Source organism: Paenibacillus mendelii (genome assembly GCF_024498075.1).
GTDB lineage: Bacteria > Bacillota > Bacilli > Paenibacillales > Paenibacillaceae > Paenibacillus_Z > Paenibacillus_Z mendelii.
Genome location: NZ_JANHOF010000005.1, coordinates 115,344 through 173,014, shown reverse-complemented (window position 1 = coordinate 173,014; position 57,671 = coordinate 115,344). Strand labels below are relative to the sequence as shown.

Annotated in this window: 45 protein-coding genes and 1 pseudogene (2 of these 46 cut by a window edge); 8 read left to right on the top strand and 38 right to left on the bottom strand. The window is 51.6% G+C overall.

What is annotated here, in order from left to right:
• Together NNL21_RS18185 and NNL21_RS18180 are read right to left on the bottom strand one after the other, a co-directional pair.
• Positions 1-659, bottom strand: partial view of a carbohydrate ABC transporter permease gene (locus tag NNL21_RS18185; RefSeq protein WP_204818632.1) — the 5' portion only. The gene continues 211 nt to the left of window position 1, outside the view; 659 of the gene's 870 nt are visible here — the first part of the coding sequence; its start codon is at positions 657-659; its stop codon lies beyond the left edge, outside the window.
• Between the two features lie 63 nt (positions 660-722).
• Positions 723-2,072, bottom strand: a complete 1,350-nt coding sequence (locus NNL21_RS18180; protein WP_204818631.1) for an ABC transporter substrate-binding protein — start codon at positions 2,070-2,072, stop codon at positions 723-725.
• A 149-nt stretch (positions 2,073-2,221) separates the two neighbouring features.
• Between NNL21_RS18180 and NNL21_RS18175 the strand changes: the two genes are divergently transcribed.
• A complete protein-coding gene (locus NNL21_RS18175) occupies positions 2,222-3,976 on the top strand; it encodes a sensor histidine kinase (RefSeq protein WP_204818630.1) in 1,755 nt (584 codons plus the stop codon).
• Positions 3,973-5,523, top strand: coding sequence for a response regulator (locus tag NNL21_RS18170; RefSeq protein WP_204818629.1), 1,551 nt, complete (start codon positions 3,973-3,975; stop codon positions 5,521-5,523). The genes NNL21_RS18175 and NNL21_RS18170 overlap by 4 nt, the downstream gene beginning before the upstream one ends.
• Before the next feature lie 93 nt (positions 5,524-5,616).
• Here NNL21_RS18170 and NNL21_RS18165 read toward each other — a convergent pair whose 3' ends face one another.
• Genes NNL21_RS18165 through NNL21_RS18155 form a run of 3 tightly spaced genes read right to left on the bottom strand, consistent with a single transcriptional unit; the run spans position 5,617 to position 8,504 of the window.
• On the bottom strand, positions 5,617-6,459 hold the full coding sequence (locus NNL21_RS18165; RefSeq protein ID WP_204818628.1) for a sugar phosphate isomerase/epimerase family protein: 843 nt from the start codon (positions 6,457-6,459) through the stop codon (positions 5,617-5,619).
• A 15-nt stretch (positions 6,460-6,474) separates the two neighbouring features.
• The gene (locus tag NNL21_RS18160; RefSeq protein ID WP_204818627.1) at positions 6,475-7,488 is read right to left on the bottom strand and encodes a Gfo/Idh/MocA family protein; all 1,014 of its coding nucleotides are present in this window, start codon (positions 7,486-7,488) and stop codon (positions 6,475-6,477) included.
• The gene (locus NNL21_RS18155; RefSeq protein WP_204818626.1) at positions 7,485-8,504 is read right to left on the bottom strand and encodes a Gfo/Idh/MocA family protein; all 1,020 of its coding nucleotides are present in this window, start codon (positions 8,502-8,504) and stop codon (positions 7,485-7,487) included. Before NNL21_RS18155 ends, NNL21_RS18160 begins: the two co-directional genes overlap by 4 nt.
• 182 nt (positions 8,505-8,686) lie before the next feature.
• Here NNL21_RS18155 and NNL21_RS18150 point away from each other — a divergent pair, with 182 nt between their 5' ends.
• Both NNL21_RS18150 and NNL21_RS18145 read left to right on the top strand, forming a co-directional pair.
• Positions 8,687-9,616, top strand: a complete 930-nt coding sequence (locus NNL21_RS18150) for an AraC family transcriptional regulator (RefSeq protein ID WP_204818625.1) — start codon at positions 8,687-8,689, stop codon at positions 9,614-9,616.
• A 32-nt stretch (positions 9,617-9,648) separates the two neighbouring features.
• Entirely contained in the window at positions 9,649-10,542 is an 894-nt protein-coding gene (locus NNL21_RS18145) for a GNAT family N-acetyltransferase (RefSeq protein WP_204818624.1), read from the top strand.
• A 262-nt stretch (positions 10,543-10,804) separates the two neighbouring features.
• Here NNL21_RS18145 and NNL21_RS18140 read toward each other — a convergent pair whose 3' ends face one another.
• Genes NNL21_RS18140 through NNL21_RS18125 form a run of 4 tightly spaced genes read right to left on the bottom strand, consistent with a single transcriptional unit; the run spans position 10,805 to position 13,072 of the window.
• Complete coding sequence (locus NNL21_RS18140) at positions 10,805-11,785, bottom strand: aldo/keto reductase (RefSeq protein WP_204818623.1); 981 nt, start codon at positions 11,783-11,785, stop codon at positions 10,805-10,807.
• Between the two features lie 41 nt (positions 11,786-11,826).
• Complete coding sequence (locus NNL21_RS18135) at positions 11,827-12,663, bottom strand: helix-turn-helix transcriptional regulator (RefSeq protein WP_204818622.1); 837 nt, start codon at positions 12,661-12,663, stop codon at positions 11,827-11,829.
• A 30-nt stretch (positions 12,664-12,693) separates the two neighbouring features.
• Positions 12,694-12,894, bottom strand: a complete 201-nt coding sequence (locus NNL21_RS18130) for a hypothetical protein (protein ID WP_204818621.1) — start codon at positions 12,892-12,894, stop codon at positions 12,694-12,696.
• A gap of 22 nt (positions 12,895-12,916) precedes the next feature.
• Positions 12,917-13,072 carry a hypothetical protein gene (locus NNL21_RS18125; protein ID WP_204818620.1) on the bottom strand — a complete coding sequence of 52 codons (156 nt, stop codon included), beginning with the start codon at positions 13,070-13,072 and terminating at the stop codon, positions 12,917-12,919.
• A 46-nt stretch (positions 13,073-13,118) separates the two neighbouring features.
• Between NNL21_RS18125 and NNL21_RS18120 the strand changes: the two genes are divergently transcribed.
• On the top strand, positions 13,119-13,316 hold the full coding sequence (locus NNL21_RS18120) for a hypothetical protein (RefSeq protein WP_204818619.1): 198 nt from the start codon (positions 13,119-13,121) through the stop codon (positions 13,314-13,316).
• Here NNL21_RS18120 and NNL21_RS18115 read toward each other — a convergent pair.
• The 17 genes from NNL21_RS18115 to NNL21_RS18035 form a co-directional block, all read right to left on the bottom strand.
• Positions 13,313-13,435: a hypothetical protein gene (locus NNL21_RS18115; RefSeq protein ID WP_256555321.1), complete on the bottom strand. Its 123-nt coding sequence runs from the start codon at positions 13,433-13,435 to the stop codon at positions 13,313-13,315. The genes NNL21_RS18120 and NNL21_RS18115 overlap by 4 nt on opposite strands.
• A gap of 111 nt (positions 13,436-13,546) precedes the next feature.
• Positions 13,547-14,413, bottom strand: coding sequence for an MBL fold metallo-hydrolase (locus NNL21_RS18110; protein ID WP_204818618.1), 867 nt, complete (start codon positions 14,411-14,413; stop codon positions 13,547-13,549).
• Between the two features lie 384 nt (positions 14,414-14,797).
• Complete coding sequence (locus NNL21_RS18105; RefSeq protein ID WP_204818617.1) at positions 14,798-15,934, bottom strand: response regulator; 1,137 nt, start codon at positions 15,932-15,934, stop codon at positions 14,798-14,800.
• Positions 15,931-17,298 (bottom strand): response regulator, encoded by a 1,368-nt coding sequence (locus NNL21_RS18100; protein WP_373567580.1) that lies wholly within the window; start codon positions 17,296-17,298, stop codon positions 15,931-15,933. Before NNL21_RS18100 ends, NNL21_RS18105 begins: the two co-directional genes overlap by 4 nt.
• Complete coding sequence (locus tag NNL21_RS18095; protein ID WP_256555320.1) at positions 17,199-19,061, bottom strand: sensor histidine kinase; 1,863 nt, start codon at positions 19,059-19,061, stop codon at positions 17,199-17,201. The genes NNL21_RS18100 and NNL21_RS18095 overlap by 100 nt, the downstream gene beginning before the upstream one ends.
• Before the next feature lie 430 nt (positions 19,062-19,491).
• Positions 19,492-20,895, bottom strand: a complete 1,404-nt coding sequence (locus tag NNL21_RS18090) for an extracellular solute-binding protein (protein ID WP_204818616.1) — start codon at positions 20,893-20,895, stop codon at positions 19,492-19,494.
• Between the two features lie 133 nt (positions 20,896-21,028).
• Positions 21,029-22,033 (bottom strand): carbohydrate ABC transporter permease, encoded by a 1,005-nt coding sequence (locus NNL21_RS18085; RefSeq protein ID WP_204818615.1) that lies wholly within the window; start codon positions 22,031-22,033, stop codon positions 21,029-21,031.
• A complete protein-coding gene (locus NNL21_RS18080; protein ID WP_256555319.1) occupies positions 22,030-23,007 on the bottom strand; it encodes a carbohydrate ABC transporter permease in 978 nt (325 codons plus the stop codon). Before NNL21_RS18080 ends, NNL21_RS18085 begins: the two co-directional genes overlap by 4 nt.
• Positions 23,004-25,277 (bottom strand): DUF5696 domain-containing protein, encoded by a 2,274-nt coding sequence (locus NNL21_RS18075; protein WP_204818614.1) that lies wholly within the window; start codon positions 25,275-25,277, stop codon positions 23,004-23,006. The genes NNL21_RS18080 and NNL21_RS18075 overlap by 4 nt, the downstream gene beginning before the upstream one ends.
• A gap of 1 nt (position 25,278) precedes the next feature.
• A complete protein-coding gene (locus NNL21_RS18070; protein ID WP_204818613.1) occupies positions 25,279-27,318 on the bottom strand; it encodes a YIP1 family protein in 2,040 nt (679 codons plus the stop codon).
• A gap of 19 nt (positions 27,319-27,337) precedes the next feature.
• On the bottom strand, positions 27,338-28,270 hold the full coding sequence (locus NNL21_RS18065; RefSeq protein WP_256555318.1) for a carbohydrate ABC transporter permease: 933 nt from the start codon (positions 28,268-28,270) through the stop codon (positions 27,338-27,340).
• Positions 28,271-28,272: 2 nt separating this feature from the next.
• On the bottom strand, positions 28,273-29,289 hold the full coding sequence (locus NNL21_RS18060) for a carbohydrate ABC transporter permease (RefSeq protein WP_204818612.1): 1,017 nt from the start codon (positions 29,287-29,289) through the stop codon (positions 28,273-28,275).
• The gene (locus tag NNL21_RS18055) at positions 29,286-32,258 is read right to left on the bottom strand and encodes an extracellular solute-binding protein (protein ID WP_204818611.1); all 2,973 of its coding nucleotides are present in this window, start codon (positions 32,256-32,258) and stop codon (positions 29,286-29,288) included. The genes NNL21_RS18060 and NNL21_RS18055 overlap by 4 nt, the downstream gene beginning before the upstream one ends.
• The gene (locus tag NNL21_RS18050; protein WP_204818610.1) at positions 32,255-33,385 is read right to left on the bottom strand and encodes an ABC transporter ATP-binding protein; all 1,131 of its coding nucleotides are present in this window, start codon (positions 33,383-33,385) and stop codon (positions 32,255-32,257) included. Before NNL21_RS18050 ends, NNL21_RS18055 begins: the two co-directional genes overlap by 4 nt.
• A 35-nt stretch (positions 33,386-33,420) precedes the next feature.
• On the bottom strand, positions 33,421-34,443 hold the full coding sequence (locus tag NNL21_RS18045) for an N-acetylglucosamine kinase (protein WP_204818609.1): 1,023 nt from the start codon (positions 34,441-34,443) through the stop codon (positions 33,421-33,423).
• Positions 34,444-34,457: 14 nt separating this feature from the next.
• Positions 34,458-35,159 (bottom strand): sugar isomerase domain-containing protein, encoded by a 702-nt coding sequence (locus NNL21_RS18040; RefSeq protein WP_204818608.1) that lies wholly within the window; start codon positions 35,157-35,159, stop codon positions 34,458-34,460.
• A 51-nt stretch (positions 35,160-35,210) separates the two neighbouring features.
• Positions 35,211-35,942, bottom strand: a complete 732-nt coding sequence (locus NNL21_RS18035) for a sugar isomerase domain-containing protein (RefSeq protein WP_204818607.1) — start codon at positions 35,940-35,942, stop codon at positions 35,211-35,213.
• A 305-nt stretch (positions 35,943-36,247) separates the two neighbouring features.
• Between NNL21_RS18035 and NNL21_RS18030 the strand changes: the two genes are divergently transcribed.
• On the top strand, positions 36,248-37,018 hold the full coding sequence (locus tag NNL21_RS18030) for a DeoR/GlpR family DNA-binding transcription regulator (protein WP_204818606.1): 771 nt from the start codon (positions 36,248-36,250) through the stop codon (positions 37,016-37,018).
• Between the two features lie 1,369 nt (positions 37,019-38,387).
• On the opposite strand, the pseudogene NNL21_RS18025 reads toward NNL21_RS18030, so the two are convergent.
• The 8 genes and pseudogenes from NNL21_RS18025 to NNL21_RS17990 form a co-directional block, all read right to left on the bottom strand.
• A pseudogene (locus NNL21_RS18025) lies at positions 38,388-39,128 on the bottom strand (uroporphyrinogen decarboxylase/cobalamine-independent methonine synthase family protein); the annotation flags it as partial.
• Between the two features lie 121 nt (positions 39,129-39,249).
• Positions 39,250-39,657 carry a YlcI/YnfO family protein gene (locus NNL21_RS18020; RefSeq protein WP_204818604.1) on the bottom strand — a complete coding sequence of 136 codons (408 nt, stop codon included), beginning with the start codon at positions 39,655-39,657 and terminating at the stop codon, positions 39,250-39,252.
• Between the two features lie 506 nt (positions 39,658-40,163).
• A complete protein-coding gene (cysI, locus tag NNL21_RS18015; protein ID WP_204818603.1) occupies positions 40,164-41,888 on the bottom strand; it encodes an assimilatory sulfite reductase (NADPH) hemoprotein subunit in 1,725 nt (574 codons plus the stop codon).
• Positions 41,889-41,927: 39 nt separating this feature from the next.
• Positions 41,928-43,751, bottom strand: a complete 1,824-nt coding sequence (locus NNL21_RS18010) for an assimilatory sulfite reductase (NADPH) flavoprotein subunit (RefSeq protein WP_204818602.1) — start codon at positions 43,749-43,751, stop codon at positions 41,928-41,930.
• A 267-nt stretch (positions 43,752-44,018) separates the two neighbouring features.
• Positions 44,019-47,102 carry an MMPL family transporter gene (locus NNL21_RS18005; protein ID WP_204818601.1) on the bottom strand — a complete coding sequence of 1,028 codons (3,084 nt, stop codon included), beginning with the start codon at positions 47,100-47,102 and terminating at the stop codon, positions 44,019-44,021.
• Positions 47,099-47,731 (bottom strand): TetR/AcrR family transcriptional regulator, encoded by a 633-nt coding sequence (locus tag NNL21_RS18000; RefSeq protein ID WP_204818600.1) that lies wholly within the window; start codon positions 47,729-47,731, stop codon positions 47,099-47,101. Before NNL21_RS18000 ends, NNL21_RS18005 begins: the two co-directional genes overlap by 4 nt.
• Positions 47,732-47,979: 248 nt before the next feature.
• On the bottom strand, positions 47,980-48,411 hold the full coding sequence (locus NNL21_RS17995) for a DUF6526 family protein (protein ID WP_204818599.1): 432 nt from the start codon (positions 48,409-48,411) through the stop codon (positions 47,980-47,982).
• A 357-nt stretch (positions 48,412-48,768) separates the two neighbouring features.
• The gene (locus tag NNL21_RS17990; RefSeq protein ID WP_204818598.1) at positions 48,769-49,329 is read right to left on the bottom strand and encodes a M56 family metallopeptidase; all 561 of its coding nucleotides are present in this window, start codon (positions 49,327-49,329) and stop codon (positions 48,769-48,771) included.
• A gap of 126 nt (positions 49,330-49,455) precedes the next feature.
• Here NNL21_RS17990 and NNL21_RS17985 point away from each other — a divergent pair, with 126 nt between their 5' ends.
• On the top strand, positions 49,456-50,133 hold the full coding sequence (locus NNL21_RS17985) for a cupin domain-containing protein (RefSeq protein ID WP_204818597.1): 678 nt from the start codon (positions 49,456-49,458) through the stop codon (positions 50,131-50,133).
• 61 nt (positions 50,134-50,194) lie between these two features.
• On the opposite strand, the gene NNL21_RS17980 is transcribed toward NNL21_RS17985, so the two are convergent.
• Both NNL21_RS17980 and NNL21_RS17975 read right to left on the bottom strand, forming a co-directional pair.
• Positions 50,195-51,718: a DHA2 family efflux MFS transporter permease subunit gene (locus NNL21_RS17980; RefSeq protein ID WP_256555316.1), complete on the bottom strand. Its 1,524-nt coding sequence runs from the start codon at positions 51,716-51,718 to the stop codon at positions 50,195-50,197.
• A gap of 15 nt (positions 51,719-51,733) precedes the next feature.
• Complete coding sequence (locus tag NNL21_RS17975) at positions 51,734-52,255, bottom strand: PadR family transcriptional regulator (protein WP_204818596.1); 522 nt, start codon at positions 52,253-52,255, stop codon at positions 51,734-51,736.
• A gap of 168 nt (positions 52,256-52,423) precedes the next feature.
• Here NNL21_RS17975 and NNL21_RS17970 point away from each other — a divergent pair, with 168 nt between their 5' ends.
• Complete coding sequence (locus NNL21_RS17970) at positions 52,424-52,969, top strand: hypothetical protein (protein WP_204818595.1); 546 nt, start codon at positions 52,424-52,426, stop codon at positions 52,967-52,969.
• A 31-nt stretch (positions 52,970-53,000) separates the two neighbouring features.
• Here the strand turns inward: NNL21_RS17970 and NNL21_RS17965 are convergent, their stop codons facing one another.
• The gene (locus tag NNL21_RS17965) at positions 53,001-54,836 is read right to left on the bottom strand and encodes a UbiD family decarboxylase (protein ID WP_204818594.1); all 1,836 of its coding nucleotides are present in this window, start codon (positions 54,834-54,836) and stop codon (positions 53,001-53,003) included.
• A 203-nt stretch (positions 54,837-55,039) separates the two neighbouring features.
• On the bottom strand, positions 55,040-57,671 hold the 3' portion of the coding sequence (locus tag NNL21_RS17960; protein WP_204818593.1) for an Ig-like domain-containing protein. 2 nt of this gene lie beyond the right edge of the window; only the last 2,632 of its 2,634 coding nucleotides appear in the window; its start codon straddles the right edge of the window (only 1 of its three bases is visible, at position 57,671); it ends in the stop codon at positions 55,040-55,042.

Below are 57,671 nucleotides of genomic sequence, written 5' to 3'. Positions count from 1 at the left end.
ACGCTGAGGATAATGTTCGTATTTAATACCGGTTTCAGCATCGGCAATGTGACGTAACGGAACATCTTCAGAGGGGAAGCTCCGTCGATCTTGCCGGCCTCGATCACATCCTGAGGGACCGATTGGAGCGCCGCCAGGAAGAGCACCATGCTCATACCGGTGAATTTCCAAATTTCAACGAATGCGACGGAGTAGATGACGATACTGGGATCCGTCAGCCAGCTCATCGCCAGCGAGTCCAGACCTACAGATCGCAAAGCCGTATTCAGTAAGCCCTTGCCTGGATGAAAAATAGCGTTAAAAGCAAGTGCAACTGCGACTGAGCTCAGAATAACCGGAAAGAAGAGGACCGAACGGAGAATCAATCTGGATTTGATCATTTGATTGGCCAATATAGCGAGCAGCAGGCCAAGAAATACTTTGAAGAAAGACGTTACAGCTGCGAAGATAAACGTATTTTTGAAAGCGAGAACGTTCTCTTCATTTTCAAACAGCGTCTTGAAGTTATCAAAGCCTACGTGCCGGGTTACCGTAAAGCTGGCATCCCAGTTAGTGAATGCGAAATAGAAGCTCATCAAGGCAGGCACTAAGAAAAAGACTGTGAAGATTAACATGCCCGGTACAAGGAGCGAGTAAGAATAATATTGTTTTTTTAACATGCTAACACCTCAATCAAGAGAGGGGACTCTTCATCAGAACCCCCTCAGTCTCTTTCCTATCATTTATTTGAAGTTAGGATCGCCTTTGGCTTTGGCTGCCGTTTCCAGCTCTTTTTGTTGTGCCTCCAACACCTGCTCAGGCGTCTTGCCGCCCTTAATGATCAGCTCCTGCGACAGGGTAGGAAGATTCACATTGTAGTTGTACAGAGGAGGATAAGGAACATTGCCCAGGCCTTGTCCGGCATCCAGGAATTTCTTTGCATCGACTTCCGCCGGCGTCAGCTTCGTCTTCGTTACCCCTTTAATCGCCGGAATTCCGCCTTGGTTGCTGAAGAAAATATCTTGAATCTCAGGCTGCTCGAACCAGTTGACGAATTCCTGTACGGCATCCTGCTTCGGTCCCTTCACCACATACATCGACCATGGCTGCCACAGCGCCGCCAAGTCTTTGCCTTCGCCCTTATACGGCATGATGAATGCTCCGATATCGTTAACGCCCTCCGGATACTTGGTTACAATCTCATTCATCACCCAGGTCGCCATCAGGTACATACCGGCTTCGCCTTCTGACAAGGCTTTCTGAGCTTCATCGTAAGTTGCCGATAATACATCATCGTTGACCATGCCTTTGCTCATGAGCTCCTGAAGGAATTTCATGCCCGTCTTGCTGTCTTCCAAGTCCGTTACTTTCGCCTGATTGACATTGATCTTCGCAATCAAATCAGCTGTTTCCTGTGTCGCATTTGACATTAGAACCGGCAGCTGAACCGTCCATGCATCTTTACCCGACAGGAAAACCGGTGTTTTGCCTGCGCTCTTGATCTTCTCGGAAACCGCCCAGAATTCATCCATGTTGGTCGGGATCTCCAGCTTCAGTTCAGCGAACAGCTTCTTATTGTACAGCACCATGCCTGTGTTCGCTCCGCCATAAGGAGCACCGTACCAATGTGACTCTACATCGTCCTGCAGATTATCGTCCGAGTCCATTAGATTCTTCCACGCTACTTTATCGAAATTCTGCATCCAAGGCTGGTCGTCCTGCGCGACGAATACCTCTTCAGGATTGCCGAAGCCGGCAGATTGCGTAATCGCGGATTGATAGAAGAGCAGGTCCGGTTTGTCATTGGTCGCAAACCTTGTTTTCATCAGATTCTCGCCATCCGAGCCATCCGGAACCTTCTCGATCTCAAGGTTAAAGCCCTGCTTCTTGGCTTCCACCATGACGGCTTCCATACCTTGAATGAACCATGTTGTATGGCCGATGGCCTTGATCGTAACAGCTTCTTCCCCCGATCCGTTCACCGCCCCATCATTACCGGTGTCGTTGTCTTTTCCGCCGCAGGCAGCCAGTGCGAAGACCATCGCAAAAACCGTAAGCAGCATCAAGCTTTTCTTCATCTTTGAACGTTTCAACCTTGTAACCCCCAGTTGCTAAGTAATATTGTGCCTGTTAAAAATAATAGCCCTTTAGAACCAGAGCGTAAATGGATGATCTTTCACGAAGGGGTGGACAATATCAAACAGCAGCCTCCGTCATTTGTGATACTATGGAGTACAGGAGCGTGAGATCATTGCGAAGCTTTAAGACCAAATTATTTATTACCTACTCCTTGACCCTGATTACGATTACGCTAATGGCCAGTATTCCTTTGTATTTCTATCTCAAACACAATATAGAAAAAAACATCGTCACGCATGTCCAGCAGCTTGCCCAGAATACGACAAGCAATCTGAACAGCTACATTAGCATGTTCGATAATATTGCGTTCCAATTCTATAATTCGCATGACAACACGCGGACTACCGTGGCCGGGTATATGGGGCAGCTCCTTGCACAGAAGCAGCAAGCCGAAGGCGGCTCTCATGAAGCCAATCTATCCATCAATAACTTCCTCATGATCGTCTCATCCGTATATAATAAATTCGATCAAATTAACCTGTATTCCAACTCAGGTCTTACCTACACGAAGATGGTCGGCAATACGGCCGTCCGGCAGATTATCGGAATGGACTTGAACTTCGAATCGGCAGATGAGATGAAGGGCGGCGTCGCCCTTTCCAGTAATGAACATGGAGGCGACCATTCCATCCCCGCGCTTTCCTTGACACGTAAGCTGATGTGGTATGCAACCGACTTGGGTTATATCGAGGCGGTTATCCGTCCGGAATCCATCATTGATACGGTACACTTGCAAGAATACAGCGGAGCAAGCCTACTTATTCTGCATCATGATCAGGTCATCTATAACAGTACGGGGGCGACGGAGGCTGTATCCAAATCGAGCAACGCCTATCGGGTAAACGATAAGACGTATCGCGGGGATTTCACCGTCCTGCTGCAAATTCCGAAGGATCAGCTGTTCAAGCCGCTGCAGATGTTCCGGCTTGTCATGTCGGGCATCGTGTTCTTTGTCATCCTGTTTTCCGTGCTATGTTTCTACTTATTGGCCCGCAGTCTAACCCAGCCCCTCAGTGCGCTTAAGATCGCGATGGACAATGCGAGAATAGATGATGACGGCACTCTGCCGATTACGAATAAATATAAGATGAACGAAATTGAATCCTTGAAGCGTTCCTTTCACAAGATGAATACGCGGCTCAAGGATTCCATTGACGATAAGCTGCACTTCCGGACGCTGCAGCTTCGCTCTCACTTTCAAACGCTGCAGGCACAGATCAATCCGCATTTTCTATTCAATATGCTCAGTGTCATGACGATCTTATCGGACCGCAAGGACGCTGCCGCCGTCTCTTCGATCAGCCGTAAGCTATCCCTCTATTTGCGCTATGCCATATCCAGCGAATCCGAGATGACGGCGTTATCCCATGAACTCGCCTTTACGGACAGCTATCTGGAATTAATGAAGTCCCGCCATCTGCATCGCCTCAACTATACAATACAAGTACAAGATGAGATGATGAACCTTCAAGTCCCGAAATTATCGCTGCAGCCGCTTGTGGAGAATTGCATTCAGCACGGACTGACGGATGACATCGATCAGATTCACATCCAGCTTAGCGGCTATATGCAGGGCGAGCAGTGGACGATTGAGATCTGCGACGACGGCGCCGGTTTCCAAGGCGATACGCTGAGCCAGATTCATCGCAGAGTGGAGGATTATATCCACCGCCTACAAGATGAGAACGACGCTGAGCCCCTCTCCTTATCGATCGGAGGAATGGGGCTTGTCAGCACCTTGGCAAGACTGAAGCTGCTCTGGAAGAGTCATATGACCTACGAAATAAGCAACCTGGAGTCAAGAGGCACACGAATTGCGATAAGCGTAACGATGGTTAAGGAAGGGGAAACGATATGAGAATTATGCTGGTAGACGACGAGCCCTTCTTTTTGGAGAATCTGAAGGAGGTCATTGGCGCTTGCAGCCCGGAATTGAGCAGCAAGCCGGAGATTGTCGCGGAATGCTACAGCGCGGAGAAAGCATTGAAGCTGATCCCATCCGTACTGCCCGATCTGGTCTTCACCGACATTCGGATGAAATCGATGGATGGACTTGAGCTTGCCCAGAAAATACGCGAGGACTATCCGCTCATTATCGTGGTTATTGTAAGCGGCTATCCTTCGTTCGAATATGCCCGGACAGCATTGAAAGCGAGTGTGTCCGATTATTTGGTGAAGCCGATTGAATACGATGCCATTCTGAATGTCATTCACACGGCCCAGACCCATATACAGAACAACCACTATCAGCGCAAGAAAGAAATTATTCAATCCATTCTAGAATACGGCAATGTGAATACGAGCACCTTCAATAACGACTATTCCTTCGACTTTGCCTATTCCTGTTATGCTCTGATTCTTATTAGCAGCAGTGAGCTGATACTGAATCCGCTATCCTCCTCGTCCCGTGTGGAATCGGAGCTGCAGACGATTAGAAGCATTCAGCTGCAGATGAATGATAACGAAGGGGTCTGGATGCTGCCGAACATGAACCATACGGGCCTTCTGTTCGTATTCGGGCTGCAGGCCTTCCATGAGGAGACTATGGCGACCATCGGCCGCTATCTGATGGACCGGTGCACGCTCGATCGTTCCAAGGTTACGCTGGGCATCAGCCGATTCACCGCCTCTCTGTCAGAGCTGCCTGAGGAAGCCAAATCGCTTACTAGAGCGATCGCAAGGGAGCATATCATTGGAAAAAGCCGAATGTTCTTTATGAATGAGGAACCTTCGGTCTCTTTCGCACCCAACACAACCTTGACGTCCATGGACGAAAAGTATCTTCTCGCCTTGATCGAAAGCCGGAATCAAGCCGACATCCACCCTTTCATTGCCAAGCTGTTTCAGACTTGGGATGATGAAGGCTGTCCTTCCTTCATCATTGAGATGAATATGCGGAAGGTGATCCAATGCTTCGAGCATAAGCTCTTCCAGTTATCCCCCGTACAGCTCAGAGAAACGGAAGATGCCATCCGGGAAATCTTATTCACGGCTTCGAGCTTCCGGGAAGCTGCCGATGCCTGCTTCGATTGGATCAAGGAGCTGTTCCTAACCGCGGAACAGCCGGAGGAGACTAGCCGCCTGGCTCTGTTCCAGCGTATTCAAGGCTACATCATCGCCAACATCGGAGAGCCGTTAACGCTATCTCTCCTCATGGATGAATTCAATATATCCAGCACCTATCTCTGCAATCTGTTCCGCATTCATTGCGACCAGTCCTTCGTGGAATACTTTACGGATATACGGATTCAGAAGGCGAAGGAATTGCTTCATCAGCATCCGGACATGCAGGTAAAGAAAATTTCCGAAATTGTAGGCTACCTCGACTTTCATTATTTCTCCAGGGTGTTTAAACGTTCCACCGGGATGACACCGTCGGAATACAGAAGAACAGGAACAGAGTAACAAGGCCTCGCTTGTTACTCTGTTCCTGGCTCAATGGTTCTCCGCCTTCATATTCCCTTGTTCCCATGTTCTCTTTGACCGTTATCTGCACGCTTATAATCCGGACTTATGTAGAAGGCCCTCCAAATTGGTCCGCGCCTGGGCGAGACGCAGGTCGATTTGCTCTGTTGTCATCGGTCCCCCGGTACCATCTACCCGTTCGACAACGATGGTACCGTCCGCGCTTCCTGCTCCCTTCCACGAACGGAACAAAGCTCTGAACTCAACCTCTCCTTCCCCGGGCAGCGGAAAGTTGTGCTCCGCCCGTATGCCGCTGTGGTCCTTGGCGATTATAGAAACGGTCCGGTCGGCAATGAGAGGGAAATCTGCTGCAGGATCGATACCTTCATAGAAGCGCACGTTCCCGGGGTCGTAGCTGGCCTTGATGAATTCGCAGCCGATTTCGTCAAGCGTTTGCCGGATATGCCTGGCCGTTGCGGTATTGCCCGTATGCGGTTTGATCGTCACCGTAATTCCGAGCGATTCGGCTATCGAGCCAACTCTGCGAAACTTCTCGATAAATCTCTTGTTGGTCTCAACCATCTCAGCTTCAGGTATCGGAATATCAGGAAATTCCCGATAGCCCCATGTACCAAGTGACAGCACCTCCTTAATGCCTAGGGCTTGGGCTGCTTCCAGCCTCAGCTGAGTTCTCTCGATGGGCTGACCCGGTGCCAGCTGTTCCGTGCCGATCAGCATGACCGGCTCCAGCTTATACCGTTCAAACAGACGCTTCAGCTTGGAAACGGCTTGCGGATCTTGCTCATCCAGCACCTCTTCCCCTGCGTGGGGGAGACCAAATGCCACATATAGATAGCCTGCCCCGGCGATACCCACCAGTGCTCTTTCCAACGACACATTGGCATAAGGAAGCGTCATGCACGCTAGTTTGATCATATTCAGCTCGTCCCCTCATTCTATGGAATCTATGAATATCTCGCGCCGCTCCTTCAAGGATCGATATGCAGCTTCCGCCACACGGATCGCCTTCAATCCGTCCCGAAGCGGGATGAGCGGCTCTTTATCGTCACGTATACAAGCAATGAAATGGCCGTTCAGACGCTCCCACATATCGTTATGCGTAAATGCGATCCGCTCTTCCGGGCCGTTATCGTCCTTGACCCGCACTTCGCCATTGTTGTTGACCGCGGTCAGCCGTTCTGTGGCAACGCCCACCATATCGTACTCAACACGTGTAATCCAAGGCGTGCTGACATTCGCGACGCCTCCGTTCTTGAAGCGCAGCGCCACCGTAAATCCGTCGGCAACGCTTCCCGGCGGAAGCAGGTAAGTGCCGCCGTATGCAAAGACGCTCTCGATCTCGCCGCAAAGCCACATCAGCATATCGTAATCATGCGATCCATGCGAGAAGATCGGCCCTTTGGCATGCTCTTCGCTGAAGTACCAGGCTGGCGTCTCATAATACTGATCGCGGTATTTGTCATAGACCTGCTGTTTCGGATCGAGATAATGGGTACGCAGCGCCCAAGCCTGAAGCGTTCTTCCTGAATCTGGTCTAGAAAGAAATTCCTTCAATTTCCGGTACGCCGGATCGAAGCGAAGCGGATAGCCAACCATCGCTTTCAGCTCGGGGTGTCTGTCGCCAGCAGCGACGATCTCTGCGCCATCCGCCACGGAAGTGGCAATCGCCTTTTCGAGAAACAGATGCTTCCCGGCATCCAGGACCGCTTTGGATATATCCACATGCAGATGATCAGGCGTAGCCACCCATACGGCATCTACATCCTGCTTCAACAGCTCTTGCCAGGTATCATATACCGAAGCGCCTACTTCCGCGGCCAGGCTCTCCGCTTTGCCGCGGGAACGGTTATGAAGCGCCGTTACCGCTACGCCAGGAATTCCATGCAGCGTACGTGCATGCAGCGACCCCATTAAGCCGCAGCCAATAATGCCTACTTTGATCATCCCCCGCTTACCTCCGAGCCTAAAGAACTATTTCCCGGGTAATTCTGCACCCGGTTCTGTTCTTCGTACATCGCCCATATCGCTTGATGCGATTTCATGGCAGCGTATCCATCCGTATCCGGCGTCCGGCCGGTCTCGATGCAGTCAAGAAAATGCTCAATCTCCCCCTGTGTATTGAAGCCCGCCGTCTCCCCTTCCACTGGGGCTATTAACGTCCTGCGTCCGCTTGCATCCATAACATCCAGCTTAGAAACACTAGCATCTAGCATGAGCAGGGCATCCTTCGTGTGCACGTGCAGCAGATCAGGACGATAAGCATATTTCATCCCCCAGCTCGTCTCCAAGTATCCCAGTGCGCCGCTCTCGAACTTCATCACGCTGTGAGCCGTGCCTTCCCCTTCCATCCATTCCGTTCCGAGCTGCGTACCGAGTGAAGCCACGTTCACCGTATTGCCCAGCAGCCAAATTAATAAGTCGATATAATGGCATCCATGACTGAAGAGCACCCCTCCGCCAAGCTGCTCCTTACGCGAGAACCAGGACCCTGGCGCCGGAGGCATATAACCTTCAATCCAGCAGTTGGCATTGAACGCCCGGCCGAATTCCTCCCGGTCGATCGCCTCCTTCAGCCGCTGAACGGCAGGCAGGAAGCGGACGATATACGCCATCATGAACGTGACGCCTTTGTCCTCCGCAGCATGGATGATTTTCCAGCAATCTTCCAATGTATTGGCGATCGGCTTCTCCAAGAGCACATGCTTGCCTGCGGCAATTGCCTGGAGTGATTGCGGCGCATGGAGGTGATGGGGTGTACAAATACTTACCGCATCCACATCATCTACGATCTTGGTCCAGTCTGTCGCATACCCGCAGCCCAGCTCCTCCGCCACCTGGGCAGCTCGATTCTCATCCAGATCGACAACCCATCGCAAATCGGCACGTTCAGCCTTATCATAGGCGTAGGCATGCTGAAGTCCCATGTTTAAACCCACTACGGCAGTTCGAATTTTCCTCATGGTTCATTCCTCCTTCTCAACTCTTTCATTCTGGTCCTGATGCCCTAATCATAAGGTTGAGCGTTCCGCCTCGTCTTTGTCTTATCGGTCTTGAAATTTGCATATTGTTAGAAATTATTCTTTATCCAGCTATTCATGTACGGTATTATGGGGCTAGGCTGATCCACTTGAGGTGAACGGGTATGGGACAATTTCCAAGGTACGTGCTGCAAGAGGATTTCATCATTAAGAAGCTGGTCACCTTTCATTATAATGAGCTGAATAAGGACTACCTGTACCCCGGGGAGCGTCATGACTTCTGGGAGTTTCTTTATCTGGATAAGGGCGAGATTACGATCACAACCGACCGCAATACGTTCGATTTGCGACAGGGCGATCTCGTGTTCTATTCACCGAATGAATTCCACAGCCTGAAGGCGAACAATAAAGTGGCTTCCAATATTCTGATCGTCAGCTTCGAATGCGGCGGCTCCGCCATGACATTCTTCGAGGGGAAGTTCTTCCGGTTGGACGATGAAGAGCGCGGGCATCTGGCCAATATTCTAAGAGAAGGCCTGCATGCATTCGACCCTCCGGTGGATAAGCCAGGCGGCGATCTCATGAGGAGAAACCCGCCTCCGTTCGGGAGCGAGCAGATGATTAAGATCAATCTGGAAGCGCTCCTCATTCGGCTGGTCCGAAGAGCGCATGGTATGGAACAGGAAATACGCCTGTCGCTAGCTGCTAAGGAACACCATGAACGTGAGCTCTCAGCTCGCATCATTCATTATTTGCGGGAGAATCTGGCCGCCAATCTGACGATCGACCAGATCGGCCGTTACTTCGGAATTGCCCGAACGCCGCTCACAACCGTATTTAAGAAGGAAACCGGGCTTAGCATTATGGATTATTACCATACGCTCAAGATCGAGCAGGCAAAGTCTATGATTCGCGAGGAGACCTATAATTTCACCGCAATCGCCGACCTGCTTGGCTTCAGCAGCATCCATTATTTCTCCCGCTATTTCAAGAAGTCGACGGATATGACGCCTTCCGAATATGCACGCAGCTTGAATGCCAGACATTCCCGGCAAGGCAAGCGCATCCCGCTCCATGAAACGGGCGAGGTCTGATCATTAGAACCGATAGAAGAGGAGCAACTGCCATGGAGAAACCTCAGATTGAGCTGAGAACCTTAAACAGCTGCACGTTCGACGAAGCGCTTGCTTTATGGAATGGCGGTTTTTCCGGTTATTATTCCGATATGTCGCGTACGCTTCCCGCTCATACTGCCTATCTGGGCCAAGCGAGCATCCAGCCTCAGCTCTCCGTTGCCGCCTTCATAGCGGGTAAGCCGGCAGGCTTCGTGCTGATCGGGATGCGGGAGATCCATGGCCGCAAGTCGGCATGGAACGCAGGTACAGGGGTGCTGCCGGAATTTCGCGGGCTCGGCATAGCGAAGACGCTCATGCAGGAGACGGTGCGGAGACTTCGGGAGGAAGGCGTGCACACAGCAGCTTTGGAGGTCGTCACGAAGAATGCGGGTGCGATCGCCGCTTATGAACATGCCGGCTTCCGCAAGACGGATGAATTAATCGGCCTGCGCCGGGAAGGCGCATTCGCACAGATTCCGTTTCCCCGCTCTGGGAAGGCGGAATATACGTGCAGGAAGGGCAATCCGGCGGAGGTCGCGGGTCTGTCCTTCTACAGGGAGAACATCCCGTGGATGTCGCAATGGTATAACTGGACGGGGGGCGAGGCTATTATTATTCATGATAGGAGCGGTCATGCTGCTGGATACGCGCTGCGGAGGTGTCATTACGGGGATCATGGCGGCCTGGCCTCTGTGGAGCTTAGTCATTGCGAAGCTGCTCCGAATCGGGAGGATGCCGGGGATGTCGTACGCTTCGCCCTATCCTGCGCTTTCGGACCGTTCGATGCCGCCATCGTCCGCAGCACAAGCAATTTGCCGCAATCCAGCAAGCTTGCTGTCCAAGCTCTCCTGGAAGCAGGCTTCACGACCGTGTATGAGCAATATTTGATGATGGCGGAGCTATAGGATTGAACTCATGATTAGTCACAAGCCGCTGCGCGGGCAGAATGTTCTTCCGACCGCTAACGCTTCTCCAGAATCATTCATCCTGCTTCACTCGTTGCTGCTAGATGAAAATCGCCCTTCCCTCTTGCCGGCCGGCAAAGGGAAGGGCGATTTTTATAGCAGGTACACGAGCATACCGTTTGGACATACTTATGGCAAACTAAATCGGGGGGTTATTTCACTGCCGATAACGCGCTACTCCCGTTTTTACAATTCATACCCTTTACGGCTGCACAAGAGCCTTCCCATCCAAATAGGCTAATTGCTCCTGCGTCAGCCTTATATCTTCGGCGGACAGACTGTCCTGCAGCTGTTCCGGCGTCCTGCAGCCTATGATCGGCAGCGTGGTGAAGGGCTGGTCGATCAAATAACGGAGCGCGATCTGGGTGACGGAGCAGGATAGCTCGGAGGCCAGCTGTCTCGCCCGCTCGAATCTCTCCCAATTTGCCGCTGAACGATAGGTCGGACTTATCGCTTCATCGTCGCGGCTGTATGCGCCCGAATCCCATTTGCTGAACAATCCTTGGGCCTGCGCGGAATACGGCATGGCGCATAGCCCCGTCTGAACGTGGTGCCGATTCATTTCATCGTCCATGGCCACCAGCGTGGGATCGGCGAAATTCGCCGGGTCCGCTTCAGCCAGGCTCCACATCACTTGATTGCTCGTAAATCCTTGTATTCCCCGTTCTTCCGCATAGCGCTGCGCTTCCTCTATCCGCCGCGTGGTCCAGTTGGAGCATCCGAAGTACCGGATCTTCCCGGCCTGACGATGCTCATGCAGCGGCTCCAGAATGGCGCCGACGGGCTGGCTCGCATCGTCACGATGCAGGATATACATGTCAATCGTATCCACCTGCAGCTGACGCAAGCTTCCTTCGATGTCCGTCGCGATATCCTCGGGGGACAAGCGTGGCTTATCCATCGATTCCAGCAGCGGATGCCCCCCTTTCGTTGTCACAATCATCGCATGGCGGTTCTTTCTTGCTTTCATCCATAAACCAATCGTTTTTTCACTGATGCTTGCCTCGATAGGCAGCCAATTGGCATACACCTGCGCGGTGTCGATTAAATTGCCGCCTCTGTCCACATAAGCATCCATCAGATAGAAGGACTGCTCCATAGTTAACGTGCTTCCCAGTCCGCTTCCCCCTAGACAGAGGGTAGAGCCTTGCAGGTTTGTTCCTTTAATTGGTTTCTTATTCATTGATAACCCTCCTGCCAAGTTTACTTACTTTTCACGATCCTTCAATTCCTTCCAACCATCGATTTACGAAAGGCGTTGGGTGCCATCCCGTATTTCTTCTTGAACGCCCGGATAAAATGCGTGTAGGAGTTGAACCCGCAATTGTAGCAGATCTCGGTTACGGATATTTCGGAGCTGCTCACGAGCGACATCGCTGCACGGAGACGCAAGGACTGCATATAACTGCGGAATGAGCTTCCAGTCGCTTTGTGGAAGCATTCGCTAAAATAGTTCGGCGACAATCCGGACTGAGCGGACACCTTCTCCAGCGTCAGGGGCTCCCGGTAATGATGATGGATATAGATCAAGGCTTCCTGGATTAAGCTGTCGGTCTTGGAGCTCGTCCGCTCCTGCCGCCCATCTGCAACGGCCCGCAGCAGATCGATTAATATTCGTTCCAGTCCGCCCCTCATCAGAAGCTCGCTGCCAATCTCGCGATTAGCCGATTCTTCGATTAATCGTACGAACTCGGCATTCATCCGATCGAATCCCGCATCCTCGAAGCATGCCATGAAGCATTCACGATTAACGAACAGCAGATTCCGCAAGGAATCACTGAGCATCTCCTCCGAGAATTTCACATTGTACAGCTTCAGAGCCTTGTCCTTCGCGGGAATGATTTCATGAAAGTCGGATGGGGTCACGAGAAAGAGATAGCCTTTGGCAAGCGGGTAGGACTGCCCGTTCAGCAGATGCTCTCCTTCACCCTCGACGATAAATTCCAATTCGTAAAATTCATGCCAATGCAGCGGATAGGTCCGGTTAACGATGTAACAGGCGGGATGCATGAGAGATTCATTCTCGTTTAATAACCGATTAGGCAGCTTGCCCCATTTCATTCCATCTGTTCCTCCTGCCAATGATCGAGGTTACTCTTCACAGGGGAGATTGACTTCAGCGTAATGTGTGATCCCTGTGCACAATTCATCTCTCTTGTTCCGCCATAAATAACCGTGTATATGATTGCGGGCGTGATACGCATATCCAATGTCCGAGCCATCCGTTACTAAGTAAAACGTATGACTCTGGAGGACAAGCGCCTTCGGGTCATACTTGATCCATTCAATCACGGAGCTTCACCTCCTATAAGTATTAGTTGGAGCAGCTTGGATTATAGGTATGAATGTATCCGATTACATTGCTCTTATTGTCGCACGCTTGATTCTTCGTGTCTACGATTATCCCTTTGCGGAACCTGTCTACCGGTTTGTCTGTGATATATTGCACATCGTAAGTGAATATAGCCATGATACGATTACTCCTACAAGATATTGATTTGTAAAGGATGGTATACATGCCCCGAAAGATACTTCGAAGTGAGTCATCACCGTATCCATTTAAAGTGATCTTGAATCAAACACGTGTTGTGACGCTCCAAGGGAAAGGCACGATTATCGACAGAACGAGCGAATGGATCTTCGTGAAGCTTGATCGAAACAACGTGACCATTAAAACCAGTATTTTTATTGTCGAGCTGTTAGAGACCGCTTAAGAGGTCTTAAATAATCCATATGCCGGCAAATAGCCATACAGGTTCTCGAGCGAAACCGTATGGCTGTTGTCATCTGCCGCAAATCCTCCAGATAGCAGCCCTTCATTCTTCAATCTCACATTCTCATTGCAGCTCCCCGTTAAACCTGCCCAGATCTTTGGAATAAACTATGCAATAACCTCGTCCATATCAATTGTGATTCTTTTCTTCTCATTTCCTCCCGCCTCCGGTTACAAATCCACGCGCAAGCTGTCGTAGGCAGGCTGGATACCATGCGGCTTGAAGATTTCCGCCATCTCATCATGGGTCAACCCGATCTCATGGCTGAAATGCGTCGCAAACACCCGGCTGTTCTCGTGCAGCATCTTCTTGTCCCGGAATATGTGCGTCATCTCGATAACCGCATCAATGTTCAAATGACCGCCAGGCCTCTGACCCTTAGGGCGATCAGGCACATGTCCGCCTGTGCAGTCGAAGGTTGCCATATCCAATCGCTTGCCTTCCAGCCATGCCCAGGTTTCTTCCGGCAGCCAGCCGGTATCATTCGCATGCAGATAGGCCTTTCCGTCTTTCTCGATATAGAACAATAAACAGGTTTCTTCCCGGTCATGGTTGGCCAGTAGAGCCGTCACCCTGTAGGTGCCCTTCTCGGTCTCAAGCTCAATCGGGACAAACGGCTTAAGCATGCGGTAATGCATTCGATCCTCGGGATGGAAGAACCCGGCCTGCTGCGACGACGCCAGAACCGCCCGGCTTCCGGCCAGCACAAGCTCATCGCCATAGATATGGAACTCACGATCGATATTCTGGGCAAACCAGCGGGTCAGACGGCATTCCAGATCTGCTGGATAAAAGTGGTCGCGATGCGAATGCGTGAACAGCAGATGCTTCACCGCGCCCAAATCAATGTTATCCCGCACGACATGATAGAACGTATCCGGCGGAAAATCGATCTTAACCACACCGTCGATGAGCACGGAGGTTCGAGAACGAATATTGCGGCCGCCCAGCTCCCTAGCTTTCAAGCAGCTCGCGCATCTGCAGAATAGAGACGGCCATCCCTCCGAAGCTGATGTTCCCAAGAAATGAATATTCAATCCATTCTCCCCCTCTAATTTAACAATCTACCTTCGATTCATTACGTATACTTTGGTAATTATACTATATTTTTCAGATATATTTGCAATAAAAAGCATACCACGGACTGGCCTGCTGCTTAATCAGGCTAACCCTAATGGGGCAGAGACAGCTGATGTTATAAAACATTCGTATTTATGAATCCATTGCTCAGGTGAAGCCATATCGGCTTCGCTGCCTTCGCTTTATCCAATGAATACGTGTATGCGGTTTTTCCTTTTGTAATGACCGCTTTCGTCTTCTTGCCTGCAGGCGCGTCATATCAGCTTGGACAGATCAAGCCATGCTGGTGATGAACAAAAAAAGAGCTGAGCAGGTATTGTTTCTGCTCAACTCTTATGTATTTATTCCATCACCCGATGAATGCGATTGAGGAGCCGCTTGGCGGATTCCGACGGCTGGGAATCATATTCCGTGCACATCATGCCCGCGAGCTGATCATATTGCTGTTGAGCTAGCGCATGTTGGCCTTCATTCACGAAATGCTCAATGAGAGCTTCGTATATTTCTTCGGAATACGGGTATTGCTGCAGAAGCCGCTCGTACATGTCAACCGCCTTTTTAGAAAAACCTTCATTCGTCCAATAGCGGCATAACTCCATCCCATGACGGTAACATAAGCTTCGGAGGCGCTCCAGCTCACCCTGTGACCAGATGTAATCATGCTCACACAAGTAATCGCCCGGATAAGCATCAAACCGCCGTTGATAGTCATCCGCAGATTTAGCCGTTAAAGGCGGCAGCTTGCCGATCGCTTCCTCCCATTCCTGCGTATCCACTTGAAGGCCTTCATTCCTCAGCCAGTATCCATCCCCGCTGTTAAGCAGCCGTATGTTCAAGGAAGCCCCCTCGAACGTTTTGCGAAGCCTATAGATCGTCGTATACATATGGGTAAAGCCCTTTTTCTCGTCTGAGTCCGGCCAAAGCAGCTCTAGAAGAGCCTCCTTGCGAACCGGCTGTCCCCTCTTGTACACCAGGTAGGCGAATAATTCGCGAGACTTGGAGGTCCTCCAGGACAGCGGCTCCCCGTCACGACCGAAGATGTTCATCGTCCCCGCACACTGCACGCGTACGACGGGCTCTGGCTCTTCCTCCACCATCAAAGGCGTTTGGCGGATATTCAATATCTCCTTCTGAAGCCTGTCGACCGTCTGCTTAAGACGCAGCGGCTGCACCGGTTTCAGTACGTAGTCGAGGGCATTCAATTCGAAAGCCTTCACAGCATACTCATCGTAGGCAGTAACGAAAACGATGACCATTGACTCATTGATCGTCTGCAGCTTCTCGGCGACTTGAATCCCGTTCATCTCCGGCATGTCGATATCGATAAAAGCAACGTCCGGCTGCAGCTCTTCCGCCGCCGCGACCGCATGAGCCGGCAAAGAGAACGTACCGATGATGTTCACACCTTCGAACCGTTTCAACTGATGCTCCAGACTTCTGAGCGCAAGCGGCTCGTCATCAAGCAATATCGCATTCATTCATGACCCTCCTTTACTACGGCAACCGGCTGAGGTGGGCATACCGAATCCCTGATCCGGAATGCGACCGTCGTGCCTTGATCCTGCAGGCTTCGTATTTGCAATCTATTGCCGTAGCTTTGCTTCAGTCTTCTGTCGGTGTTGCGCAGTCCGATTCCCGAACCTGGGTTCGGGTTACCGTCTAATAATTTTGCTGCCGTGTGTGCATCCATTCCGATTCCGTTATCTATTATGACGACTTCCGCGCCTTCAGCAATTTTGGTAATACGAATGCGGATTTCACCACCCTCTGGACGCTTCAGAATACCATGCCTCACTGCATTCTCGACCAGCGTCTGAATGGTTAGTGGCGGTATGTAAAGCTTCAAGCCCCCGGCAACCTCCCACCGAACATGAAGCCGGTCGCCGAATCGTTCTTGCTCGATGTTCACATACGAACGAACGAGCTGGAGCTCCTGTTCAAGTGGTACAAGACGCTCGGAATTGCGGAAGTCAAAGCTTGACTTCAAGTAATGTCCGAATGTTTCAAGAAGACTTCTCATCCGGTTCGTATCGAAATCGCCTAATGCAGCGATCGTGTTTAAGGTGTTAAACAAAAAGTGAGGCTTTATTTGCGCTTGCAGCCATGCAGCCTCTAAGCGCAACCGTTCGCGCACGGAATACTTGAGCTCGGTCAGCGCCCTTACGCGTGCCCTCAGCTCGGCAGCGTCCATCGGTTTCGTCACGTAGTCATTCGCACCGGAGAGAAAACCAGTCTGCAAATCCTCAGGCCGGCTGCGGGCGGTTAGCAGAAGAATGGGCAGCTCGGCTAATGTGAAGCGCTCACGGATGAGCTGCGTTAGCTCATATCCCGACATCGCAGGCATCATGACGTCGGCAACAACCAGATCCCATTCTCTCGAATCCAGAATAGAAAGTGCTTCTTTGCCGCTGCTGACCATGACAACCTCGAAGCCATCCGCAGTTAGTATGTTCTTCAGTACAATCCGATTGACGGAATCATCATCGACGATCAGGATCGTTGGTCCTCCGCCATCGGACTTGATTATGGGCTCATTCGATAATTCATTTAGGTCGCCGGTGGAGCGGGAGTAGACTTCATCGCGGACAGTATCGCCTGACCGCTCCAATTGATCCTCCGCTTGGTCGGTGACTGGCCCCGCGCCGGACAGCTTCATCGAGAAAGAGAACGCGCTGCCTTCGCCCAGGACGGAATCAACCTTGATCGTCCCTCCATGAAGCTCCACGAACTGCTTGCAGATGGTTAAGCCCAGCCCGATTCCGCTGCCAACCGCGGTGATTCCCGAGTCACCTTGCTCATAAGGCTCGAATATCTTATTCCGCTGCTCTTCATCCATACCAATACCGGTGTCCTCGATATAGATGACGGCCATCTCCCCCTCCGCCTGAGCACGACAGTGATAACGCCCTCGTTCGTATATTTGACCGCGTTATGAAGAAGATTGAACAGAATTTGAATCAGTCTGCTCTCATCAGCCATAACCATAGGGAATGCGCTTGCAATCCGATTATCAAAGCGGATCAATTTGTCTTCGGTCATGAAACGAAGCATATCAATTACACCTGAAGCGACCGTTTGAACATGTACGGGCTTAACCTGCAGCCGGATCCCCTTCTCCTTAAGCAGAGTCAGATCGAGCAGATCATTCAGCATGAACGACATGCGCCGTCCTACAGTCACGACGAGCTCCAGCTTCCGGGCATCCTTCTCCACGAGGCCATTATTCTCCGTATCCAATACAGATTGGGCGATATTGAGTATGCCGTGAAGCGGGTTTCGAAGCTCATGGGATACATTCGCCAGAAAGTCATCCTTGCGCTTCACTTCCTTCTGAAGCTTACTAGACAACAGTTTCGTCAGCGCGACAGAACGATGATACCGCCGGAACCAGAACGATGCCGCCGCCAGAAAAGCGACAAGTATATCGACGGGGTAAAATCCGATCTCGAACCATATTTGATTTTTGAGAAGTCCACCCAAACAGCTCAGCGCGATCGCAATGGCACCGAATAACAAGAAGATAATATCCTCGATGCCTGCAAAGACCACTCGGAGCGTGAGCTGGATAAAGATGGACACCGCCAGAAGCAAGATCAGGAAATAATACAACCTCACTGCCAAGAATGCGGAGGGTGGCAAGACGAGTATCGATAGAACGGCTGCTGCACTTAATAGTTGTACAATACGGTATGCACCTGCCGGCATATAATCCGGCAATTGTGCCCGCGCAAACTTGAGCAGTGACACCCCGATTCCAATCAACGCCATATACTGCAGCTTAATGGTCCACTCCCAGTTCAATGGTAACCATTGCTGAAGCAGCTTGTCATCATCTGTCAGCACCATCACCATGGCACATAGTACAAGTACGGCGAAAGAAAGAAGCACTTTGTCACGCGCCCCGAACAGATAGACGAGAACCGCGTAGATCGCATGGATCGCGAGCACGACGATCACCATGAACTGCATGGCCAAAGCAAGGCGTGATTCTCCGGAAACGGCCCTTTCTGTTCCGAATTTGACCGAATGGACAATGCCTCCGAACTGGCCGTTTACGTAGTTTGCCGCTTCGATAACGACGTCGATTTCCCCATCCTCGGACATGAAAGCAGCTGAATAAAACCTATTTCCGGGCTTATATGTCTGTTGTGATTCTGCCGGCTGCCCGGTGCTGGCAAGCAGACGGCCGTTCACGTACAGCTTGGATGAAGTAGCAATCCCGTTAACGTCTATGCTAAACAGCCTTTCGTCATCCGGATCGACGAGAATTCGCAACCGGTACGAACCATAGCCATAGGTTGAATCCGCGTCCGGCGATAACGACCTTTGCCAATTACCCGGAACCTGGATGAACGCAGAGTCCTCGGTGGTCATGCCCTCTGGTTTAGCCTCTTCCATGATGAATCTGTATGGATAAAATTCCCACTCCCCATCCAGTGTGATCGTGCCGTTATGAAGAAGATTCGATTCTCTCAGGTCCAATTGTCCCTGGGTGGCTGGAGGCGATTCCTGTGGATGATGAGTGACGATCCAAATTATTCTAATCCCAATTAATAATAGAAGAAACAAGCTTGTAAGACATAATAATTTACGTTTTGACATCATGTCTACTCATTCGACATATACCGCCTTATTCCTCCAAGTCCAGTCCTGTAAAGAAACGAGCGGACAAATGAAAAGAAACAGCACAAGCCGTGGCTGACGGCGCTCAAGTCTAGTGAGAGGGCTCCGAACAGCGCCTATACTCTGTCTGCTGTAATGCCATTTTTTACCTTAATGACATAAATCCGGATTCTTTCGGGAATCATGGCAGCTAGCTCCCCCTGGGACCATAGATAAATTCGTAGGCGTGAACCTTAAATATTCGATCTGTCAAGAAGAAACGGAAAAACCGCCGGGCATCCCCGGCGGCTTCCTTGTTTCTTCTCCTCTATCGACCCCATGTTGCAGCAACGGCAGGACGGACTATGAATCGTCCTTCCCCGATTTCAGCATTCCATTCTGTAAGGCCTATTCCCGCACTGCCCTCATGTTCTTACCAGCCTAACAGCTTGCGGGATTCCAGTGTCTTCTTGTTCCACGCTTCAACGGCAGGGATAATGCTGTTTACATCCCCCTTGGCCGTTCGGAACATATCCGTGAGTGCATTGTCGACTGTCGCTAAATATTCTGTGAAATCAGGTACGTTTGCTCCCGGCATGTTACAGCACATCTTGGTCGATAACTTGACCGCTTCCGTATTTTTGCCTTTCCACATCTCAACTTGGTCAATGTAACTATCCAGATCCGGATGCTCGACAAATGTGTTCGAACCATTCTCAATCATCCACTTTTGTGCTTCTAGCTCGAATTGGAAGCTGAGCCATTTGAACGCTTCTTCTTTATGCTTGGAAGCTTTCAGAATGCCGATCGGGCCAAGGATTTGCGTAGTTGCTTGCATCACTTTCCCCTTCGGCATCGGGAGAACATCCCATTCGAATTTGGCTTCTGTCTTCAAGCCTGGCAGGACCCAGTCCGCGCCAAGCGTGAACAACGCTTTACCCGTCAAGAAGCTGTTGTTCAGGTCCCAGCCCATCTTGGCTGCTTCATCAGCATCCGGGATGACATTCCATTTGGTCGTCAGCTCCATGATCCAGCGCATATCGTTCAGTACATCAGGCGTGTGCGCAACGCTCTGTGTCAAATCCTTGTTCAGGAAGTACAGGTTGTCTGCGTGCCCATTGGCAACCGGCATCGCCCATTTGAAATGCTGGGAGAACAAAGCATCATAAGCGATCCCGTATTCGCCTGCAGCCGGGTCCGTCGCTTTCTTAGCCATCTCCAGCAGATCCTCATAGGTCCAGTCATTCGCCGGCATCTCCATACCTTTTTTCTTCAACAGATCTTTATTGACGAGCATCCATTCGGCGATTTTGGAGAACGGAATCGCAAATCTTTCTTCCCCTGTCTTGAAAGCGTCGAGAAACCCTTCAGATACTTTCGCTTCCTGAATGGTCTTATCGACCTCGATATACGGCGTCAAGTCTTCCAGCAAACCTTCGTTGGTCCATGTGCTCAAGCCCTGGATCCAGGTCAAATCAGCCGAATCTCCGGCAGCTACCAGAGCAGCCTGTTTCTCCATCATCGCATCGTCCCCGCCTACGACGAGGGGTTCAATGGTTATCCATGGATACTTCTTGTGAAACAGATCGAACTCGGCTTGATATTGTCCCACGAACCATGTCAGCAGCTTTAAGGTAACCGGCTCTTTCTTCTCATCCGGCACAACTTCCGGTTCGTCATTCGTCTTGCTATTATTCGGGGTGTTACCGGTTTGCTTAACCTCTCCTGAATCTTGGGTCCCGCTATTACTCGGTTCATTTTTCGAGCATGCAGACAGAACAACCGTAAATATAAGCATAATGGCGAGTACAACTGAAACATAACCTTTCCTTTTCATCTGATAGACCTCCATTTTTTAAATTCACTGTTCATCGGTCAAGCTGTCATGAAAGCAGTCGTGCGCCCCCTTGCCCGCTCACGCCTTAGCGAAAACGGTCACCTCCCTTCAGAACACGATCATGGGCATGCGTTTATTCAACTAAGCCGGTACGTTCAATTCCTTCCGTAAACCAGCGCTGGGTAATCATGTACACGATCAAAGGCGGCATGATGATCAGGAATGCGGCAGCCATCTTCGGTCCTTCGGATATTGGATCCTTGCCGAAACCCGCATTAAAATTGATTTGCGTGTTCCCCATCAGCTCTTCCTGCAACAGGTTCAGCCTCAGGGATAAGGGCAAGAAATCTTTGCCTAGAAACATCGAAGGCTCGTAGTACATGTTCCAATACCAGATGAAGGAAAAGAGAAAGACGACCAGGCAAGCAGAGCGTGCGAGCGGCAGCATGATTCGGAAAAACAACCGGAACGAGGATGCGCCGTCGATCTTAGCTGCCTCTTCGAGCGCTTTCGGCTGCGTCAGAAAGAATTGCCGGAAAATGATGATAAAGAGCGCTCCCCGCAAGCCTTGAGCGAAGATAGCCGGAATAAAAAAGACAAAAGGCGTATTCAACCAGCCGAGTTTCCCGTAGATGGCATATAACGGGATCATCGTGATCTGGGGCGGAATGAGAAACGTGACAATAATGAGAAAGAAAGCTAGATTCCGGCCAGGAAACTTAAGCCGTGCCAAGGCATAGCCGGTAACGGCACAGGAGCAGACCTGCGCCGCCGAGCAGACAAGTGCGATCGTGAGCGTGTTCGTAAACGCCTCCGGATACCGCAAACCCCGCCAAGCATCGCTCAGGTTCTGCCAATTGACGGTACGCGGAATCCACTGGACGACTGGATCGATCAAGTCGCTTACCGTTTTAAGCATCGTGGAAACCATGTAGAATACAGGCTGCAGGTACAAGAATCCGATGACCGCCAAGAGCAGCAAAATAATGATTTTGGCTAGCCAGCCATCATTGGTATGCTGCCCGAGCAGCATTTTCTTCACCTGCTGCGCCCGGCGGCTGCCAAGTGCCTGCTCGGAATCCCGCTTGAACCGGCTGATGGCAGCCGTAGCTTTCGCTGTGAATCCGCCGCTTTTCATTGCATCGCCCTCCTTCCCTTAGCCGCCCGGTACGTGATCCAGAGCACGACGGCAAGCAGCGCGATAATAATGGCAAAGTAGATCCATGCCAGGGCACTTGCATACCCGTAGCCCGTGGCCGGCTTAAACATATTGGCCCGAACATGATCCATGACCGGATTGAACGGAAACGTGAACAGATCGACGATCGTAAATACGGCATTCAGTCCGATAAACGGCACCATCGCAGGAAGCGTAATTTTCCAGAAGCTTTCCCATGGCGTTGCACCGTCGATCCGCACAGCTTCATAGATGGTTTTCGGAATCGTCTGGAAGCCGGCGATAAAGATTAGAATCTGCACGCCGGAATACCAGAGAATAATGACTGCTTTGCTCAATACGGCCAATACCGGCTCGGCAATCCGCGGACCGACATTCTCTCTGACGAGTCCCTCGAGATTGTACTGCTCGATGAAGGGCAGCTTGCCTGCGCCTTGGACGAACAGCTCCGTAAGCACCTGGCCGGTGGCGAAGATGACCGGCAGGAAGAACACCGCCCGTACGACGGTGCGTCCGGGAAACTTCTGATTGAGCAGAAGCGATACGAAGAAGGAAAAAATCAGGATAAGCGGGATCATCAGCAGCATCTCTTGAAAATAGGTAATGAGCTGAATCGAATACACATTATCCTCGACAAAGGCTCTCTTATAATTGTCCAAGCCCACCCAATCGAACTTGAATCCTTCCGGTGTAATGCGTACCTTGTTGAAGCTGTTGAACAGCGACCAGCCGACGGGAAAGGCAACAAGAACGGCAAAGCCGATGATCCATGGGAGCATAAATAAGTAACCCACGCCGTAATCTCTCCACCTGTACATCCTATAGCGTCTGCGGCGCTGTTTGTCGTCCATCCCGTTACTGTCCCCGGCGGGTAAGGTGCCGGCCGGATGCATGCTGCCGCCAGGTTCAACGATATGGCCTGAATCCGTGTTCATTTCGCCGCCCCCTTCGCCACATCGAACCGATTTGCCTGGTAATCAACCGTTACCTCCGTGCCGTCTTCGTATGTTGTAACAAACACACCTTCACTCATCTTCCGATGATCACTGATTCGAAGACTGTACACATGGGCTAATTGGTCAAATTTCTTATATTCAGCCGCTACCCGTTCTTTCCAGACCGCAAACTCGCTGCTGTACAGCATCGTGTCGTAGCTTGTGCCGATCAATTGGCGGCTCGGTCTTTCCGTCAGGATGAAATAAGGGACCGCGCCGTATTCTATGGCGCGAAGCAGCTCCTCATCCTGCATCTGACGCAAATTGCCAGGCGCTGCGGTATAAGCGATTGAACCGTGCAGGACAATCGGGTAGAACGGTACGGTCTCATCCACGATGACATCATAGCTGGAGCTCGTCGGCAGCTCGGTTATCAAATCAATGTTCGCAAGCGCATAATCGTTGCCGTGGACGGTACCCGCCGAGGCGAATCGATTCTGTACGTATCCCAGAAATGAGTTATACAAATACGCCGTGTCCTCACGCTCAAGCGCTGCTCCGCTATTATAATCGCGGAACACGGATTCCCCGGGTCCTTGGAGCAGCAGGCCATCCGCACCCAATGCTGCGAATGTGTCAACGGTTTTCTTGGCGGCACGCACCGCTGTCCCCGGATTCAACATGAACTTCCCTTGCCGGTTAAAGACGACCGTGCCGTCAACTCCGCGCATGCCCTCCGTTTTGGCAGAAACCTCGGCTTGCTCCGGGTCCATGACCGCCATGTTGTCGGCAAACCACACCTCGCCGCCCTGAGCTTGAACGGTTTCGATCAGACGGGCGGCTCCGCTTTCGCCGCCAAGCTCGGCTTCGATCGGAAACCGGCGTTCGGATTCGACGAACCCGTCTTGCTGCCAGCCGTTATAGATGAGACGTAATTTCTCCACCCCGCTGGAAGCGAGCTCCCCGGCCATTTTCTCCGCCTGCTTGAATGAGGTCATCGGGACATAACGCAAGCCGCCCGAGGTTACTTTGGCAGCGCCGCCAATAACCGACAGCTGCAGCGGTACATGCGTAACAGACTCCAGCGGTTTCCCGAGCATTCCGCTTTGCTCCAGGTAGTCACGGTATGAATGGGCCATGCCGGTGTAATCCGCCTCTTCCCCGGACAGCAGACGGTATTCGATTCGGCGGTCCCGATGAATGCGTTCCTTCTGCATCGTGTTGATCGGCGCCCCGAGCCGGCTCACCTTACGCGGGTACTCTTCACGGTACACGAAGTTAGCGCTAATCGAGTGGTAAGTAGACACGATTCCTGCCGGCACGGCCTTGATCCATGTCGAATATTTGCCTTCCTTCACGATTGCTGCGTAACCATGGTCCCCCCGCTTTAAGCCGAACACCGGGTAGCTGATCTGCTCGCGGGGAATCGAAGGCGATTTGGCATTGGCGATTTCGTCCCCATAGATGGGATAGTCGTAACGGACGCCGCCGGCAATCCGTTTCTTGTCGAATCGGATCAATCCTCCCGGACCGTCAGGCACGAACATGTATCCCTCCTCCTCCGTCCCGGACACGGCACCGAAGAATGGAAGCACATTGATAGCAAGCAGGTAGTTCTCGCCGTTCTCTTCAATGCCTTGGGTCGGGACGCTAACTTCCAGTCCGCTGCCTGTCAGCTCATACTGGATAACGAAGGAAAGCTGAAGCTCTTCATAGGTATACGAGGCTTGCAAGCCCTTATCGAACGTGTCGTATCGAATGTCCGGCTTAGGCTCAAGCGCGTTCGTCATATTGCGCTGCGTATTTCCTGTCGTCATATACTCGAGAATGAATGGCGACTGCAGGTTCGACAGCTGCAGCCCCTTTACGGTTTCCTTCTCCAGCTGCTCAGCAGGCGGATTGCTCCGCCACACATACCCGCTGCGAGTGTCCCGTACGGCGATTTGACTCGTACCTGGATCAACGAGCAGCGAGAACTTCCCGTTACTAGCCGCCTCAGCGTAACCATTTGCATCCGTCCCCCCCGGAGACCAAGCCGCATCCGGATAGACCGGGAACAACGATTGCTCCGGCATCCGGATTTGCATCTCCGAAAGCGCGGGCAGCGCTGGCTTGCTTGCAACTACAATCGCGGTGACGACTACTATAGCGGCGCATACGCCTGCTGCCAGCAGCGCCATTCTTCCCCGCCTGCCTCGCGGCCAAAGCCGGCTTCTTCTGCTCTGCCTTCCCGCGCCTGCAGGTCCTTGCGGTAATTCTACTTTAGGCACCTCAGGTCACCTCCCGGAAGATCTGATACACGAAGTCGAACAGGTTGAAGCCGAGCCCCGCGATGATGACGAGGAAGATCCAGATGACCACGATCGTACACAAGGTGATCAGCACGTTCTTCACCGTTTCTAAGAAATCAAAGTTATGAATGACCTGTGTCATGATAAAGAACAGCGCCAGCATCCAAATCCAATAAATTTGTTCAATGGAATCGACGATAATCCGTTCTTCCAGCACGACAATATGAGAGAGCGCAATGACGGGAATCATGAGCGCAATGTAAGGCACCAGCGCAAATGTGCTCGCCTGCAGCACCTCGCGCAAGCGTCCTTCTCCGCCTTTTACCGCGCTTACCAGGTAGTTCGCGATAATCCACGTCGCCCATGGGGCAAACAGCGTGGCCAGCGACATGGTCAGGTTAACCCGGCTCAAATCATAGGGATGGAAGATAAAACCCATGCCGTAGACGGACACGATCCGAATTCCAGCGGCAAGCACAACAATAAGACCTAGAATCGCCCAAGAAATCTTTCGTTCCTTCAGCCGGTAGAAGCCTTCATAGGGGTGCAGCATCGTATACAGCGCATCCTTCATTTCACGGCCGTAACGTACAGACAGCGGCGGCCATGAACGCCCTTCCGCATAAGCAAACGTCCTGCGCAGCAGCAATCTTCCACCCCATAAGACAAGGGCCAATCCAACCACAGCATACAGAAAGTACTGCTTGATCCATTCATAACGAACGCTCCAGAACGCCTCGGAATATCCAGCGGCATTATAGGCATCCTCGAATTGGGCCATCGCTGTCTCGTATTGTTTTTCATGCAGCGATATTTTACCGAGTCCCTCGAAGGTCAGGTTTATCATCCCGTTCTCCTTGGCGACCTCTTCCCAATACGGCTTGCTCTCCTTATAACGCCCTTCATAGTAGAGCTTCGCCGCCGTGAGGAACGATTCGCCGAAGGCCGTCCGTTTGAATACCTGGATCGTATTCGAAGCGCTGTCCGATACCCACAGCTTGTTGTCACTGCTTACGGCAAGACTGGAGGGATAGCTGAGAATGCCGAGCTGATGAACCGTTTTATCCGTATCCCCGAAATAGAAGAGCACATTGCCCTGTGGATCGTAGATCGATATCGCGCCGTCCTCGCGGTTAACGCCATACAGAAAGTTGCTCTGATCCACCCCGGCATCCGAGAGCTGGAACTCGTTAAACCTTTTATTCTGAAATGCGTCCATCCCGCCGGCATTGAGCCTCTTTAATTGTCCGTCGCTTAAGCCGGAGCTTGTTGTGAGGAGGAAGCCCTCGCCCGTGAGAGCCACATTCTCGATCGAGCCCGGCCGCCGTGCGATTTCCTTCTCGAGCTGTTTCTTGTTCAGCACGGCCCGCTTCAGCCGGTCGAGCCACGACAGCTCTGTTTTATTCGAACCGAAGAAGCCCGTGAATTTCCCTTTGGCATCTAAACGCAGCAGACCTTGGTAGGAGTCCTTCACGACGATATACATGACGCCCCGGACATCCACGACGAGCTTGCTCGGAACGAAAAAGTATTCCTGCGGCAATAGCGGTGATTCCGGTTTTCCGTAAGCTTGCTGAAACCTGCCGCCCTTCGTGAATACCGCAATCCGGTTATTTCCCGTATCCGCAACGTAGATCGTCCCCTCCTCCGTCACGAATACCCCCAGCGGCTGGTTCAGCATTCCGTCCCCATCGGCCTCTCCGATATGGCGCACGAATTTCCCCTGCTCATCCAGCTCGACGATCCGGTTGTTGCCGGTGTCGGCCACATAGACATGGTTGTCCTTCGTGATGAACAGATCGCTCGGTGCAGATAGCGGGAGCTCGAAACCGTCCCAGCCGATGATCCCATCCGGAACATATAAAGGCTGCGTCGTAATCATTCGTCCGGTCTGCTGGTCATTAAACCATGTCTTATACGGCAATTTGGCCGAGACAGTATCCGGAAGGAATAAGCAAAGCATGCATAACAGCAGCAACGCTTTGGGGAACGGACGATTAAACCGATTTCTCATCCTCATCCTCTCTCTTCCCCCCACGTTATTTCACACCCGAATGCAGCATCGTTTGGATCATCTTCCGCTGAAACAGCAGAAACATGATCAGGTTCGGGATAAACATCAGCAGCGCACAGGCTGCCGCAATGCTTTGCCCGGCAACGCTGTTCTGCAAATTGGCGGTCAAGCTCGACACATAATACGCAAGCGTCTTCATCGTTTCCTTCTGCGTATACAACGTGGAGCCTTCCATATCCAGGTACACGGCCTGGAAGGTAATGATCGAAATCGTCGCCACCGCTGGCGCGATGAGCGGGATAATGATGCGGGTGAAAATGTACATATCGCCCGCGCCGTCCAGCTTGGCGGCTTCGATCAGCGCATCGGGCACTTGGTCGATAAACTGCTTCATGAGGAATACCGCCACCGGCGACGCGATAAACGGCAGGACATGAGCGAAATAGGTATTCGTCATGCCCAGGCCGCTAACCATGATGTAGCGCGGAATCGATACCGTCTCCGGCGCGAACATGAGCGATAGCATGATTAGCGACATGATTAGTGTCTTGAAATGAAAACGGTGCTTGGCCAGCACGTAGCCAGCCATCGTGCTGGCCATAATCACGCTGAAGAGCGTAAGGGCTACGACGATGACGCTGTTGAATAAATATCTGGTGAAGGGTACGACTCCCGCTGCGGAATGGAGAAACAGCCGTTCGAAATTACGCATCGTCGGTTCCTTCACCCAGATCGTCGGCGGAAACAGGAATAACTCATTGAGCGGTTTAAACGCATTATTGAATAAGAAGATAATCGGCAGCAGCATGAACAATCCGATTGCCGTAAGAAACACGATGAGCGTGACCTGAAACCAAGAGGCGTGCTTGCGCCATCGCCATAACCGGCTTGCCATCCGCTTGGAGTTCGGGAGAGGCTCTGTGCTTGTGTTTATCCGTTCTGTTGCTGTGTTCCCCATCGTCACTCCCCCTCTTTCGCCGCAAACAGCCGGTAACAGAATCGCATGATCAGAAACGAGATAAGCAGCAGCACGACGGAGACGGCCGATGCGTAACCCCATTCATACCGCAAGAATGCATAATCATCGATATGATTCGTGATGAGATGCCCGGAATATCCGGGTGTTATCGGCAGGCCCGTGAGCTGCTTGGAGATTAATCCCGCCTTCAGCGTGCCGACGATCGCCATGACGGCACTGAACAGCATCTGCGGCTTCATCGACGGAATCGTGATGTAATAGACTTCCTGAAGCCTGTTCTTGATGCCGTCGATCCGTCCGGCTTCATAGAGCTCGGTATTCACGGTTTGCAGGCCGCCGAGCATCGCGAGAAAACCGACCCCCATGCTGGACCACAGCGTCACAATAATCATAATGGTCATTAAATATTTGGGATCCTGCAGCCACAGCTGCGGGGATTCGATAATCCCGAAATTCAACAAGATATTGTTCAAATAACCGACACGGTCTCCACTGAACGTCGAAATCCAAATGACGGATAGTGCGACACCGCCGGCCATTGAAGGGGCATATAAGGCGAGCGTGAAATAATCGCGCAGCCCCTTCGGCAGCTGGTGGATCAGCCAAGCGAAAATAAACGACAGGATATATCCGCCCGGTCCTACGATAATGGCGAATTTGAACGTATTGGGCAGTGTATATTTCATAAAGATAATGTCTTGGGTTAACAGCGCAATGAAATTGTTGACCCCGATAAATTTAGGAAAGGCAAAGCCGTTAAAGGTTGTCACGCTTAATAAGGCAGCCATAAATACCGGGATCAAGACAAAGCAGGAAAATGCGAGCAGGAAGGGTGCCAGAAACAGGTACGACATCCGGTCCCTCCAGCACTCCGAGGCAAATTGCCGCAGTCTCCGCAGCGCCCGGGGAGCAGCCGGTTTGCCTGGTGTTGGACGTATCGCGATACCGCCCGGCAAGGTTCCACCATCGGTATTAAGCTCCGTATTCGATTGCTTCATGGCGTACTCCCCTCATAAGGATGGTTATGCACAGGCACATGGAGATCCGACTGCGGCCCAAAACCCAGCTCCTCCTGCTTGCGGAGCATCTCCCTCTGCAGCGAGATCGCCGATTTTTCCAGTGCTTCCTGTGGTGCCATGCGGCTAATGATCGTATTATTCCAGGCAAAATCCATTTCGCGGCCCAGAAAGTAATACCCCGGCACATACGGCATATTTTTGGCCCAGCGGGACTGTTCCATCAGCACGGCCAAATCATCTGCCGGCCAAGGCAGCAGCTTCATCGCGTCGGTGTTGGCCGTGTTCCATCGGTATTCCAACCCGGCAAACGACTCGATATCGTTCGCATATTGAGCCTGCACACTGGTAGAAGTCCACCACTCCAGAAACTTCCAAGCCCGTTCCTTATTTTTGCTGTTCTTCATAATCATCGCGGATTGGGTTGGCTGCATCGACCATCGCGCCACCGTTCCATCCTCCTGCTTCATCCCCGGCAGAGGCGCCATCTTCCAGCGGCCTGTAATTTCCGGTGATGCAACCTGCAGCTGAATATACGTATTGAAGTCCGCAATCCCTATGGGCATATCGCCGAAACGGAAGTGGTTGAAGAACGCCGGCACATCCTTGGGCAGGTCGTACTTGCTGAACCAATCCGTCCACTGCTTGAATGCCTCAATGGAGGAATTGTCATTCAGCTTCGCATCCATCCCATCAGCGGTGTAGAACTCCGTACCATGCTGATAGAAGGGCATTGCGAATTCTTTTGCCGGATAAAAGAAGGTTTTCCCGTTCTGCAAGGTAGGCAGCATTCGCTTGACGTCCTCCCACGTATCCGGCGGCGTAAGGTCCAGCTGCTCCAGCACATCGGTACGATAGAACAAGGCCATGAACGATTGGGTTTCGGGCAAAGCGTACGTGCCGCCATCGAACTTGTATGATCGCATAACGCCGGGATTAAACCGGCTCTCTACATCGGCAAATCCGGGAAATTCGGACAAATCCGCCGATGCTCCGCGCATCGCGAAGTCCACCGGCATTTCCATGCTTACGCCAAGCGCGACATCAGGCTGGTCGCCTGCCGCATTTCCGAGCATCAGCACATCCGGATTCGGAATCAGATTGACATTCACTTTGATGCCTGTGCTTGGAGTGAAATCCTGTTCAATCTGTTTCTGAAGCAGATCCACATAGTCTCTGCCCCGCTGTACCCATATGGTTATGGCGTCATCCTCGTTCATATCCTTCAAATCATAGGTTTGAAAGAACGTGCGCCCAAAGTTTACCGTACTGTAGCGAATGCGATCCCATGTTCCCGGCTCCGGCAAATCCGGCTTGGCTTCCGGAGAACGAAGGACGATGTAATCCAGCTGAAGCGCTTGACTCTCCATCGGTTTCATCCATGTGCCCAGACTCGCCTGAATGTCCGAGAGCATCTGCACTTTATTAGGAATTTCATTCACATCATCAAGCAGCTCTTCCAAGTTATTAACAGCCGAGCTGATTGCGGTGGTCGGATCGGTCACATGCTGGTTTAAACCGTTTACGTAATCGCGGATCGCTTTCATATCCTCAATGATTCGCATCAGCTTCGTATCAATATCCGGATCATAGGTTTTGATTTCCCATGTTCGTCCGGTATCCAGATTCATGGATGATCCCATTCCGTAATTGCCGGTAATGATGCGGATATCCCGATCGATGGCGGCGATCTCCTTGACCTTCTCTTGCAGTGCGATCACAGCCGGCTTGACAGGACTTGCGTCGGCAATAAGCCCCAGCTTGTGTGTCCCCTTCGTCAAATGGAACAAGTAAGGCTGTCCGTCCCGGTCCGCAATCGACCGAATTTCAAGATTGTCATTGGCCTGCAGCGAGTAATGAAGCATCTCACGAAACGGCACTGCCCCATCGATCGTGAGGGTCCGGTAGGTATTCGCTTTCCCGTTATAACCTTGGAGATATTTCAAGTCGATCGCGTACATGCCGTCCTCCGGCACGGCAATGTCCCACTCCACCCATTCACCTGCGGTCTGCCAGCGATCGCCGCCGATCGTATTGTACACGAGCCTTCCCTTCGGGTCGGGAGATACATAGGGCTCGGCAACGCTCTGCGTTTGAATACCAATCGCGGACTTTGCAGCGAAACGCTCGGCTTCGAACTGCTGGAACCATTGCCGGTCCTGCTTGCCTGCTAATTCGCCGAAAGACTGCTTATAGTCCGCATATGTCGGGATCGGCTTAGCTGCTGCGAAAGTTAGGGATTCGATTGCAACCGGCTCTCTGCCGCCCATCATCCGGATCGTGTGACGACCTTTCGTCAATGGCCACCTTAGCGGCTCCGAGGATACGCCATAATCAGCCACCTGCGCGGTCCGCCACCCGGCTATTTCCTGCTGAATCGGTCGAATTTCATTGCCAATCTGGTTCTTGTCATACGGCGTCTTTCCGTCCTTCCAGGCACGGTTAAGCACGATACGCGCCGCTTCCTCAAATGGGTAAGCCCCGTCAATCTGAATACCGCGCACAACGGATGCGAAGCTGCCCTTCAGCGGGGCATATTCGACAGACAACTCGTACAGGCCATCCCGAGGCACATCCACTTCCCATTCCAGCCAGCCACTCGCCCCCTCCCATGACAGAACCGTCGAACCTTTCTCCGCATCATCAACAAGCCTTACTTCCGCATCCGAAGATGCAGCTGCATAATCGCGGGCTTGAATGGTGACCAGCGCCGTCCCGATCGAATTCCGTTCCAGCTCCTGGACCGAATCGCTTTGCAGCCACTGGATGTAGGGCAGCGGAATCGCGTTTCCGCCAGACGCTGATGATAGGGGGATAGCGCTTACATGAAGTGTCTCATAGGTCTCATCCTCCTGCAGAAGTCCACGGCCAAATACCAAGGCACAGATCCCTAACAGAATGAGCGCCCACATCACTCCGCTCCTTGCCCTGCGCTTGAACCGCCCCGTCATGCCCGATCCCCCGGAATGCTTAATGATACGCCGCTCTCCAAATCAAAGAAGTGGGCTTTGTTCATTTGCAGCGCCAGCAAGATGGAGTCCCCTACCCTTATCGGTGTATGGGCGTCTGTCCGGGCAATCAGCGTCTCTTCGCCGACCTTCGTATACAGAAACGTATCGGATCCCATCGGCTCCTTCATATCGACGATTGCAGCAGCCTGCCAATCTGCCCATGCTTCAGGTGCATCGTTCCCGCATGCGACATGCTCGGGACGCAGCCCAAGAACGATCTGCCGCAGATTGGCTCCCGAAGCTTCGAAGCGGACGCTGTACGTTTCCGGAATCCGCAGCTTAAGCCTCTTCGTCTCGAAATAATAGACTCCGTCCTGCCTGACGACTGCCCCCTGCAGAAAATTCATCTGCGGCGTTCCGATAAACCCGGCAACGAAGAGATTCCGGGGCTCGTCGTACAGCTGCTGCGGTGGAGCGACCTGTTGGATTCTTCCATCCTTCATGACGACAATACGTGTTCCCATCGTCATGGCCTCCGTCTGATCATGGGTGACATAGACGAATGTCGTCTGCAGCTGGCCATGCATCTTGATGATTTCCGTCCGTGTCTGAGTCCGCAGCTTCGCATCCAGATTGGACAACGGTTCATCCATCAAGAAAGCTTTCGGCTCACGAACGAGTGCTCTTCCCAGCGCAACCCGCTGCTTCTGTCCCCCGGACAGCTGATTCGGCTTCTTGCTGAGCAAATGGGAGATTTCCAGCATCTTCGCAGCCCGGTTCACTCTCAGCTCTACGTCATGCTTAGCCACCTTGCGCAGCTGCAAGCCCAGAGCCATATTCTCATGTACCGACAGATTCGGATATAATGCATAATTCTGAAATACCATCGCAATATCCCGATCCTTCGGGGAGACGAAATTGGTAAACTTCCCATCGATGTAGATATCCCCTTGCGACACATCCTCGAGCCCTGCCAACATACGCAGCGTAGTTGACTTGCCGCACCCGGAAGGCCCGACCAGCACTAGAAACTCACCGTCGGCAACGTCCAAGTGGAAGTCATTTACCGATGGGATCGGTTCACCTTTGTAATATTTATACACATGATGAAATTTGACATTCCCCATAGTTCAGGAGCCTCCAACACGTAATGACCTCATCTTCAGCTTGCATTGGTTATTGCTTTCTTAACGAAATCGTTATCGCGCTTTAACCGCGATATTAATTCCCCATCCCAGCTTACGCCCATATGTCTTAATGTACCGAGAAATACACCGAAGGCCGGTTCAAGCGCTTGCGGCGTTAAATGGAAGCTTTTCTTCATCTTCAGCTTCAAAGTGGCTTGGAACGGTTCAATCAGGATATCGCCGATCCGCCAGCAGCCTCCCGCATACCCAATTGGAATAGGTTCGCGGCCCATATCCATCTGATCGCATATTGCAGCAACCTGACAGCCCAGCTTCTTGCCCGCTTGTTGAATAATCGCAAGAGAGATGGAATCGCCTTCGCGTGCACATTTAGCGACAATACGGCTCAGATTAGCGATCCGATGCCGATAACTGTCCGGCATGTATTGAAACGTATTGTCCGCAATCGTACGGGAAACGGGATTCATGAAGGGGGCATTCTTATGAAACTCGGATATGCCCCACTCCTTGCAAATCGCGTCAGCGAGCATTGTCTCTTCTTCCCAACCCTCCACATAACGGAGTGCCGCCCGCAAGCCGCTGAGCCCAATCTCGTAACCGCTTCCATCATCGCCGAGCAGATCTCCCAAACCGCCTACCAGCATCGTCTGGCCTTCACGGTTCCTTGCATAGACGAACGATCCGGTACCGCTTAATGCTACAACACCCCATTCACTGCACAGCGCTCCCACCAGCGCGACTGTGGGATCGTCCAAATAAATGGAATCCGCTCCAACCTGACTTTGTTCAAGTGCCGACTGAAGCGCTTCAAATTGACCGAGCTGCGAATACGAAACAAGCGAAATATGGGAGCCGGACACACCGCCGCCTTCCATGGCCATCTTGATCGCGTGTATGAACGAATGAGAAGCATTTTCTGACGACAGATGATGGGTAGGCCCGCCAAGGCCCCACCCCAATAATTCGCCTTCCGTGGTCTGCAGCAGACAAATCGTTTTGCTGCCGCCACTATCAATACTCATCATAATTTGCGACAAGGAAATACCTCCAATTAATATCCCAGTTCTTTATGCCGCTTGTTCGTTGCCTCGATCTGCTCCATCCCGCCCGGCATGCTCACACTTCTATATACAGACGGTACAAGTCCCTTAGCCAGCATATTCTCGATCAATTGGGCGATAAAGCACCACCCGACAACAGCAGAAGTAAAGCCGGAAGTCGGCAATATCCGCTCCTCCATGCCTTCCGCATCGAGCGCCGCATCGCCCTTGAGTGTCATGATGTCCAGAACATGCTCGCATACCTCGAACAATCGCTTGCCGCTTGGATGTAAGGACGGTATCTGCGACGTGTAGTCCAGTGCGGTAAGTGCGATGGTAACCATCCCATGATTACGGGCTTGCTGTGCCAGCTCCACAACGGAAGCAGCCCGGCCGGAGACGGAACCAAGAATGAGAATATCGCCTTTGCGCATGGATGATGCCGGGATCGTAGCCGCCGCCGCGTCCAGCTCACCTTGTATCCCTTCACCAGTCGCTGCCGCTAAATGTAAATGCTTCAGTAATGCCAAGCCTCCGGATCGGTTAAACAATTCGTAATTGAGCAGATGACCCCGGTCATGGATGTATACGGAGCCTCCGCCGGCCACGGATTGAGCCGCAATTTCGGCAACCTTGTTGATCGTAGGCAGCTGCTTCTGTTCAATTGAATCGAGCAATTCCCGGTAAACAACTAATAATTCGTTAGATAACATATAATGGATCAACCCTTCTGATTAACATAGATAATTACTTCGTTGCCTCATTCACATATAATGGATCTGATCCCGATACTCGCTTAGCAATCGCGCGTTGTGCCGATCACCCTGATCGACATTGGCGCTCATAAATACGGGCGCCGCATGGCCGGCTTCGATCAACAGCTCGATCGTTCGAGCCATGACCGGATGAAGCAGTGCAAGGCTCGTTATGGTCGAGGTTGCAGCGGTCTTCACAGGCAAGCCTTCGATTTCAAGAACAGCATCTCCCGGCACCGAACAGCAATCCAATACAAGATCGGTTAGCTCGTGCAGGCGCTTCCCGCTAGAATGTCTGCTTTCCACAGATTCGGCGTAGGCCACGCTTGTAAGCGCTACCGAAATGATGCCGGTTCGTCTTGCATATTCGGCCATCTCGATGGGTACGATGTTTCGGCCGGATATGGAGCATAGAATCAATACATCCCCAGGCTTGATCGGTGATTCGCTTAGTACCGCTTCTGCGATACCGGATATCCTCTCGAATCTCGTCGTTCGTGAGACAGGCGGAGTTTCCAGTGTAAGTCCCGGAGCGAAGATCGGATTGATCAGCGCGAAGCCTCCGGCTCGATAAAACATTTCCTGTGCCATAATACTGGAATGGGAGCAGCCGAATATATAGATCGATTGATTAAGGCTGATCGTTTCGGCTAATAATTTGGCCGTTTTCTCCATCGCATCGCTTTGGGTGCGGTACATCTGATGCAGCTGCGATACGACGGCATTCAAGTAATCCTCCATTACCCCATTTTGTCACCTCTTTCGCTTAACTTTCGAAAGTAAACCATTCGAAAGCTTACCTTTCCTTTAAAAGGATGATTCTGGTAATCCACACTAAAGATAATAACAACAAAACCAATTTTCGTAAATATTGTTTTCGGAATTACGAAAAATTTTTTTTATATAAGTTTTTCTTTCGTTTGGACTTTCGAATTTATTTATTTTTTCATTTGCCTATGCTACAATATGAAAATGACAACTTGCGATAACTTCGGTTGTATCACATAACTTGCTTCTAGCTTTCAATAAGTAAAAGAGGTGTCCGTATGAAAACGTACCAGAGGCGGCAGGAGATTTTTCAATTTATTTTCGATAAGAAGACCGTCAAGATCTCGGAGCTTAAAGAAGTTTTTCAAGTTTCAGAAGTCACGATCCGCAGTGATCTGGACTTTCTGGAAAGCGAGGAGAAGATCGAACGCCTGCATGGGGGCGCAGCCATTATTGACAAGAGCCCTCAAGTTGAATCTGTTCTGCCCAGCACGCCTCTGCTTGATGCGAAGATATCGATTACCAAGCGAGCAGCTGAGCTAATCGTGCCTGGCGATACGATATTTCTCGATTCCAGTGCGACATGCATCGTGTTGGCCTCCCATTTGAACCCTGAGCTGAACATCACAGTCATCACGAATTCGCTGCCCATCATTAATCTATTAAAACAAGCTCCTGGAATTAGGCTGTATGCCATCCCGGGTCTATATAATCCCTCGACGAACTCCTTCAATGGACCGCTGGGAGAAACGTTCATCAGCAATCTCAAAACATCCAAAGCTTTCATTTCGCCAAAAGGCATTATCGTAGAAGGTTTACGGGACTTAACGGCGGACGAAGCCGCGATCCGCAAGGCGATGATTAACTCGACGAGAGAGCCGATTATTGTCGTGGACCATAGTAAGTTCAACCATTCGGAGATCCTGTTCCAAATATCGGATTTCAGCCCTATATCCACGGTGGTGACCGATAAGACGCCTGCGCCGCTGTTTGTCGACATTCTGCAAACACGAAAGATCACGTTAATCACGACCGAAAGCGGAAGCTAATCCGATACAGCGGCGAATAACGCTTGATCACCCAAGCGCTACATAGATTCCTTGAACGTTCGATAGCACCATTGAGCGGAGCAGGAAGCTTGATTCCGGAAAAGTATGTGATCGACCGCTGTCATACGTGGCGACACCATGCAATTGGAGCTGCGTGCGTTGCGAAAGCATTCGCAGTCGCCTTTGTCTTGGGCTTCATCCTGCAAGTAGAGCCCAAGGATATCCTGGAACAACCTCGACCGGTCGACCGCGTTAAGGCCGAAAAACGGACTTACAGCTGCGCGTCACTGTGACGCGGGCGCTTGGAAGTCCGTTTTCTACTCTTACAGCCCATTGGAGCTTGCGCGTGGCAGGGACTCCACCACGCTAAGGCCGAAAAACGGACTTACAGCTGCGCGTCACCGCGGTGCGGGCGCATGTAAGTCCGTTTTCTGGTCTTACAGCCCTTCGGAGCTCGCGGGTGGGAGGGACTCCACCTCGCTAAGGCCGAAAAACGGACTTACAGCTGCGCGTCTCCGCGGCGCGGGCGCATGTAAGTCCGTTTTCTGGTCTTACAGCCCCTCGGGGCTTGCGCGTGGCAGGGACTCCACCACGCTAAGACCGAAAAACGGACTTACAGCTACGCGTCACCGCAGCGCGGGCGCTTGTAAGTCCGTTTTCTGGTCTTACAGCCCTTTGGAGCTTGCGCGTGGCAGTCATTCCACCACGCTAAGGCCGAAAAACGGACTTACAGCTGCGCGTCACTGCGGCGCGCGCGCTTGTAAGTCCGTTTTCTGGTCTTACAGCCCTTTGGGGCTTGCGCGTGGCAGTCATTCCACCACGCTAAGGCCGAAAAACGGACTTACAGCTGCGCATCACTGCAGCGCGGGCGCTTATAAGTCCGTTTTCTGGTCTTACAGCCCCTCGGGGCTTGCGCGTGGCAGGGACTCCACCACGCTAAGACCGAAAAACGGACTCACAGCTGCGCGTCACCGCAGCGCGGGCGCTTGTAAGTCCGTTTTCTACTCTTACAGCCCTTTGGGGCTTGCGCGTGACAGGGATTCCACTACGCTAAGGCCGAAAAACGGACTTACATCTGCGCGTCACCGCAGCGCGGGCGCTTGTAGGTCCGTTTTCTGGTCTTACAGCCCCTCGGGGCTTGCGCGTGGCAGTCGTTCCATCACGCTAAGGCCGAAAAACGGACTTACAGCTGCGCGTCACTGCGGCGCGGGCGCATATAAGTCCGTTTTCTGGTCTTAAAGCCCTTCGGAGCTCGCGGGTGGGAGGGATTCCACCACACTAAGGCCGAAAAACGGACTTACATCTGCGCGTCACTGCCGCACGGGAATACAGGATGAAGCCTCTCTACTCATCTGCCTTTAACAAACGATTATTTCCAAATTTCATCGGCGATTTCTTTGATAAATACCAGCTTGCTCCATTGCTGCTCTTCGGTTAGAAGATCCCCCTCTTCCGTAGAGGCGAATCCGCACTGCGGACTGAGGCAAATATGGTTAATATCCACAACCTGCGCGGCTTCCTTAATACGGTCGATGATGACCTGTTTATCCCCCAGCTCGCCCGTTTTGGAAGAGAAGAGCCCCAATACCACCTGCTGGTCCTTCAAAGCGCTCAACGGAGCGAAATCCCCGGCGCGATCCGTATCGAATTCCAGATAGTAGCCGTCAATGTTATCGATGCCAAACAGCGTATCAGCTACCGGTTCATAGCCCCCCGAGGATGCCCAAGTAGAGTGATAGTTTCCCCGGCAGACATGGGTAGTCAAGATCAAGTCATCGGGAAGATCTGCGATGGCTTCTTGATTGACGCGGGCGTACAGCTGTGCAATGTCCGTCACTTGGACGCCTTCCTGCTGTCTCGCTTCCCAATAGTTCTTGTCGCACAGCATTCCCCAGGTGCAATCGTCCAGCTGCAGGCTGCGGCATCCTGCCTCGTAGAAGGCAAGAATCGCAGCCTTATACGCCTTTGTAATATCCGTCACCAGCTCGTCCGTGCTGCTGTAATACGCTTCCGTGCTTGCCTTGTTCTCTGCCCGCTGCAGCTCGGCTAGAAATTGCGCTGGAGCAGGTATCGTCTGACGGGCGATGACGTCATTGCCGGCAACCTGTCCATACCATTCCAATTTAATGAAGGATAAGTTGAAGTTAATGCTGGCTGAAAGTCCACTGAACGTCTCGATGCCGGAATACATAAAAAACACGCCAGTCATGGCGTGTTAAATAGAAACTTAACTAGCGGGCATCCTTCGGTTTATCGCCCAATAAACCAAGCAGGAACATTTGCGAAAAAGCATACCCCTGGGATGTTTTCGAGACAATCGATGGAATCGTCAGGTCTAGATCCAAGTAGGTAGACAGGATGAGCTGGGTAAATTCCTTCTGATTCGTTAAGGAGTGCTCCTGCAATTGCTTGGCTAACTCCTTATTCACCTGTTCTCTTCCCCCGAATGCTTGCTGCAGCTCGTACCCGGCAAGGTAGAGATCAGCCGCTGTTGCTTCATTAGCCTTCTCATGTTCAGTCACATAACTAATAATCCATTCTCTCACCAGGGACGAGGTATCTTTATTGTTTTCCTTCGCGGCATGCTGAAAACTCTCTTTTAGATCCTTCGATAGTCGTATGTGCAAATTGGTATCCATCTCAACATCCTCCTTAACTTACACTCATTATAAGTATCTGTCATGACATTGTCAACACAATGTGTATACATACTCCGAAAGATTGCTCACCTTGAATACCCGATCCAATGTCCACAGTAAGATCGAGTAAGAGGAGGCGGCTAGCCCCCGTCTTCTCACACCACCGTACACGCGGGCTCCAAAGGTTAACAAAGCTCCAGATAACGAGTAAGCAGATTTCGGCCCTTTCGCTTCCCAGCAGGAAGTAGTAGGGCATTGTTTGTGTTCCGGGACATTTCCCACGGAGCACGACGGGAATTTCAAAACCGGATTTCGCCATACGCAAAAATCCAAGCTACGCGGGGACCTTGCTCCTCCCGCGACCGGACTTTCACCGGTTAGAAGATGCGTGCCTTCTAGGCATGTCTATACTAAAAAACGAAGTGCATCCCTAGGGACGCACTTCGTTACTAGCCCGGTAAAGCCCGGGAGCTATGAAGACTCGATGATCATTAACCAACGAATGTTTATGAATGAAAATCTTGGCCGGAGCGGACTTCCTTCACATGACCGGCACGGATGACGAAATCACCGAAATGCTCGCCTTCCCCGCGCTCCTTCGCATATTGCGCAAGAATCGGCTGCAGCGATTCCAGAATCTCTGCTTCACCGATGTTTTCCTTGTACAGCTTGTTCAGCCGGTTTCCAGAAAATCCGCCGCCCAAATACATGTTGTATTTGCCGGGCGCCTTGCCAATGAACGCGAGCTCGGCCAGCATCGGCCGTGCGCATCCGTTCGGACAGCCGGTCATGCGAATCACAATCTCCTCGTCCCGCAAGCCAACCTCATCCAAGATCGGCTCGATCTTATCCAGCAGTGTAGGAAGGTAGCGCTCCGACTCGGCCATCGCTAGCCCACAGGTTGGGAAAGCGACGCAAGCCATGGAATTCCGCCGCAATGCGGAATAATGAATGCCGTCCGTCAGCCCATACTCCTTGACCAATTCCTCGATCTTTTTCTTCTTTTGGCTGCTGATATTGCCGATGATCAGGTTCTGATTCCCGGTAAGCCGGAAATCACCGTTATGCACCTTGGCAATTTCACGAAGCCCCGTCATCAGACGGTAGTCACCCTCGTCTTTCACCCGGCCGTTCTGGATAAAGAGGGTGAAATGCCATTTTCCGTCGCTTCCCTTCACCCAGCCATAACGGTCCCCGTTAGAGTCGAAGTGATAAGGACGCGCATCCTCAAGCTTCCATCCCATGCGGTCATGCAGTTCATTGATGAACCATTCAATGCCGCGGTCATCGATCGTATATTTAAACCGCGCATGCTTCCGGACCGAACGATCGCCATAATCCCGTTGGATCGTAACCGTCTTCTCCGCAACGTCGATAACTTGCTCCGGGGTGCAGAATCCGATGACCTGGCCGATTTGGGGATAGGTCTTCGTATCGCCATGCGTCATCCCCATCCCGCCGCCTACCGAGATGTTGAAGCCCTTCAATCGGCCTTCCTCAATAATCGCGATGAAGCCCAGATCCTGGGAGAAAACATCGATATCGTTGGAAGGAGGAACGGCAACGCCGATTTTGAACTTACGCGGCAAATACACGGGCCCATAGATCGGCTCTTGTTCGGCATCGTTATCCTGGCTATCCACCAGCTTCTCGCCGTCAAGCCATATCTCATGATAAGCTCTCGTCCGCGGATCGAGGTGGCTGCTTATGCGGCAAGCCCACTCGTATACCTGGGCATGAATCTCAGACTGGTTCGGATTCGGGTTGCACATCACGTTGCGGTTCACATCGCCGCAAGCGGCAAGCGTGCTTAACATCGCATCGTTGACTTCCTTGATCGTCTTCTTCAAATTCCATTTGATGACGCCATGCAGCTGGAACGACTGACGCGTTGTCAGACGAATCGTTCCATTGGCCAGCTGCTGTGCGACACGGTCCATCATCAACCACTGCTTCGGCGTGACGATTCCGCCCGCAGCGCGCACGCGAAGCATGAATTGATAAGCAGGCTCAAGCTTCTGCTTGTTCCGCTCATTGCGCAGATCCCTGTCGTCCTGCATGTAGCTGCCGTGGAATTTCATCAACCGGTTATCGTCCTCCGGGATAGAACCCGTGATGACGTCTTCCAGCGTCTCTGTAAGGCTACCGCGCAGGTAATTACTTTTTATTTTAATTTGCTCGACGTCGCTGTGCGGCGCACTATTGGGCGATAGTAAATTATTATCGGACATGCTTGCCTTTCTCCTCTCGCGCTCTTGGTGATCAGCGCCTTAGTATACATCCCGCTGATAACGTTTCTCTTGCTGCATCCGGGTCAAATATTCCGCAGCCTCCTCGGAGCTTAGGCCACCCTCTTGTTCAAGAATCGCTGCCAAGGTGGTGTGGACGTCATGCGCCATCTTCTTCTCATCGCCGCAGACGTATACGCACGCGCCCTCCTGCAGCCATTGGTAGAACTCCCGGCTCTTCTGAAGCATCCGGTGCTGTACATACACTTTCTGATCGGTATCGCGCGAGAAGGCGACATCCATTCGTGTCAGCACGCCATCCTTCAGCCAGCGCTGCCATTCAAGCTGGTACAGGAAGTCTGTGGAGAAGTGCTGATCCCCATAGAACAGCCATGTTTTTCCTTCTGCTCCGGTCTCATCGCGTTCCCCCAGGAAAGCCCTGAACGGAGCGACGCCCGTCCCCGGACCGATCATGATGATCGGCGTGTCCGGGTTCTCGGGAAGCTTGAAATTCGAGTTATGCTGAATGTAAACCGGCAGGCCTTCGCCCTGCTGCACCCGCTCCGCAAGCTGAACGGAACAGACGCCGTAACGGTTACGGCCATGAGCTTCGTAACGCACAGCGCGGACCGTGACATGCACTTCATCCGGAAACGCCTTCGGACTGCTGGCGATCGAGTACAGACGCGCAGGCATCTTACGCAGGATCGATACGAATTCGCCGGCAGGCACGCCCTTAAGGGCATAATCCTGCACCAAATCCAATAGATCCCTCTCGTCGATATAAGCACGAAGCTCCTGTTCGCGTCCCGGCTCGAGCAGTTCCTTCAACCCGCCGCTCGCCGTAAGCTTCGCCGCTTGCTCCAATAGCGGTTTTGTGAGCACCGTTATCTCAAAATGCCGAAGCAGCGCTTCGCGAAGTGGAAGCTGCAGGCCGCTCTTGTTAACCGTAACTTGCTCTTCCGCTTTCCATTCCATCGCTTCCAATAATTCGTCCACGAGGCGTGGGTGATTCTCCGGATAGATGCCTAAGCTATCTCCCGGTTCATACTGAAGATTCGATCCTTCAAGGGATATCTCGATGTGCCGGGTTTCCCGGTCCGATCCGCGGCCGTTCAAATTAAGATTCTCCAGAACCTCGGCCTGGAACGGATTGGTCCTCGAGTATTCCGAATCTATCCCGCTCTTGGACGTTATGCTCGCGGCGATTACCGATGCCGTTCCCGCCGTCGCCTCGCTGAGCGCGCCGAGCACTTGATTCATCCATTCCGCGGCAGGCTCGTCAAAGTCCACATCGCAGTCAGCTCGCGGGCTAAGCCGCTTCCCGCCCAGCTCTTCCAGTCGTTTATCGAAGTCCTTGCCCGTTTGGCAGAAAAACTCATAGGACAGGTCGCCAAGCCCAAGGACGGAAAACTTCAGGTCATCCAATTGAGGCGCTCGCTTGCTATGAAGGAACTCATAGAAAGGAATAGCATTATCCGGCGGATCTCCTTCGCCGTGAGTACTCACCAGAATAAGCAGGTTCTGAATCTTCTTTAAACCATTGGGCTTAAAGTCCCCCATCGAGGAAAGCGTGACCTGGAATCCCCGCTCTTCAAGCTTCTTCGACATCTTCTTCGCCAAGCCGTTGCAATTCCCGGTCTGGGATCCGAAGAGAACGGTCACTTCTTTGGAAACGACCGCTGCTTCAGCAGTCAAAGCTGCTGGCACCGGTTGACCAGTCGGCACCGCAGCCGTCGTACCTTGAAGAGCCGTTAGATAACCGCTCAACCAAATCTGTTGTGTTTCCGTTAGTGTTGGCAGCAGGCGATTGAGCAAATCCGCTTGCTCCTGATTAAAAGGACTGTTCGTTACTTTGAGTTCCAACTAATATCCACCTCGCGCGGCATTCAATGATTTATAAATCCCAGTATACGTATCTACTTTATTTCCTCTATTGAACCTACCACAGCATAACGAACCGGTCAATTAGAATGATCTTATTAGATCATTCAGTAATCCTGATAAAGACAATCGATCTAGGAAGAATAAGGAAGATTCTGCCGCATCAACGCGATCCCTAGGGTCGGAATAACTCCTGGTATCGGGTTGATGCGGCAGAGAATAGACAAGCTTATATGGTGAATCCTAGAATTAGTTCGATTTACGCCTCCGCGTTTGTATCGCTTCCGGCATCGCCATAAGAGCCGGCACGAGCATTGGCAGAAGAATAAAGCATAAGACAAGCAGCCCGACGATCACGGCGGTCGCAAGCTCAATCAGAAGCACCAGGCCGGAAGGTATGAGTGTAGCGAACGTTCCGCCAAGGATCACCATGGCGGAGATAATGATTCCACCTACCGTTCGCGAAGCCTTAACTAGCGCTTCACCTACAGCCAGTTCCCCGTACTCTTTGTAGCGCATCATCAAGAATATGCTGTAGTCAACACCGACCGCGACAATGATGATGAAGGAGAAGAACGGTACGAACGAAGAGACTCCGTCCGCTCCGATGATATACTCGGTCACCAGCTTGGATGCGCTCATCGCCACGAAATAGGAGGCCAACAAGGCCAGCACGATGTAGATGGAGGGCAAGAATGAACGGATCACGAGCAGCAGCACGAGGAATACGCCGATGATGACGATAATCGCCGTTCCGGTAAACGACTCGCTCTGCACTTTGTTCATATCATACGTGGTCGAGCTAGGCCCGGCCGCGCCATACACCGCGCCATCCAGCACAGTCCCTTGGATGCTGGAGGCCAGCGTTTCATTGATTTGCTCCACCGTATCAAGCGCAGCTGGCGAATAAGGATCGTTGCTCAAGACAACCAGAAGCTTCGTAATCTTGCGGTCCTTCGACATGAACGAGTCCATCGCGCGCCCGAAATCTTCGCTTTCCAGCGCTTCCCGGGGAATGAACAGCGTGCGCGAGCCCGTAAGCTGACCGAGATAATCGCCCGTCTTGCCCAGTCCTTCGGATATATCGCCAAGACCCTGACCGCTCTTCTTCAATCCTTCCTTCAGTTGCGTCAAGCCGCCGGTCAGTGATCCAAGACCCACATTCAGCTGCTTCTGACCGTTATTAATTTCACCTAGCGCAGCGTTCAGCTTGCTCAGGTTAGCCGCAATCTCGGTCGCGCCGGCACTGCCCTGCACCAGTCCCTTCGACAGCTGGCTCGCCCCAGACTCCAAGCCCGTCAATCCCTGCATGAGCTTCTGCTGAGCGGCGGCAATCTGCTGGAGACCGCCGGTGGTCTGGGATAACGATGCTTGAAGCTTGTCATAGTTGGCTGTCAAAGCTTCCAACCCGCCGCGGAACTGGGCGAGTCCGGTCGCCAGCGCCGTTCCTGTCTGCTTCAGCTTCACGTAATCGGAATCGTCGTTCAGCTCCTCATGGCTTATACCCAGCTGCGAGATGAGGCTGTTCATATTGACGAGACTCTTCTCCAGCTCAGGGAATTGCTTGGCCAGCTGCTTGTAACCATCCAGCGCCGAGCCGTGACCCTTCTGAATTTGGGACAAGCCGGAATTCAGCTTGTTCGTATTCGACGCCACTTCCTTCAATCCAACGCGGAGCTTGCCAATGCCATCCTTCAGGCCGGCTATTCCATCCGCTCCATCGCCGATTCCGGCAGCCGCTTTCTGAAGGGCATCCGTGATTTGGACATAGCCTGCATTAATCTCTGCGGTCCCGGATGCCAGCTGATCCGCCTGCGAGAAATCGGCGGCATTGAGCTGCGATTGCATTTGATCAAGACCGTCCTTGATCTGATCGATCCCGTTCTTGGATGCGGAGATGCCTTCCGTCACGCTCTGAGACTGGCTGCTGACATAGAAATCGTCAACCGGCTTGAACTGCGGCTGCGTAATACTCGATACGGAATCAACGCCGTCAATGCCTTTCAACGCTTCCGTAAGCTGGTCGACAACGCCCAGCGATTCGTTATTATCCATTGGTTGGTCATGCTCGATGACAACGGTTGTCGGCAGAGCCTGCCCTCTGCTGAAGTGCTCCGCCACCAACCCGAAGCCCTTGGTTGATGGGTGGTTGTCACCTAACTCCTTGAGCTGGTCGAACGACAGCTTCTGTCCGCTGGTCAGCAGTGCCGGTACTAACAGAATGACGATAGCCGCCGTCGTCACAAAAGGGCGCTTGACGGAGAAAGCCGTCAGTCCCGCCATGAAGCGGCTTTCCTTGTGCCCCTCTACTTTACGGGATGGCCAGAACAGCTTCGGTCCAAGCACTTTCATTAGAAAAGGAGTGAGCGTCAATATTTCCAGCACGAGCACGATGGCCCCGATCGCAACCACATTCGCGGACTGGTAGATGCCAAATGGCGAGAAGCTTAGACCGGCAAAAGCAATAAATACCGTCAAAATGCTGTATACGATCGTTTTACCCGCTGTCCGGTAGGATGCTATGATCGCCTCGTCCGTGCTTCGGCCGTTAGCGAGCTCCTCCCTGAAACGGTTGAACAGCAGGATGTTATAGTCCGTGCCAATCCCGAACAGAATGAGCACCAGCAGCATCTGGGTCACGCTCGTTACCGGGAAATTCAGCTTCTCGATAATCTGGGCGGCAATGCCCATTGAGACCAAGTAGGATACGCCGACCGCCGCCAATGAAACGAACGGGATAATGACCGACCGGAACATGAGTACCAGCACGACCAGAATGAAAATGACGGTCAGCGCCGCGCTCTTCTCCACGCCCTCCGTTGAAGCCTTCAAGTAGTCGTTTTGAATGAAATCCTCGCCGCTCAAGTAGTACTCCACGTCCACATCCTTCAACGCGTCGTCGAACTGCGCTTGAATGTCGTCGACGCTTCGGCCCATCTTATCCAGCGTGAAGCTGGCCATCAATGTCGTACCGTCTTCGGATATCAGGGCCGATCTGGCATCCGGCATCGTAATGGGATCGAGAAGCTGGGAGAAGCCGAGCTCCTTCTGCTTGTCCTTCATGCTCCCGATTCCTGCCTCGATCTCCTTCATGTCCGCGTCCGACAGCTTATTTTCATTGAAGAACACGATAATATCGCTTGTACCCTCGGTCTCCGACATCTTGCTCAGCAGCCCGTTCGCCACGCGTGAAGGACTATCTGCCGCGAGCGGCTCCTGTCCCCTCTCATGCAGAATCGCATTGACATCCGGCTGAACGATCGTCAGCACCGTCGTCGCGGCTAACCAGACGATAAGCAGCGTCCAGCGCCATTTAATAATAGAAGCCATCATAATCGTTCTATCCCCCTCATGTCCTCAATCACAAATGCTATGCCTGTGTTGTATACATCCAACAGCCTGTCGATCAGCATCTCGATCGTCACAGTGTCTGTATGGTCCCTGATGATCCGGCTTAACCCTTCTACCAGCGTGCCCGCCAGCATGCTGGCCAGCGCCCCGTCCTGCCCTGAGTAATGTTCGCGGTTTCCCCGCACAAGCCGAAACTCATCTACCAGAATCTTCTCTACGAACAACATCAATTCGTTCTTCACATGCTCGTATCGGGTACCTTCGCTGCGATTGAGCAGAATCATAAACTCGGAGCTGTGCAATTTGAACAATCCGACCATCGTGTCCCGCACCATGTCGAAATACTGCTTCTTGTTTCGCTCTTTCGCGAGGGGGACATCCAGCATTCGGCGATACTCATCCATATAAGCTGCACATTTCTCAAATACCGGCCCAATGATGGCGTCAAGCAATTGTTCCTTGCCGCTGTAATACCGGTATATGTTGCCAGCGGCAATACCGGCATCCTGCGCGATCTTCCTCATCGAGGCTGCTGCGTACCCTTGCTCCTTGAACGACTTCAGCGCAGCATTCAGAATAGCGCGGCGCACCTCTTCCTTAAGCTTCTGCATTAGTAAACACCCGTTCATTATTTAATACTTACATATTAAGGGTATGATTTTGCAGAATCAATCCTTTAATAGAAATAAATAGGGATCGCAGGGTAGTCTGTTCAAATAATCGCCATATTTGGATCGTACCCGCTCGAAGCAGGCCGATAATCGATTCAAGTCCTTATGCAGGCAATCGATCAAATAAACAAAAGACTGAACATGGTATGACCACGTTCAGTCTTTTAGCTTGTTTTCAAGGCATACATTCAAACCCGGTGATGGTCCGCTCTCCAATGCGTGATGGATTTCTTGATCTTAGCAGGCTCCATACCGGTCTCGGCGGCCTTCAAGCATAGTTCCGGGAACGAGGCATCCTCCGCGAAACGAAGCGCAATGATCTGCTGCAAGGTGAGTCTTGAATCCAATGGTTTGCCGGTAAGATGAAAATGCCGAAAGTTCTCCTCGTGAAGAATGCTGCGATCCTGCAATTTGGTTGCAAATTGCCGTACAAGCACTGCTAGTATTACAATGCAAAGTGAAATACCCGTAAGTAAGACAGCTGAAAAACGATAGTCCTCTTGGAACAAGTGAACAATCGATGCGATGAACAAAATAATGGAGAGAGGTGCGAGTATAAAATGGTACAAAGGCGCAAATTTCATATGGTTGTCATAACTTTGCGTTTTGAGATTACTCATACTTCTGCCTCCCCTTTACACCGGTTGGAATTTCCAGCCGATACGTCTTGGTAGAACGAGATTTTCTTCTCGGGATCCTTGGCCTCGATTTCAAATTGAATGACACGCGACATGGCACTCGCTCCTCTTTCGCTCAGTAGTCTAATAGGACTCTAGAACAAGAATAGCTAAGAATGGGAACAACCGCTTCTTCTAGTTTGCTCTCTTCGATCCCTCGACCGTTCCATAAACGTCTTGGATTGATTCACTCCATCCCACCTTCTGTCGTTAGTTGATCTCTCTAACTATATCACGTTCACCATTTATCCAAAATAAGGAAAGCAAAAAGAAAATGCTTTGGGATTTCGAGGCCTCCCGCTAGTCATTACAGATCCGTGTCCACATCATCGAACTTGCCATCTGATGCAAACACATATTCACAGGTGTTAGTCCCCCAAGAGGCTTGCGTATGACCGCTTCATCGCATGATAATTCACTGCTCCGAGTGATTTCCCGTCTCATCCAATACATAAGGGGATTGAACCAATGCAGGGAGGTCACGATCATCGAGAACCATTTGATGACGATGTCGTATCGCTTTAGATGCGTCAATTCATGCAGCAAGATATGTTTTAACTGAACTTCACTATAGTTCGTATCAGGAATGACGATCAGGGGACGCAGGATTCCGACGAGCATGGGCGTAGCAGCATAAGGGTTGCGAACAAGCCTTACTCGATAACGGCCATCCGCCAGAATGCGAAGCAGGCTGTTCTCCCAGCGATGACCCGGCTTACTTGTTTTCTTGATGACTTTCGAAAATCGGATATAGCCCGACAAGTGAACCGTGAGTGAAACCAGTACTCCAATAAGCCATATATAGATGACGTACCGGTTAATGAGATCCGTCACGAAGGCGCCTTGATCAGCATTTTTCACTGAATACGCTGGAAGGCTTTATCTCAAATGTGGCGATATCCATGCTATCATTCACTTTCCTGAATGCTGCAACATAAGATACCCCATGAGCAAAAGCCTATATGGAAATGAAGGGCAGGGAATATTGTGGCGGTTTCTTATATGGATTTCACCTCACCATCCGTACAATTCACGTATGATTTAAGCAATAACACTATTTTCAAAAAGGATGCTCGGAATTATATTAATTCGCTTTCCATAAAGCAGCTGAACACATTAGGGAATGTATCTTTGCTGGATATATTTCTTAGTACCGGTAACGTCGTCGAGCCCCACACGCATCAGAATGCAACAGAGCTGGTATATTGTATTTCCGGTGCGGCGGTTGTCTCCATCATTAACCCCTTTACCAAGGAGCTTCTCAACTTTCCGATCCAGCCGGGCCAGGTCGCCAATGTGCCGCAAGGATGGTGGCATTATGAAATGGCCACTGTCGACAACACCCATTTATTAGCCATCTTCGACGCTCCGATTCCAGAATTCATAGGCGCATCCGACATGCTGCGATTAACGCCTGCGAGCGTATTCGCTCACACGTATTGCCTCAACGAGGCACAAGTAAAAGCCACCTTCGCTCCCATTACGCAAACCGTGTTCATCGGACCGCCCAACGATTGCCACACGCAGCAGGTTCAAGGCAGCGCAGGAGCCAATATGTCATTTCCGAATCACCATACCAACCAGCCGTACGGCCATATGCCGCGTCAGTATCCGGATTATCCGCAGCAGCAGCCTTATATCGGGAATGGATGGGGATATAGATAGCATAAAGAAGGCTCAGAAGGATTCCACTCCTTCTCAGCCTTCTTACCATCCCGTCATGCCTTTAGCCGGCTTGGGAAACTTGTTTAGCAGATGCGTCCGACGGCATGACATGTCTTCCAGGACCAGCCACCACCGCTGCTATTATGCCAATGACGGCAAAGACGATACATAGAATAAAACCATGATTGATCGCTGTCCCTAGTGAATCCCGGACGAAATCAAGTATCTCCTTCGGAACGGTTCCCGTCGCGCGCACAAGCTGCTCCGGGCTCGCTAAGGTGCCAATCTGATCCTGCGGAATATGATGCGCAGCAGCCCCATCCGCAATGATCGTCTTCAGATTGTTATTCACAATCGTTGCCATGATGGATGCGCCGAGCACGCCGCCAATGCTTCTCCAGAAGCCTACAATGGAAGAGCTGATCCCGATATATTTGCGCTCCACGCTAGCTGCCATAGCCGTCTGCGCCACGCTCATCAGAGGACCGATCGCCCCAAGACCCAGCAGGATCATAAGTCCGATCATATACCACCTGGACGCATCATGACCGACAGTCGTGAGCAAGTAGCTCACAATGACCCCTGCCGCCATAGCAACAGCGATCAATGTCCGGTACGCAAACTTGGATTGCAGAAACCCAAAGGAAATCGCGCCCACGATCAAAGACGCCATCATCGGCGTTAACAGCCCGTTGGAATTCTCCTGGCCCAGCACCGCTGTCGAGAAGATCGGCAAGTATGCGATGGCGGAGAACATAATCGCCCCCTGACACAGACAGGCCAAACTCAGCCCGACCACCATTCGATTCTTGAATAAATTCAACGGTAATACGGGCTCTTCCGCTCGGAGCTCGACGAGAATAAACAGAGCACCTACCCCAAGTGAAACGGCAAGCAGCGACAGAATCTGCCACGATGACCAGGCAAAGTCCTTGCCTCCCCATTCCAAGGCCAGCATGAGGGATACAGTACATATGATCAGGAATACCGTTCCCAAGTAGTCAATCTTCGGTTTCCTCTCGGAACGGGATTCCTTCAAGGCGAACAATAGGACGAGGAACGACATGATGCCAATCGGCAAATTAACATAGAAGCACCATCTCCATCCCCAGTATTCCGATAACAACGTCCCTAGCTGCGGTCCTGCCACCGAGGACAATCCGAATATGCCGGCGAATACGCCTGACATCTTGGCCGCTTGCTTCGGATCTGCGAATACCGTATAGATAATCGTGAAGCTGATGGGAAGAATTGCGCCCGCTCCAATACCCTGAATTGCCCGAAACACGATAAGCTGGGTTATATCCTGCGCAGTTCCGCAGAGCGCAGATCCAATTAAGAAGATTGAGATGCCAATTAAATAAAACCGCTTGCGTCCGAACAAATCGGACATCTTCCCGAATACAAGCATCATGCTTGTTGAAGCGAGCATATATGCCGTGAACACCCAGCTGACCTGCTCGAAGCCGCCAATATCCTTAATAATATGACTGAGCGCGGCCGATGTGATCGTATTGTCCAATGACGACATCAGCAGCCCCAGCGCCATGGCCAGAATGATAAGGCCTGTTTTTTCCTTTTGCACAGCACACCTCTTCCCTTATAATTGAGCTTTTAATTTCGCCAGTCCTTCTAATAGAATCCGGCGATTGCTCTCTTGATTGGCGATGCCTAGTGCGATGCATATTTCCTGTGTGGGACTCATGTGAGATTTCCAGCGCTCATAATCGGCATTCAATCTCTCGATTTGGCGTTCCTCTTTGGCAATTGACCTCTCCAGCCACCTGATGACACGCTCCGGCTCCGTCCATTCACCGAAAAACAGCCGCACCATAAAATCGGATTTCAATTCAACGCCTTGAATATCGCTTTCCAAATATTGCACAAACGCTTCTCTGCCTGCCTCGGTAATCGTATACACATTCTTATTCGGCTTGCCGTCCTGTAGAATGCTTTCTTTGGTAATTAATCCGAGCTTCTCCATCTTGCCGAGTGTCGGATAGATCGTTCCATAGCTAGCGTTGTAAAAATAAGAAAACAGCGTCTCAAATTTATGCTTGATCTCATACCCGGAATGGCTGTCATCCATCAATATCCCCAGGATCACATCTTGACTGGTCAAAGAATCCCCTCTTTCTCCATTATCTTCCTCGAGATAAACATATAATACCATGGAACATATATCAATTCAACATATATCAATATGTAATATAAGAGAATTTTTCCGGTTGAAACGATTGATCATTTCGTTTCCGTTCGTTACAGTTAAATTAAAAAAAGAGGTGTTCCATTGAGTTTTGTGGCTTGGATGATTGTTGCCTGTGAAATTGCATTCTGGTGCGTGATCCTACTAGGTCTGGTAGCGCGTTACGTACTCAAGTTAAACAAACTCGGTTTCCTATTGCTTTGCTTGGTACCCGTAATCGATCTTGCCTTATTAATCATTACAGGCGTAGATTTGTACCGAGGTGCAGTAGCAACGACAGCTCATGGTATAGCGGCGGTCTATCTGGGTGTGTCGATTGCTTTTGGCAAGAGCATGATTCAATGGGCGGATGAGCGATTCCAGTATTACGTGACGAAGCAAGGTCCAGCACCCTTAAAGAGATACGGACTCGACTACGCCAGGCACTATTTGAAAGGCTGGTTGAAGCATGTTCTTGCCTATCTCATTGGCGCCGGGCTTTTGGCCACAATCATATATGCCGTCGAAGATCCTGCCCAGACTGAAGCATTATCCGGCATCTTGAAAATTTGGTCGGTTGTGGTCGGGATCGATCTCATCATCACCATTACCTATTTCCTTTTTCCAAAAGGAGAAAAAGCAAAAAGCTGACCCTCGCGGATCAGCTTTTTTGCTTGTACACTTACAGATTCTTCATACCGCCCAGACTGGCTCCTTGGACAAATAGCCGCTCGATGTTCTTCGCAACGGTTGGATCCGGAATTAACGGCGGTGCTTGATGCGGCTTGACACGGGCATCGATGATTACATTATCGCAAGCCCAATGCTTATTCTCATAATGGCTATTCACGCCATAGATATCATGGGAAGGATTACTGCGTGTGAACGTTGCCCATAGAAAATTGGAGATTGACGCGCTAATGAATGTACTATCATCGCTTAAGATGATCATTGGACAAGAAGGAATGGGCCCCTTCTCTTCAATCGCGCTGCACATCTGCTCTAGCTGCCGCTTAGCTCCCGCGTAGTCTGCAAATGCAGGCCCTTGAACGGCGACAATACCCGGCATGACCATTCTCACGTTCTCGAATCCTCTTAATTCCTTCAAGACCTCGGGAACCTCGGTGCACAGCTCCCTCTTCTTGTCCCCGTAAGCGGCGAAGACCACCTTGCTGCCGCTATTCAGACCTGTACCGGAATAATCGAGCGTATCGATCGTCGTATTGGTATAGAAATGAATGTCTCGCTGAAGGTCGATACGCTCCATGATATAAGTCAAGAAATCCACTTCGTTATGGGTATCCAGCGGCCTCTTATCTTCTGCCGTGATGAATACATATTTGGCCAGGCTCAGCTGCCCCGTGCCTAAGATGCGATTGACGATGGTGAGCAGCTCGGCCGGCTGCTTGACTTGTTGATAGGGCGTATAGCGTTCACTCCCGATTGCAAAGAGCAAGGGATGGACGCCCGCGGCATCCACGGCATGGACTTCTTTCACACCCGGGATTTCTTGCTTGATCGCATCGCCCGTCAGCTCATGGATGAGGTCACCGAATGCGGTATCTTCCTGCGGCGGCCGCCCAACGACCGTAAACGGCCATATGGCGTTAGGCTTGGCGTACACTTTATGCACTCTCATTAGAGGAAAGGGGTGCGTAAGGCTGTAATAACCCAGATGATCGCCGAATGGCCCTTCCGGCTTGGTCTCACCGGGATGAATTTCACCGGTTATGACAAAATCCGCATCATTGCTGATACAGAAGCCGTCCTCATAACTATAGCGAAAACGCCGGCCTGCCAGCATCCCTGCAACGGTCATTTCACTTAATCCCTCCGGCAAAGGCATAACAGCAGCCAATGTATGAGCGGGGGGACCGCCTACGAAGCAGCTCACCTTGAGAGGGCGTCCTTGTTTGTTCGACTTGTCTTGGTGAACGCCGATACCGCGGTGGATTTGATAATGCAAGCCAATCTCTTTATTCAATTCATATTCATTGCCGCTCAGTTGAACACGATACATCCCCAAGTTGGAATTCATGATGCCTGGCTTGTCCGGATCTTCCGTGTACACCTGAGGCAGGGTGACGAAAGCACCGCCGTCCATAGGCCAGCTCTGAATAAGCGGCAGATCCGCTATGTTAATTTCCTGCGCGGCAACCGGCATACTTCCGGATTTCTTAAGCGGAAGAGCCTTCAGGGCCGTTAACCCGGTTCCGATATTGTTCAAAGGATTCTTCAAGGCCTTCATAGGATCGTTACGGACAGCCATTACGTTCTGGACCGCATCCCAAGTATGGCGAAAAATAAACTTGCTGCGCTCTACGGTGCCGAATAGGTTGGATGCCGCACGAAACTTAGAGCCTTTCACATTCTCGAATAACAATGCAGGACCACCGGCCTCATAGACCTTCAAGTGGATCGCGGCCATCTCCAGGTAGGGATCCACCTCTTCGCGAATACGAACCAGATGCCCGTTCTTTTCCAAGTCGACAATACAATCTTCCAAATTGCGATACAATGGAGTTACTCCTGTCTGTATATATTAGATTGGATGAAGAGGTCTCCACAGGTGGAGCAGTCTTCTATATCTATCGTTATTCCTAGGGTTCTTCAATCGCATCCTATTAAGATAAGTTAAAACGAATTCCATGACGTTGTCAAACGAGTGCTTAACCGAACCGGCCTCCAGCATAGGCCGGTTCATCGCTGCCCTATTCCTCCTCATCGAAGGGCATTCACGCCATCGATGTAATATTTCCCTGCCCATTCTCCTTTGCCGTCCACAGCCTGGAACCCAATATCCAGCTTCACCACTTGCGACCGCTTCGGCCACTCGCCAAGCTCCACCGTATATGCATTCCACCCGCCGCTCATCTCATTCTCACGCTCCCACACCGTTCCGTCCGCTGCAGTCAAGCGAATCCTAGCCTTATAACCTGTTGCACCAGGAGCTCCGCCCCAGCCGTTTATCGAATAAGCCAATTTTGAATAAGCCGTCAGATCGAGCGGCGAATCAAAGCTGCGCACTGTACTCTTCCATAGACTGCCATCGAACGCACCTAATTGAATCTCGAGCAGTCCCTTTCCTTCGTAAGCTTCGGGTACATGCTCCGCCGCAGCGGACACGGTTGCCAGAGCTTGTGTCACATAATCGCCTGCGACCCATGCATCCGTGCCGGCTTCGAAGCTCCCTAGCAGCAGAATGTCACCGGCTTCCACAATTTGAACGGACATCTTAGATGTAAGCCCTAGATATGAAGCCGTTATGTCCGTCTTCCCGGGTGAGATGGCCCGCAAAGTGCCGTCATCATTCACGGTGACAATCGAATCATCCCCAGATGAATAGCTCGTACGGGGATCATTCGTAACATCCTGCACGGTTCCGTCCGATATTTCCGCTTGAACATTCAAGTGTGCATCCAAGGCATTCAGAACCAGGGTCGCTTCAGTTGGCGTTACGGTCAGCGAAATCATTTGGCGTACTGCCACCGGAACCAGATCCGTCTTATACCCGTAACGCGCTGTGATCGTCGTTTCTCCGGGTGCGACAGCGGTGACACGACCGGACTTATCTACCGTCGCTATATTCGGATCAGCTGATTCATATGATATCTGTGACGTTAAATCCGAAGCGGCACCTTTTGGAGAGGTTTCCGGACTTAGCTGTGCGCTCTCTCCTGCTTGGTCCAACACGACTCTGACAGGTTCAATATTTAGGCTATTACTCGAGCGGACTCTCACTTCATCTGCGTACCACACCGCCTTCCCGCCTTCGCTGCGGTTCCAGGCAATGTCTATACGCTCTACCTTCTCGTAAGCCGGTCCGTTAGGCCATTCGAAGCTAACATAGTTCCGCCCCTTTGTTAATGGAAAGGTATGTTCATCCTGTGTGCCGTCAGCGAAGGTTAAGTTCAGAACGGCCTTGCCCGGCTGCTTCGTCTCCTCGTCCACGAATATGCTGGCCTCCAATTCGTCGAACGCACGCCAATCCGAAGGTGCGGCCAGAACATGCTCAATCCGGGATGTCTTGCCTGTCGCATGGACGGCTAGCAATCCGCGGCCTTCGGCAGGCCTGGGAGCATCCTCGTCATCAACTGCGGCTAATGCCAGCTTCTCTGTTCCCTTCCCTGGCTTCCAGCCATCCGTGCCGGTCTCGAAGGAGCCGATATCGAGCAAGCCCTCATTCATAGCGTAGGGTAATTCAATCAAGCCTTGCGGGAAAGGTTCCCGATTCTTGTAAGCCGTAACATAGGCAATCAGCCAACGGTAATATTGATCGCCATATCCGCCCTGCATGGGCTCGATATCCCGGCTGTATTCCGGTGAATAGGCATCTACGAACCGGGTCTTCCCGTTCTCGTCCTCGAATCGTTGGGCGATCCACTCATTCCACCATGTGACGGTAACGATCTTCGGCCTCACCTCGAAGGCCCGCTGCCATTGCTCGGCAAACGTTCGCCCGCCCCGCTTGGGAATGGCGTTATTCTCCGACATATAGCCCCGCTGCATGGCAGATAGAACAACCATTTGCTCGGGCTTACCGCTGTTCATGGCGATATTCTGCGGATATTCTTGGAGGAAGGACCATTCTTTCTCCTGAAGCGTCCCTTGCAAGCCCCACATTTTCCGCAGTGTAAAATGCTCCTTCAATGGCTCAGGCTGCATATCGGTAGTAAGGAGCAGCGGTTTGTCTTCATATTTCACAAACAGCTCGTCATACCGGCCATCCTTATACAGACGTTCATAAACATCCATCCCTGCCCACTGCGGTTCCGGATCATTCGGCGAGCTTCCCGCCCAGATGACAACATGCGGGGTAGGCTCGCCGCTGCGCCGCATGTCCAGCATCGTATCCAGCAGCACCTTAACGGGGTCGTGAAAAATCTCATCGATATAGACCCCATTCTTCCAGCCGCTGCTTGCATTCGTATGATCCAGAATGATGAAATCGATTTGCGCGGTATATAATTGCTTCATATGCGTACGTATCACATCAGCTTGATCGGAACGGTAGTACCCGAGCGCCGGCTGCCCCCAATAATGGAAGGCGTGCAGCGGCCCCCATTCCGGATCTTTGCCGGTGCGCCTGGCCTGCTCCAGAATTTTCGATATATCATATGTAAGACCTCCCTCTCGATGGACGGGATTGAACCAGGTCGAATAATGGATCGCGACAGCATCATCCATCTCATCCAGAATCAAAGGCTGGCTCACGTAATCCTTCGGGGCTTCCTTGTAAGCGATTTCATCTTTCTGCAGACCATTATCGCCTGTTTCCTCCTCGCAACCTGTCAATCCCACAATGAACAGTAATAAGAGGCCGAGCATCGTTCTTCTATGCAGTAATCGTTTC

Excerpts from the sequence above, each read along its gene's own strand:
- NNL21_RS18085 (WP_204818615.1), bottom strand. The coding sequence starts at position 22,033 with ATGAAAAGCGGCGGATTCACAGCGAAAGCTACGGCTGCCATCAGCCGG.
- NNL21_RS18000 (WP_204818600.1), bottom strand. The coding sequence starts at position 47,731 with ATGCAGAAGCTTAAGGAAGAGGTGCGCCGCGCTATTCTGAATGCTGCG.
- NNL21_RS18170 (WP_204818629.1), top strand. The coding sequence starts at position 3,973 with ATGAGAATTATGCTGGTAGACGACGAGCCCTTCTTTTTGGAGAATCTG.
- cysI (WP_204818603.1), bottom strand. The coding sequence starts at position 41,888 with ATGTCCGATAATAATTTACTATCGCCCAATAGTGCGCCGCACAGCGAC.
- NNL21_RS17995 (WP_204818599.1), bottom strand. The coding sequence starts at position 48,411 with ATGAGTAATCTCAAAACGCAAAGTTATGACAACCATATGAAATTTGCG.
- NNL21_RS18070 (WP_204818613.1), bottom strand. The coding sequence starts at position 27,318 with ATGAGGATGAGAAATCGGTTTAATCGTCCGTTCCCCAAAGCGTTGCTG.
- NNL21_RS18135 (WP_204818622.1), bottom strand. The coding sequence starts at position 12,663 with ATGAAATGGGGCAAGCTGCCTAATCGGTTATTAAACGAGAATGAATCT.
- NNL21_RS18040 (WP_204818608.1), bottom strand. The coding sequence starts at position 35,159 with ATGTTATCTAACGAATTATTAGTTGTTTACCGGGAATTGCTCGATTCA.
- NNL21_RS18030 (WP_204818606.1), top strand. The coding sequence starts at position 36,248 with ATGAAAACGTACCAGAGGCGGCAGGAGATTTTTCAATTTATTTTCGAT.
- NNL21_RS18145 (WP_204818624.1), top strand. The coding sequence starts at position 9,649 with ATGGAGAAACCTCAGATTGAGCTGAGAACCTTAAACAGCTGCACGTTC.
- NNL21_RS18105 (WP_204818617.1), bottom strand. The coding sequence starts at position 15,934 with ATGAATGCGATATTGCTTGATGACGAGCCGCTTGCGCTCAGAAGTCTG.
- NNL21_RS18090 (WP_204818616.1), bottom strand. The coding sequence starts at position 20,895 with ATGAAAAGGAAAGGTTATGTTTCAGTTGTACTCGCCATTATGCTTATA.
- NNL21_RS18055 (WP_204818611.1), bottom strand. The coding sequence starts at position 32,258 with ATGACGGGGCGGTTCAAGCGCAGGGCAAGGAGCGGAGTGATGTGGGCG.
- NNL21_RS18020 (WP_204818604.1), bottom strand. The coding sequence starts at position 39,657 with ATGGATACCAATTTGCACATACGACTATCGAAGGATCTAAAAGAGAGT.
- NNL21_RS18140 (WP_204818623.1), bottom strand. The coding sequence starts at position 11,785 with ATGAATAAGAAACCAATTAAAGGAACAAACCTGCAAGGCTCTACCCTC.
- NNL21_RS18035 (WP_204818607.1), bottom strand. The coding sequence starts at position 35,942 with ATGGAGGATTACTTGAATGCCGTCGTATCGCAGCTGCATCAGATGTAC.
- NNL21_RS18005 (WP_204818601.1), bottom strand. The coding sequence starts at position 47,102 with ATGATGGCTTCTATTATTAAATGGCGCTGGACGCTGCTTATCGTCTGG.
- NNL21_RS18120 (WP_204818619.1), top strand. The coding sequence starts at position 13,119 with ATGCCCCGAAAGATACTTCGAAGTGAGTCATCACCGTATCCATTTAAA.
- NNL21_RS18080 (WP_256555319.1), bottom strand. The coding sequence starts at position 23,007 with ATGAACACGGATTCAGGCCATATCGTTGAACCTGGCGGCAGCATGCAT.
- NNL21_RS18155 (WP_204818626.1), bottom strand. The coding sequence starts at position 8,504 with ATGAGGAAAATTCGAACTGCCGTAGTGGGTTTAAACATGGGACTTCAG.
- NNL21_RS18150 (WP_204818625.1), top strand. The coding sequence starts at position 8,687 with ATGGGACAATTTCCAAGGTACGTGCTGCAAGAGGATTTCATCATTAAG.
- NNL21_RS18160 (WP_204818627.1), bottom strand. The coding sequence starts at position 7,488 with ATGATCAAAGTAGGCATTATTGGCTGCGGCTTAATGGGGTCGCTGCAT.
- NNL21_RS18095 (WP_256555320.1), bottom strand. The coding sequence starts at position 19,061 with ATGATGTCAAAACGTAAATTATTATGTCTTACAAGCTTGTTTCTTCTA.
- NNL21_RS18050 (WP_204818610.1), bottom strand. The coding sequence starts at position 33,385 with ATGGGGAATGTCAAATTTCATCATGTGTATAAATATTACAAAGGTGAA.
- NNL21_RS18065 (WP_256555318.1), bottom strand. The coding sequence starts at position 28,270 with ATGGGGAACACAGCAACAGAACGGATAAACACAAGCACAGAGCCTCTC.
- NNL21_RS18165 (WP_204818628.1), bottom strand. The coding sequence starts at position 6,459 with ATGATCAAACTAGCGTGCATGACGCTTCCTTATGCCAATGTGTCGTTG.
- NNL21_RS18060 (WP_204818612.1), bottom strand. The coding sequence starts at position 29,289 with ATGAAGCAATCGAATACGGAGCTTAATACCGATGGTGGAACCTTGCCG.
- NNL21_RS18125 (WP_204818620.1), bottom strand. The coding sequence starts at position 13,072 with ATGGCTATATTCACTTACGATGTGCAATATATCACAGACAAACCGGTA.